At 41.2% G+C, this 57,671-nt stretch carries 54 protein-coding genes and 1 tRNA gene (2 of these 55 running past the window's edge); 49 read left to right on the top strand and 6 right to left on the bottom strand.

Features of this window, described 5'->3' with window-relative positions:
- The 10 genes from ilvB to glgB all read left to right on the top strand — a co-directional run.
- On the top strand, nucleotides 1-57 hold the 3' end of the coding sequence (ilvB, locus tag BLP87_RS02615) for a biosynthetic-type acetolactate synthase large subunit (RefSeq protein ID WP_074461309.1). It extends 1,626 nt beyond the left edge of the window; only the last 57 of its 1,683 coding nucleotides appear in the window; its start codon lies beyond the left edge, outside the window; its stop codon occupies nucleotides 55-57.
- 24 nt (nucleotides 58-81) lie between these two features.
- Nucleotides 82-1,623, top strand: coding sequence for a L,D-transpeptidase (locus tag BLP87_RS02610; RefSeq protein WP_074461308.1), 1,542 nt, complete (start codon nucleotides 82-84; stop codon nucleotides 1,621-1,623).
- A gap of 61 nt (nucleotides 1,624-1,684) precedes the next feature.
- Nucleotides 1,685-3,289, top strand: a complete 1,605-nt coding sequence (locus BLP87_RS02605; protein WP_074461307.1) for a L,D-transpeptidase — start codon at nucleotides 1,685-1,687, stop codon at nucleotides 3,287-3,289.
- A gap of 266 nt (nucleotides 3,290-3,555) precedes the next feature.
- Nucleotides 3,556-3,906, top strand: coding sequence for a hypothetical protein (locus BLP87_RS02600; RefSeq protein ID WP_074461306.1), 351 nt, complete (start codon nucleotides 3,556-3,558; stop codon nucleotides 3,904-3,906).
- A gap of 30 nt (nucleotides 3,907-3,936) precedes the next feature.
- Nucleotides 3,937-4,278 carry an arsenate reductase family protein gene (locus BLP87_RS02595; protein ID WP_074461305.1) on the top strand — a complete coding sequence of 114 codons (342 nt, stop codon included), beginning with the start codon at nucleotides 3,937-3,939 and terminating at the stop codon, nucleotides 4,276-4,278.
- Nucleotides 4,279-4,514: 236 nt separating this feature from the next.
- Entirely contained in the window at nucleotides 4,515-5,078 is a 564-nt protein-coding gene (locus tag BLP87_RS02590; protein ID WP_074461304.1) for an HD domain-containing protein, read from the top strand.
- Between the two features lie 429 nt (nucleotides 5,079-5,507).
- The gene (serC, locus tag BLP87_RS02585; protein ID WP_074461303.1) at nucleotides 5,508-6,590 is read left to right on the top strand and encodes a 3-phosphoserine/phosphohydroxythreonine transaminase; all 1,083 of its coding nucleotides are present in this window, start codon (nucleotides 5,508-5,510) and stop codon (nucleotides 6,588-6,590) included.
- A 1-nt stretch (nucleotide 6,591) separates the two neighbouring features.
- Nucleotides 6,592-7,761 (top strand): phosphoglycerate dehydrogenase, encoded by a 1,170-nt coding sequence (locus BLP87_RS02580; protein WP_026654718.1) that lies wholly within the window; start codon nucleotides 6,592-6,594, stop codon nucleotides 7,759-7,761.
- A gap of 2 nt (nucleotides 7,762-7,763) precedes the next feature.
- Nucleotides 7,764-9,002 (top strand): DUF1015 domain-containing protein, encoded by a 1,239-nt coding sequence (locus BLP87_RS02575; protein WP_074461302.1) that lies wholly within the window; start codon nucleotides 7,764-7,766, stop codon nucleotides 9,000-9,002.
- A gap of 146 nt (nucleotides 9,003-9,148) precedes the next feature.
- The gene (gene glgB, locus BLP87_RS02570; RefSeq protein ID WP_074461301.1) at nucleotides 9,149-11,578 is read left to right on the top strand and encodes a 1,4-alpha-glucan branching protein GlgB; all 2,430 of its coding nucleotides are present in this window, start codon (nucleotides 9,149-9,151) and stop codon (nucleotides 11,576-11,578) included.
- 85 nt (nucleotides 11,579-11,663) lie between these two features.
- Here glgB and BLP87_RS02565 read toward each other — a convergent pair.
- From BLP87_RS02565 to BLP87_RS02550, 4 genes are all read right to left on the bottom strand, one after another.
- Nucleotides 11,664-11,736, bottom strand: a tRNA-Thr gene (locus BLP87_RS02565).
- Nucleotides 11,737-11,819: 83 nt separating this feature from the next.
- Nucleotides 11,820-13,025 (bottom strand): adenosylmethionine--8-amino-7-oxononanoate transaminase, encoded by a 1,206-nt coding sequence (bioA, locus tag BLP87_RS02560; RefSeq protein ID WP_074461300.1) that lies wholly within the window; start codon nucleotides 13,023-13,025, stop codon nucleotides 11,820-11,822.
- A gap of 9 nt (nucleotides 13,026-13,034) precedes the next feature.
- The gene (gene bioD / locus BLP87_RS02555) at nucleotides 13,035-13,718 is read right to left on the bottom strand and encodes a dethiobiotin synthase (protein WP_074461299.1); all 684 of its coding nucleotides are present in this window, start codon (nucleotides 13,716-13,718) and stop codon (nucleotides 13,035-13,037) included.
- 32 nt (nucleotides 13,719-13,750) lie between these two features.
- On the bottom strand, nucleotides 13,751-14,302 hold the full coding sequence (locus BLP87_RS02550) for a biotin transporter BioY (protein ID WP_074461298.1): 552 nt from the start codon (nucleotides 14,300-14,302) through the stop codon (nucleotides 13,751-13,753).
- A 256-nt stretch (nucleotides 14,303-14,558) separates the two neighbouring features.
- On the opposite strand from BLP87_RS02550, the gene BLP87_RS02545 reads away from it, so the two are divergent.
- From BLP87_RS02545 to BLP87_RS02445, 21 genes are all read left to right on the top strand, one after another.
- Nucleotides 14,559-15,083, top strand: coding sequence for an adenine phosphoribosyltransferase (locus BLP87_RS02545; RefSeq protein WP_026654721.1), 525 nt, complete (start codon nucleotides 14,559-14,561; stop codon nucleotides 15,081-15,083).
- A 5-nt stretch (nucleotides 15,084-15,088) separates the two neighbouring features.
- Nucleotides 15,089-17,374 carry a RelA/SpoT family protein gene (locus BLP87_RS02540; RefSeq protein WP_074461297.1) on the top strand — a complete coding sequence of 762 codons (2,286 nt, stop codon included), beginning with the start codon at nucleotides 15,089-15,091 and terminating at the stop codon, nucleotides 17,372-17,374.
- Entirely contained in the window at nucleotides 17,374-18,027 is a 654-nt protein-coding gene (locus BLP87_RS02535) for an MBL fold metallo-hydrolase (protein WP_074461296.1), read from the top strand. Before BLP87_RS02540 ends, BLP87_RS02535 begins: the two co-directional genes overlap by 1 nt.
- A gap of 114 nt (nucleotides 18,028-18,141) precedes the next feature.
- Entirely contained in the window at nucleotides 18,142-19,539 is a 1,398-nt protein-coding gene (gene hemZ / locus BLP87_RS02530) for a coproporphyrinogen dehydrogenase HemZ (protein WP_074461295.1), read from the top strand.
- A 30-nt stretch (nucleotides 19,540-19,569) separates the two neighbouring features.
- Nucleotides 19,570-20,247, top strand: a complete 678-nt coding sequence (hypB, locus tag BLP87_RS02525) for a hydrogenase nickel incorporation protein HypB (RefSeq protein WP_074461294.1) — start codon at nucleotides 19,570-19,572, stop codon at nucleotides 20,245-20,247.
- Nucleotides 20,248-20,472: 225 nt separating this feature from the next.
- Nucleotides 20,473-21,630, top strand: coding sequence for a GGDEF domain-containing protein (locus BLP87_RS02520; protein WP_074461293.1), 1,158 nt, complete (start codon nucleotides 20,473-20,475; stop codon nucleotides 21,628-21,630).
- A 119-nt stretch (nucleotides 21,631-21,749) separates the two neighbouring features.
- The gene (gene topA / locus BLP87_RS02515; RefSeq protein ID WP_074461292.1) at nucleotides 21,750-23,864 is read left to right on the top strand and encodes a type I DNA topoisomerase; all 2,115 of its coding nucleotides are present in this window, start codon (nucleotides 21,750-21,752) and stop codon (nucleotides 23,862-23,864) included.
- 142 nt (nucleotides 23,865-24,006) lie between these two features.
- Nucleotides 24,007-24,786 (top strand): GTP-sensing pleiotropic transcriptional regulator CodY, encoded by a 780-nt coding sequence (gene codY / locus BLP87_RS02510; RefSeq protein WP_026654729.1) that lies wholly within the window; start codon nucleotides 24,007-24,009, stop codon nucleotides 24,784-24,786.
- Nucleotides 24,787-25,129: 343 nt separating this feature from the next.
- The gene (flgB, locus tag BLP87_RS02505) at nucleotides 25,130-25,525 is read left to right on the top strand and encodes a flagellar basal body rod protein FlgB (protein WP_026666844.1); all 396 of its coding nucleotides are present in this window, start codon (nucleotides 25,130-25,132) and stop codon (nucleotides 25,523-25,525) included.
- 39 nt (nucleotides 25,526-25,564) lie between these two features.
- A complete protein-coding gene (flgC, locus tag BLP87_RS02500) occupies nucleotides 25,565-26,011 on the top strand; it encodes a flagellar basal body rod protein FlgC (protein ID WP_074461291.1) in 447 nt (148 codons plus the stop codon).
- 46 nt (nucleotides 26,012-26,057) lie between these two features.
- Nucleotides 26,058-26,399 (top strand): flagellar hook-basal body complex protein FliE, encoded by a 342-nt coding sequence (fliE, locus tag BLP87_RS02495; RefSeq protein WP_074461290.1) that lies wholly within the window; start codon nucleotides 26,058-26,060, stop codon nucleotides 26,397-26,399.
- Between the two features lie 46 nt (nucleotides 26,400-26,445).
- Nucleotides 26,446-28,062 carry a flagellar M-ring protein FliF C-terminal domain-containing protein gene (locus BLP87_RS02490; RefSeq protein WP_074461289.1) on the top strand — a complete coding sequence of 539 codons (1,617 nt, stop codon included), beginning with the start codon at nucleotides 26,446-26,448 and terminating at the stop codon, nucleotides 28,060-28,062.
- 14 nt (nucleotides 28,063-28,076) lie between these two features.
- Nucleotides 28,077-29,105 carry a flagellar motor switch protein FliG gene (fliG, locus tag BLP87_RS02485; protein ID WP_074461288.1) on the top strand — a complete coding sequence of 343 codons (1,029 nt, stop codon included), beginning with the start codon at nucleotides 28,077-28,079 and terminating at the stop codon, nucleotides 29,103-29,105.
- Nucleotides 29,098-29,973 carry a FliH/SctL family protein gene (locus BLP87_RS02480; protein ID WP_074461287.1) on the top strand — a complete coding sequence of 292 codons (876 nt, stop codon included), beginning with the start codon at nucleotides 29,098-29,100 and terminating at the stop codon, nucleotides 29,971-29,973. Before fliG ends, BLP87_RS02480 begins: the two co-directional genes overlap by 8 nt.
- 17 nt (nucleotides 29,974-29,990) lie before the next feature.
- Nucleotides 29,991-31,349 carry a flagellar protein export ATPase FliI gene (gene fliI / locus BLP87_RS02475; RefSeq protein ID WP_074461286.1) on the top strand — a complete coding sequence of 453 codons (1,359 nt, stop codon included), beginning with the start codon at nucleotides 29,991-29,993 and terminating at the stop codon, nucleotides 31,347-31,349.
- 18 nt (nucleotides 31,350-31,367) lie between these two features.
- Nucleotides 31,368-31,826: a flagellar export protein FliJ gene (locus tag BLP87_RS02470; protein WP_074461285.1), complete on the top strand. Its 459-nt coding sequence runs from the start codon at nucleotides 31,368-31,370 to the stop codon at nucleotides 31,824-31,826.
- A gap of 2 nt (nucleotides 31,827-31,828) precedes the next feature.
- Entirely contained in the window at nucleotides 31,829-32,776 is a 948-nt protein-coding gene (locus tag BLP87_RS02465) for a magnesium transporter MgtE N-terminal domain-containing protein (RefSeq protein ID WP_083334423.1), read from the top strand.
- 137 nt (nucleotides 32,777-32,913) lie between these two features.
- The gene (locus BLP87_RS02460; protein WP_074461284.1) at nucleotides 32,914-34,407 is read left to right on the top strand and encodes a flagellar hook-length control protein FliK; all 1,494 of its coding nucleotides are present in this window, start codon (nucleotides 32,914-32,916) and stop codon (nucleotides 34,405-34,407) included.
- 21 nt (nucleotides 34,408-34,428) lie between these two features.
- Nucleotides 34,429-35,334 (top strand): flagellar hook capping FlgD N-terminal domain-containing protein, encoded by a 906-nt coding sequence (locus tag BLP87_RS02455; protein WP_074461283.1) that lies wholly within the window; start codon nucleotides 34,429-34,431, stop codon nucleotides 35,332-35,334.
- 3 nt (nucleotides 35,335-35,337) lie between these two features.
- Complete coding sequence (locus BLP87_RS02450) at nucleotides 35,338-35,763, top strand: TIGR02530 family flagellar biosynthesis protein (protein WP_074461282.1); 426 nt, start codon at nucleotides 35,338-35,340, stop codon at nucleotides 35,761-35,763.
- Between the two features lie 156 nt (nucleotides 35,764-35,919).
- Nucleotides 35,920-39,045, top strand: a complete 3,126-nt coding sequence (locus BLP87_RS02445; protein WP_074461281.1) for a flagellar hook-basal body complex protein — start codon at nucleotides 35,920-35,922, stop codon at nucleotides 39,043-39,045.
- Between the two features lie 106 nt (nucleotides 39,046-39,151).
- On the opposite strand, the gene BLP87_RS02440 is transcribed toward BLP87_RS02445, so the two are convergent.
- Entirely contained in the window at nucleotides 39,152-40,564 is a 1,413-nt protein-coding gene (locus BLP87_RS02440; protein ID WP_143002067.1) for an IS1182 family transposase, read from the bottom strand.
- A 202-nt stretch (nucleotides 40,565-40,766) separates the two neighbouring features.
- Complete coding sequence (locus tag BLP87_RS02435) at nucleotides 40,767-41,336, bottom strand: tyrosine-type recombinase/integrase (RefSeq protein ID WP_074461280.1); 570 nt, start codon at nucleotides 41,334-41,336, stop codon at nucleotides 40,767-40,769.
- A gap of 274 nt (nucleotides 41,337-41,610) precedes the next feature.
- Here BLP87_RS02435 and BLP87_RS02430 point away from each other — a divergent pair, with 274 nt between their 5' ends.
- From BLP87_RS02430 to BLP87_RS02345, 18 genes are all read left to right on the top strand, one after another.
- Entirely contained in the window at nucleotides 41,611-42,540 is a 930-nt protein-coding gene (locus BLP87_RS02430) for a hypothetical protein (RefSeq protein WP_074461279.1), read from the top strand.
- 400 nt (nucleotides 42,541-42,940) lie between these two features.
- Entirely contained in the window at nucleotides 42,941-43,114 is a 174-nt protein-coding gene (locus tag BLP87_RS02425; RefSeq protein ID WP_074461278.1) for a flagellar FlbD family protein, read from the top strand.
- A gap of 50 nt (nucleotides 43,115-43,164) precedes the next feature.
- On the top strand, nucleotides 43,165-43,974 hold the full coding sequence (locus tag BLP87_RS02420; RefSeq protein ID WP_074461277.1) for a motility protein A: 810 nt from the start codon (nucleotides 43,165-43,167) through the stop codon (nucleotides 43,972-43,974).
- Nucleotides 43,974-44,807, top strand: coding sequence for an OmpA/MotB family protein (locus BLP87_RS02415; protein WP_074461276.1), 834 nt, complete (start codon nucleotides 43,974-43,976; stop codon nucleotides 44,805-44,807). The genes BLP87_RS02420 and BLP87_RS02415 overlap by 1 nt, the downstream gene beginning before the upstream one ends.
- Nucleotides 44,808-44,825: 18 nt before the next feature.
- On the top strand, nucleotides 44,826-45,368 hold the full coding sequence (locus BLP87_RS02410) for a flagellar basal body-associated FliL family protein (RefSeq protein ID WP_074461275.1): 543 nt from the start codon (nucleotides 44,826-44,828) through the stop codon (nucleotides 45,366-45,368).
- 60 nt (nucleotides 45,369-45,428) lie between these two features.
- Nucleotides 45,429-46,412, top strand: a complete 984-nt coding sequence (fliM, locus tag BLP87_RS02405) for a flagellar motor switch protein FliM (RefSeq protein WP_074461274.1) — start codon at nucleotides 45,429-45,431, stop codon at nucleotides 46,410-46,412.
- A 4-nt stretch (nucleotides 46,413-46,416) separates the two neighbouring features.
- Nucleotides 46,417-47,691 (top strand): flagellar motor switch phosphatase FliY, encoded by a 1,275-nt coding sequence (gene fliY / locus BLP87_RS02400; RefSeq protein ID WP_074461273.1) that lies wholly within the window; start codon nucleotides 46,417-46,419, stop codon nucleotides 47,689-47,691.
- A gap of 34 nt (nucleotides 47,692-47,725) precedes the next feature.
- Nucleotides 47,726-48,055 carry a flagellar biosynthetic protein FliO gene (locus BLP87_RS02395; protein ID WP_083334422.1) on the top strand — a complete coding sequence of 110 codons (330 nt, stop codon included), beginning with the start codon at nucleotides 47,726-47,728 and terminating at the stop codon, nucleotides 48,053-48,055.
- 16 nt (nucleotides 48,056-48,071) lie between these two features.
- Nucleotides 48,072-49,016, top strand: a complete 945-nt coding sequence (gene fliP / locus BLP87_RS02390) for a flagellar type III secretion system pore protein FliP (RefSeq protein ID WP_083334420.1) — start codon at nucleotides 48,072-48,074, stop codon at nucleotides 49,014-49,016.
- Between the two features lie 31 nt (nucleotides 49,017-49,047).
- A complete protein-coding gene (gene fliQ, locus BLP87_RS02385) occupies nucleotides 49,048-49,320 on the top strand; it encodes a flagellar biosynthesis protein FliQ (RefSeq protein WP_026654755.1) in 273 nt (90 codons plus the stop codon).
- Nucleotides 49,321-49,329: 9 nt separating this feature from the next.
- Nucleotides 49,330-50,115: a flagellar biosynthetic protein FliR gene (fliR, locus tag BLP87_RS02380; protein WP_074461272.1), complete on the top strand. Its 786-nt coding sequence runs from the start codon at nucleotides 49,330-49,332 to the stop codon at nucleotides 50,113-50,115.
- Complete coding sequence (gene flhB / locus BLP87_RS02375) at nucleotides 50,090-51,244, top strand: flagellar biosynthesis protein FlhB (RefSeq protein ID WP_074461271.1); 1,155 nt, start codon at nucleotides 50,090-50,092, stop codon at nucleotides 51,242-51,244. Before fliR ends, flhB begins: the two co-directional genes overlap by 26 nt.
- A gap of 36 nt (nucleotides 51,245-51,280) precedes the next feature.
- The gene (gene flhA / locus BLP87_RS02370) at nucleotides 51,281-53,338 is read left to right on the top strand and encodes a flagellar biosynthesis protein FlhA (RefSeq protein WP_074461270.1); all 2,058 of its coding nucleotides are present in this window, start codon (nucleotides 51,281-51,283) and stop codon (nucleotides 53,336-53,338) included.
- Nucleotides 53,339-54,616 carry a flagellar biosynthesis protein FlhF gene (gene flhF, locus BLP87_RS02365; protein WP_074461269.1) on the top strand — a complete coding sequence of 426 codons (1,278 nt, stop codon included), beginning with the start codon at nucleotides 53,339-53,341 and terminating at the stop codon, nucleotides 54,614-54,616.
- 17 nt (nucleotides 54,617-54,633) lie between these two features.
- Nucleotides 54,634-55,560, top strand: coding sequence for a MinD/ParA family protein (locus BLP87_RS02360; RefSeq protein WP_074461268.1), 927 nt, complete (start codon nucleotides 54,634-54,636; stop codon nucleotides 55,558-55,560).
- A gap of 36 nt (nucleotides 55,561-55,596) precedes the next feature.
- Entirely contained in the window at nucleotides 55,597-56,319 is a 723-nt protein-coding gene (locus BLP87_RS02355) for a flagellar brake protein (RefSeq protein WP_074461267.1), read from the top strand.
- 2 nt (nucleotides 56,320-56,321) lie between these two features.
- Nucleotides 56,322-57,392, top strand: coding sequence for a chemotaxis-specific protein-glutamate methyltransferase CheB (gene cheB / locus BLP87_RS02350; RefSeq protein ID WP_083334418.1), 1,071 nt, complete (start codon nucleotides 56,322-56,324; stop codon nucleotides 57,390-57,392).
- Between the two features lie 112 nt (nucleotides 57,393-57,504).
- On the top strand, nucleotides 57,505-57,671 hold the 5' portion of the coding sequence (locus tag BLP87_RS02345) for a chemotaxis protein CheA (protein ID WP_074461265.1). Its footprint extends 1,960 nt past the window's final position; only the first 167 of its 2,127 coding nucleotides appear in the window; the start codon lies at nucleotides 57,505-57,507; the stop codon falls past the right edge of the window.

The raw sequence follows: 57,671 nt of genomic DNA, 5'->3' as shown, positions 1-57,671 counted from the left end.
GCAGGAGCTTCTATAAGTGAAGCTTTTGACGCGAGCGATATTGAAGGGGAGAAGTAATTATGTTTTGGGGAAAGAGAGTAAATGAATGTACGGACAAAATTAATCGGGCGCATTGTGCTCCTGATTATTTCGGGGTTGGTAGTGCTTTATCTGATCATCGGGTACTACTACAGCAAAGGATTTCCATGCGCAGCTAAAGTAAACGGCATTAAATGTACGGGTAAAAGTGTTGCGGAGGTAAATTCCGAACTATGTGAAACAATTAAGTATCAGGGAATAAATGTTATTGACAGAAATGGATCTTCATTGTTTATCAGTGCTGAGGACCTTGGATTTACAGTGGATTATACCGAAGACCTCAATAAGTTTATTTCTGAACAGAATGCTTTATCATGGGGAGTATATGTTTTTAAAGGACTGACGGGCTCAGTACAGCCACGTATCAGTGTTGATGAGGACAAACTTGAAAATATAATCGCAGGCTGGGATATATTTGTTCCTGATGAAACCAGGGATGTTTCCATTGTTAATACGGAGAATGGGTATGAACTTAAGAATACTCTTTTGTGCACTCCCATAAAGGAAAACATTGCTCAGACTGTAGGAAGCGCAGCTACGAGGTTGCAAAGTGAGCTGGATCTTTCTTCCGAACTTTATGACGACTGCTATGAACCTGTTACGCTTACGGAGGAACAGCAGACTATTGTTGATTTTTATGGAAAGTTACAGCGAATCCTTAATTGCGGCATTACATATCAGTTTGGAAACCAGACAATTCCGCTTAAGGGCGAGGTTGTTAACGGATTTCTTTTGACTTACGATCAGCTTTCGGGAGACACTTATGACTATGAAAATCCCGGGCTGGGTAGATTTATTTCAGGCAGTAATGAAGTGGGTATTTCCGGCGACAGTGTTCGTGACCTTGAAGGCTTTGCGGTTACTTCGGACAATGAGCCACTTATATCGGAAGCAAGACTTTATGATTTCTTTTACCAGAAGCAGAAATTATGCGACACGGCTACTATGCTTAAAAGGTATCAGAACGGTGAAGATGTCGAGATAATCTGTAGTAAAGACAGAAAAGGAAGTACCTTTATATTTGACCATAATGCCGAATATAAACATTTGAAGGAAGCTTTTCTTTCGGGATCGTATGAACAGGAAGAAACCAGAAATCTTACGAACCCCAAGAAAGTTGATTTCTTTAATGCCAAGAAGACGCTTGGCGGAACATATATAGAACTTGATATAGCAAACCAACACTTGTATTATTATAGAAATGGAGAGGTATATATAGATACGTTGATCGTATCGGGAACTATGTACGGAGGTCACGGAACTCCGGCAGGTCTTTTCCATGTATATGATAAGCAAAGAAATAAGGTATTGGTAGGAGAGGACTATGAATGTCCGGTCGAATACTGGATGCGTTTGACCGATACGGGAGTAGGTATACATGATGCATGGTGGCAGGAATCGTTTGGAGGTGATATGTATCTCGAATCTGGTTCGCACGGATGCATAAATTGCCCTCCTTACATAGCTCGTCTTCTATATGAAAACGTTAAGGAACAGACGCCTGTAATTGTTTATTACAGAAGCAATGTGACTTACCCATACTAGCTTTCTGTCTGAGCAATCGATTTTTTGGCAGACGGATTGCTTAAGGAATACGAGAGAGTGAATGAAAGATAAAACTAAATTAATCGTGCGAATTGCAGTTCCGGCTTTTGCCGGTTTGATTGTGCTGTATCTGATCATTGGTTACTTTTATAGTAAAGGTTTCCCTTGCTGCACTTGGGTTAACGGAGTGTATTGCACGGGAAAGAGCGTGGATCAGGTAAATTCCGAGCTTTGCAATAAGTTTGATTACAAAGGAATAACCATAAAGGATCAGAGTGGAGCAACACTTTTTGTCAGCGCTAAGGAAATGGATTTTAAGATAGATTATACGGAAGCGCTCAAAGAGTTCATTAAGAATCAGAATGCTTTGTCATGGGGGATATATATATTTAAAGGGCTGACCGGTCAGGTTGAGCCCGATATTTCCTGTGATGAAAAAAAGCTTGCAAAGATAGTCGGTGATTGGGAAATATTTGTACCTCAGGATACGCTTGATGTTTCCATTGTCAAAACGGAAAAGGGGTATGAACTGAAAAACGAACTTTTGTCGGTTCCCAATAAGGAAAGTATCATTGATGCTGTAGATGTGGCTGCGCTTAATGCCGCGTCTGACATCGATCTTTCGTCTAAGGATTATGAGGATTGTTACGGCCCCATAAAACCAAATGCAACTCAGCAGGAGGTTATCGATCTTTATTCAAAGATTGAACCGGTTATAAACTGTAACATTACTTATTTGTATGGAAATAAGAAGATTCCTTTGAAGGACGGAACCGCAAGTAAATTTCTTCTTACCAACGAGGAAATGAAGGAAGGAACGGAAGATTATGATTACGATAATCCGGGACGCGGCCGTTATATTGCCGGAAATTCCGAAGTGGGCCTTTCGGATGTTCGTAATCTTCAGGGATTCGTGGTTACTCAGAATGGCGATCCTTTGATTTCTGAAGCCAGGATCTATGATTTCTTTTACAAGATGGTTAAAGCAGGTTATACCGCGGACGCTCTTGAACGGTACAAGAACGGCGAGGACGTCGAGATGATAATGGTTCCCAAGAATAATCGCGCGGGTAATCCGAAGATATTTGATAACGTCGCTGAGTATAATTACCTTAAGAAGGTTTTTTCTTCAAATCCCGGAGAACTTAAGAAGGATGAGAAGAAAGACGACAAGAAGGATGAAAAGAAGGACGACGGAGATAATGAAAATCAGGATGATACCGGCGAAGAAATAAGGGAACTTACCAACGAAAAGAAAGTTGATTGTATCGACGCCAAGAAGGATCTTGGTAAGACATATATTGAAGTGGATGTTTCCAATCAGCATCTGTATTACTATGTGGACGGAGAAGTCGCTATCGAAACAGATGTTGTTACCGGTGATATGTCTAAGGGATGCGGAACCCCGAGCGGATACTATCGTGCTTATGACAAGCAGAGAGAAAAGACGCTTCGCGGTGATGATTACGAGACTCTCGTGCATTATTGGATGAGACTTAATAATGCCGGAATCGGTATTCATGACGCATATTGGAAGCATGAATTCGGAGGCGATATCTACAAGCATAACGGATCGCACGGATGCATTAACTGTCCACCGGATGTTGCTGAACGCTTATGGAATGCAACAAAGAGCAAAACTCCGGTAATCGTATATTACAGATAAAAGTCATAGAAGCCAGAGGGACGGTTCATTTGACACATGTCAAGGGACGGTTCTTTTGGCTTTTTTCATTGGCAGGGGTGACAAGGGGACGGTTCGTTTGACATTTTTTCTTTTACGCAAGTTGGTAATGGGTAAGTTATATACAATCGAAGATATTTAAGGCTATAATAGAAAAGAATTATATGCTAACCTTGTTGGGAAAGGATAAATCCGGATATATGGGTTTTATAAGTTTCGATATATAACTGAAAGTGCAGGTGTTTTGTATGGATGTAGGTATGATCATTGGATTGGTTGTTGTATCGATTGTGGCCGGAATTATGATCATTATCGGTATTTGCCAGCTTAATAGAAAAGATAATCCTGTTGGATTTTATAATGTTACGGAACCGCCAAAAAAAGAAGAAATCTCTGATGTGATTCAGTGGAATAAAAAGCATGGTACAATCTGGGTTGCGTATGGAATATGCATAGAACTTTGCTTCTTGATGGGATATATTATGCCCAATGGAATGCTGGAATTTATATTTTCGTTTGGAGGAATTGTGGTTCCGTTGCCTTTTATGATTATGAGACATCACAAGTTGGAAAAAGAATATAGAATATACAATTCCTAATCATTATTAAATGCAGAAAGAGTGGAATAAATGAATATACAGATTTTTGGGACGAAGAAGTGCAACGATACAAAGAAAGCAGAGCGCTTTTTCAAGGAGCGTGGCATAAAGTATCAGTTTATTGATATGAAAGAAAAAGGCATGAGCAAGGGTGAGCTTACATCTGTTGCTTCAGCCAATGGCGGGATTGCAAATTTGGTGAATCCTGATGCAAAAGATAAAGATGCGGTTGCGTTGTTTCAGTATATTGCTGATGAAGACAAGCTTGAGAAACTGCTTGAGTCGCAGCAGATAATCAAGACTCCGGTGGTAAGAAACGGAAAGCAGTCAACAGTTGGCTATCAGCCGGATGTGTGGAAAAAATGGGAGTGATATGACAGAATAAATCTTTGACATCGTAGACGAAAACGGGCAGCCTGCAGGCGGGACAGTAACCAGATCACAGGCTCACGCTGACGGAATTAGGCATAGAACGGCTCATATATGGGTGGTTCGAAAAAATGGATGCAAGAATATCAGGCTTGCTTGCCGCAAAGAGATGAGAAGTTTTGCGTGCCGATGGGCGGGCTTGAGATAGTTCGTGATTATGTTAAGTTGAGGGAGGAAATATGAATCCGAGAGACTACCTGGAAATATTGCATGTTGCAGAGAGGTTAAAAGATACACCGAGACATTGCACGACAACAAAGCAAAGGACGGAAAGTGTGGCAGAGCATAGTTGGAGAATATCTCTGATGGCTTTTCTTTTAAGACATGAGTTTCCGGATATAGACATAAATAGGGTTGTTGATATGTGCCTTATTCATGATCTTGGCGAATGTTTTACCGGTGATATTCCGACTTTCATAAAGAGTGATGCAGATAGAGAAGTTGAAGATTCTCTTTTGATTCAATGGGTCAGATCTTTGCCTGAGAAATTATCCGGAGATTTTGCTGATCTGTATAAAGAAATGGATGCACAGGAAACTAAGGAAGCGAAGCTATATAAGGCGCTTGATAAGCTTGAAGCTTTGATCCAGCATAATGAATCGCCTCTTGACACCTGGTCTGAAAATGAGTTTGAACTAAATAAAACTTATGCTTTCGATACCGTGGCATTTTCATCTTGGCTCACGGAGCTGAGAGAGGCTGTTTTAGAAGATACCATGCGTAAAATAGAAAGTGAGAGTTAATTGTTGGAGGGGCCGGAAGTAAAATCGTGGAATTGTATTCTTTGAGTTGTGATTTTTAAATCTGAGAATAGAAAGCATTATTTTTTAAAAAGAAATATTCTTCTTCTTAAGAATTATTTACAAAAAATATTAAAAAGAAGGAGTGGTTTATAATGTTTTTTTCAAAAAATGAACAAGATTAATCATCAATTATGTTGGTTGATTTATGTTCTTTTTTATTTGCACAAAAGGCGAAAAGAACAGTCTCTGTGACTTGTTCACGTGGCCGGAAAACATGTCAAAAGAACCGTCCCCTTGACTGATAAAAAAATAAAATAACACGCATTATGGAATGGCATTCTTGACATTTTTGAAATTGTGTATAGAATAATTTTTATGAGTTATTTTAGCGAATTAAATTATTAAATCGTCTATAGGAGGACAAAAGAAATGTCTAGAGTTTATAATTTTTCTGCCGGTCCTGCAGTTCTTCCGGAAGAAGTACTTAAGAAAGCAGCAGCAGAGATGCTTGATTACAACGGATGTGGTATGTCTATCAACGAGATGAGCCACAGATCAAAGGCTTTTGATGAGGTTATACAGACTGCAGAACAGGATATCAGGGATCTTATGAACATCCCCGACAATTACAAGGTTCTCTTTTTACAGGGAGGCGCAAGCCAGCAGTTCGCAGCAGTTCCTCTTAACCTTATGAAGAACGGCAAGGCTGCTTATATCGTAACAGGTCAGTGGGCTAAGAAGGCTTATCAGGAAGCTCAGAAGTACGGTGAGGCTATCGAGGTCGCTTCAAGTGCGGATAAGACTTTCTCATATATTCCCGATTGCTCAGATCTTGATATCCCTGAAGATGCTGACTATGTATATATCTGCGAGAACAATACAATTTACGGAACAAAGTTCAAGACACTTCCCAACACAAAGGGACATATTCTTGTTTCTGACGTATCATCATGCTTCCTTTCAGAGCCTGTTGATGTAACAAAGTATGGCGTTATCTACGGCGGTGTTCAGAAGAACGTTGGACCTGCTGGTCTTGTTATCGCAATTATCAGAGAAGACCTCATCACAGATGATGTTCCCGCTTACACACCTACAATGCTTAAGTGGAAGACTCAGGCTGATAACGGATCTCTTTACAACACACCTAACTGCTGGAGCATTTATATGTGCGGTCTTGTGTTCAAGTGGCTCAAGGAGCAGGGCGGTCTTGAGGAGATGAAGAAGAGAAACGAAGCTAAGGCTAAGGTTCTTTATGATTATCTCGACCAGAGCAAGATGTTCAAGGGAACAGTAAGACCTGAGGACAGATCACTTATGAACGTTCCTTTCGTTACAGACAGCGAAGAGCTTAACGCTAAGTTCATCAAGGAAGCTACAGCTGCCGGATTTGTAAGCCTTAAGGGACACAGAACTGTTGGCGGAATGAGAGCCAGCATCTATAACGCTATGCCTATCGAGGGTGTACAGAAGCTCGTAGAATTCATGGCTAAGTTTGAAAAGGAGAACAGCTGATATGTACAAATATAAATGCATGAACCCGATTGCAAAGATCGGTCTTAATAATTTCACAGATGAGTATCAGACAGTAGATAATGTTGATGATGCAGAAGGCATACTTGTAAGAAGTGCCAATATGCTTGAGATGGAGTTTTCAGATAACCTTCTTGCTATCGCAAGAGCAGGTGCCGGTGTAAACAATATTCCTCTCGACAGATGCGCTGAGAAGGGTATCGTTGTATTCAATACTCCCGGTGCAAATGCAAACGGTGTAAAAGAGATGGTTCTTGCTGCAATGCTTATCGCATCAAGAGATATCATCGGTGGAACTGAGTGGGTTAAGGCTAATGCAGGCGATCCTGATATTGCAAAGCTCACAGAGAAGTCAAAGAAGAAGTTCGCGGGAACTGAGATCTTCGGAAAGAAGCTTGGTATCATCGGACTTGGCGCTATCGGTGTCAGAGTTGCGAATGCCGCAAGACAGCTTGGTATGGATGTTTACGGATACGATCCTTATCTTTCAATCGACGCTGCTTGGAGACTTTCTTCAGACGTTAAGCACGTAACAAATGTTGATGATATCTATTCAAAGTGCGATATCATCACAGTTCACGTACCTGCACTTGATTCTACAAAGGGCATGATCAATGCGGATGCAATCGCTAAGATGAAGAAGGGCGTTATCCTTATCAACCTTGCAAGAGATATTCTCTGCAACGAAGTTGACGTTCTTGCAGGAATCAACTCAGGTAAGATTCGTAAGTATGTAACAGACTTCCCGAATCCTACAACAGCAGGTCACGACGGATGTATCGTAATTCCTCACCTTGGAGCATCTACAGAGGAGTCTGAGGATAACTGTGCGGTTAAGGCTGTACTTGAGCTCAAGGATTATCTTGAGAACGGTAACATCAATAACTCGGTCAACTATCCTGGATGTGATATGGGAATTGCCACAAAGCCCAGAATTGCTATTTTCCATAAGAACGTAGCAAATATGATCAGCCAGTTTACAACAGTACTCGGCGAGGCAGGTTATAATATTTCAGATATGACTAACAAGTCAAAGGGCGATTTTGCTTATACTCTTATTGACCTTGAGGACAAGATATCAGATACTCTTATTAAGAAGATGGAAAAGATTGACGGTGTTATCAGAGTCAGAGTTGTTAAGAAGGAAGCATAATTATGGCAGACATCAAACCTTTTAAAGCATATAGACCAATAAAGGATAAAGTGGGAAGAGTTTCGGCTCTTCCCTATGATGTTTTTAGCAGGAAAGAGGCTTATGAAGAGGTGAAAAGAAATCCCGATTCATTTCTTGCTATAGACAGACCGGAGACTCAGTTCGCTGAGGACTACGATATGTATGCACCTGAAGTATATCAGAAGGCACATGATATGCTCTGGGGACAGATCGAGAGCGGAGTATTTGAGCAGGATGAGACAAACTGCTATTACATTTACGAGCAGACAATGAATGGCAGAACTCAGACAGGCATTGTTGCCTGTGCTTCAATAGATGATTATCTTAACAATGTCATCAAGAAGCATGAGAATACGAGGGCTGAAAAAGAAGAAGACAGGATCAAGCATGTTTATACTTGCGAAGCGCAGACAGGTCCTATCTTTTTGTGCTACAGAAACAACAAGATGCTTAGTGACCTTGTTGCAAAGATTAAGGAAGTTGACGAACCTGTTTACGATTTCACATCTGATGACGGTGTTAAGAACAGGGTTTGGATCATTTCAGATCTTGAAGAGACTGAGACTATCTGCAGGATCTTTGCGACTATAGACAGCATCTATATTGCCGACGGACATCACAGATGTGCTTCTGCCGTTAAGGTGGGGCTTAGAAAAAGAGAAGAGAATGCCGGCAAGGCAAGAGGAAAGCAGCAGTATGATTATTTCCTTTCGGTTCTTTTCCCTGACAATGAGCTTATGATCATGGATTACAACAGAGTTGTAAAAGATCTTAACGGACTTACGAAAGAAGCATTTCTTGATAAGCTCGAAGATAAGTTTGATATTGAGAGATCAAATGAAGCCGTAAAGCCTTCATGTAAGGGCGAGTTTGGTCTTTATCTTGAAGATGAATGGTATAAACTTGTTGCAAAAGAGCATATAAGAAAGAGTGATGCCGTTGAAGGATTGGATGTTTCTGTACTTCAGAATGAAGTTCTTTCTCCCATTCTTGGTATCGGAGATCCTAGGACTGACAAGAGGATCGATTTTGTCGGTGGAATAAGAGGATTAAAAGAGCTTGAGGACAGATGCCACAAGGATATGAAGCTTGCTTTTTCAATGTATCCCACTTCAATATCGGAGCTCTTTGATGTGGCTGACGCAGAAAGGCTTATGCCTCCGAAGTCAACATGGTTTGAACCGAAGCTTTTGAGCGGATTATTTATTCATTCGATTTAAAATTTTGTACAATTTATGATACAATTAACTAAGGAAATACCGATTAATTCAGTATTTCCTTAGTGACTTTTTGGGGAAAGCACATTTATCGGTGTTTTCATATAATAGAATGTATTCATGTTGTATTTAATTTGGAGGGCATTAAAGTGAACGGTAAATTGTACAAGATGATGAATTGGCCGGAAATCGAGGAGATAATCTATTCGGATGGAGACAATCCTCACAGGATACTTGGGGCACATAAGGTGGGTTCGAGCTATCTTGTTCAGGCTTTTTTTCCAGATGCGTTATCTGTCAGTGTTTATGTCGACAATCAGAAGAAGACATATGAGATGGAGCTTGCCGATGAGGCCGGATTCTACGCTGTGACCGTTCCTTATGTCGAAAAACTTAAATACAAATTTATCATTAAGGGTGTTGACGGCAGTGAGACTACCATTGTCGATCCTTATTCTTTCGAGCCGCTTCTTGAGCGCGAAGATTTTATAAAGTTTGGAAGTGGTATTCATTATCATATCTATGAGAAACTCGGCGCTCATCCGATGAGACGCGGAGGCGTGAATGGAACGCAGTTTGCGGTCTGGGCACCTTCGGCGGCCAGAGTGAGCGTTATCGGAGATTTTAATAATTGGGACGGACGTCTTTGCCAGATGCGAAGGCTTGATCCTATCGGTATTTTTGAGATTTTTATTCCCGGTGCAAAAGAAAATGACGGTTATCAGTTTGAGATAAAGACAAGGAGCGGTCTTGTATTTAAGAGGCCCGATCCCTATGCGACCGAGTCAAAGGGCGAAAACGGTATTATTTCCGTTATCAATAAGCCGAGGTCTATTGCATGGACGGATCAGAAGTGGATGGTGCAGCGCAGGAAGTTTGATAAGGATATTAGTCCTCTTTCTATCTGCGAGATTTCCATCGAAGCTTTTGCCGACAGGCATAACGGCAAGACGGGATTTAAAGAGATCACTGCCGACATTCTGGAATATGTGAAAAACCACGGCTTTGATACGGTTGAGCTTATGCCTGTAATGAAGCATGTACCGGAGCATTTTTATCATATTCTCAATTTCTATGCGCTTGATGAGTCGAACGGAACGGCGGAAGATTTCATGAACTTTGTAAATACAATGCATAATGAAGGCATCAGGGTCATCCTTGACTGGGTTCCGACTTTTTTCCCGAGGGCATCGTTTGGACTTAGCGATTTTGACGGAAAGACTCTGTATGAATATGAGGATCCGAGAGTGGGTATACGTCCTAAGTCGGGAGATCTTATCTTTGACTACGGAAGAAAAGAGGTTACGAATTTCCTTATCTCAAATGCTCTTTTCTGGATTGAAAATTATCATGTTGACGGGCTTAGAACATCAGATATTTCAAGGATTCTTTATCTTGATTATGACAGAAAACCGGGCGAGTGGATGCCTAATATTTACGGCGGAAACGAGAATCTTGAGGCACTTGAGTTTTTGAAACAGCTCACTGAGAATGTTCATAAGAAAAATCCGGGAGTTCTTTTGATAACAAAAGAAACTGCGTGCTGGCCTCAGGTTACCGATTCTGTCGATAACGGCGGGCTTGGATTTGACTATAAGTGGAATAACGGATGGACAAGAGATTTCCTTAGTTATATGAGAAACGATCCGCTGTTTAGGTCAGGACATCATGATGAATTGACATTTAGCATGATCTATTGTTATACGGAGCGTTTTGTTCTTGCATTTACGCATGAGGAGCTTGAAAAGGGGCTCGAAGGGCTTTATTATATGATGCCCGGCGATTCCTATCAGAAGCTTGCGAACTTGCGACTTGCACTCAGCTATATGATGGTGCATCCCGGAAGAAAGCATATATACATGGAACCTGATGCGCTTACAATCGATCAGGCGGTTTATATCGAGAATATGCTCAGTAAGCTTAATGAGATTTATAAGGATAAGGCGGCGCTTCACGAGGCAGACGGTTCAAATGACGGCTTTGAGTGGATCAACAACATGGCTGCCGATGAGTGCATGATCTCTTTTGCAAGGAAGAGTTCCGATGAAAAAGAAATGCTCATCGCTGTTGCCAATATGGCCGGAATCGAGAGAGAGATTGAAGTCGGCGTTCCCGCTGACGGAAGATATACGGAAGTCTTTAACAGCGACGATGTTTCTTACGGCGGAAGCGGTCTTCTTAATGAGGGTAAACTTTCTGCTGTCAGAAAAGAAGTTGACGGGCGAAACTACTCTCTGAAACTTAAGCTTGCAGCTGTTACTCTTGCGATATTCAGCTATGTTCCTTATTCCGAGCAGGAGAAAAAAATCCGCGCGATAAAGGAAGAGGAAGAGATAAAGAAGGAACAGGAGCGCAAAGAAAAGATTGAGGCTTTGAAGGAAAAACAGAATGAAGAAGAGAGGAAGCTTTTGAACGAGCTTAAGCTCAAGTATGAAAAAGAACTTGCAGAACAGGAGCGGGCTATCGAAGAAAAGTACGAAAAGATAGAGGAAGAGCGAATCTGTGATATTGTCTCGAAGGAGGCGATAAAGAGTATTTCCGGCAAGTCGACCGGTAAACGTAAAACAAAGAAGAAATAGAATTTGAAAAAAATAAAAACAGCAACCATGTGGAGTTTAATATACTTACGACAGGGTTGCTGTTTTTATTAAATGTATTTATTAGAGCTGGAAAAGGGACTTGAACCCTCGACCTACTGATTACGAATCAGTTGCGCTACCAACTGCGCTATTCCAGCATCTGCTTGTTTTGATAAGCACAAAGAAGATTATACAATCGTTACGTTAATTTGACAAGGAGGAAATATATATTGATAGGACTCTATTTAGAACACAGCCAGGTTTTCATGACATTTATAACTTTAACAAGTTCCCAATCCTCTATAATATAGGGAACCATTGCATACATATATTTTAGGAATGGCCGCGTGAAAACACCATGTTCAAAAGCATATTGGCGAAAACCTTCCAGATATTTTTCGTCTTTTACTTCAATGCAAATACATCCGCCCATTATTCTTATTTCTTGGATTTTATCAGAAGAAAAATCTTCAAAGGCATTTAGAGTTATTTCTTCTATGTGTTTTATTTTTTCAAGATAATTTCCCTTTTCAAAAAGCTCGATAGATTTTATGGCAGCGGCACAGGCCAGTGCATTCCCCATAAAAGTTGGACCATGCATAAGAGCGTGAGATGAGTCGTCGCTTAAGAAACCGTTCCAAACACGTTCGTTGGCAACTGTTACTGCATGTCCGATATATCCCCCTGTTAAAGCCTTTCCCAGAACCAAAATATCCGGTAGAACAAGATCTGCAACAAAGCGATTTCCTGTCCTTCCAAATCCTGTTGCGACCTCATCAAAAATCAGAAGCACATCATATTCATCACAAAGCTGTTTTGCTCTTTCAAGAAAGGATATGTCATACATTCGCATTCCGCCGGCCCCTTGAAGCAATGGCTCCACAATAAAGCAACTCAGTCTATCACCATATTTTTTAAATGCATTTTCAAGAGCGGGTATTTCGGTTGGAATATGTACAACCCCCTGCTTTTTTTCGTTGGAGTTACCGAATGCAAAGTGATAATCTTCGTCATCACCTACCTCCATTGCCTTAAAAGTATCGCCGTGATAAGCGTGCTCCAACGCAAGTATAATGTTTTTATCTGAACCGCGGTTTGTGTTAAACTGCAAGGCTATTTTTAGGGCAACTTCTACAGCAACACTTCCTGAATCAGAAAAAAAGCAGTAGTTTAAATCTCCCGGCAACCACTCAGCCAGTTTATCTGACAGCTTTTGAACAGAATCATGTGTAAGTCCTCCGAGCATAACATGTGCAAATTTATCCAGCTGTTCCTTGATCGCATCATTAATTACAGGATTATTATATCCGTGAATTACACTCCACCAGGATGATATAGAGTCGATCAAGTCATGGCCGTCTTCTGTATATAGATGAACCCCCTTAGCTGAGGCAATCTTTATTGGTGGAGCCATTGTTTTCATTTGAGTATATGGATACCAAATCATAGTTTTCTCCTATTCAAATAGCGAAGCTAAAAATATGCCATTTAATTCTATTTCTTTAGAATCATTTTTTACGCCGGCGATGACCGGAACGCCGGTATATGCTTCACACATTTTTTTATTATCTTCTTCCATTACATCACCGGGGTGGAAGCGGTTAAAAATTATTCCTTTGACTGCAATATTACGAGTCTTCATATAATCAATTGTAAGAACAACATTGTTTATCGTTCCAAGTCCCGCATCAGCTATGACAAGACATGGTAAATCGAGTAACTTTATCACATCTTCAAGTAAATAGTGTTTGTTATCATATCTTAATGGGCAGATAATTCCGCCACTTCCCTCAGTGATAATATAATCATATTGTGATGCAAGTCTTTTATAGTTGTCCTCGACAACATCTAACTCAACCGGTGAGCCTTCTATCTTAGATGCGAGATGAGGCGAAACGGCAGTCTCATAAATATATGGGCACATAGCCTTTACATCCTGTGATATACCGGAAATATTTTTTACGAAAGTGGCATCACCCGGAATCAAGTCGCCGTTTTCATCCTTTTCATTTCCGCTCATTGCGGCTTTATAATATGCACTGTTAAATCCCGCGTCATTAAGTTTTTTTAGTAAAAGTCCGGTGATGTATGTTTTTCCGACATCAGTTCCCGTACCTGTGATAAATAATCCTTTACTCATTTGTAATCCTCGTTTCAATATATTCCGCTCATTTATTTGGCAATCTCAAATTTCAAGTTCAATACAGGTATGAGTCTTTTGCCAAGAATAGCAGAAAGAATGCAAAGGCAGATATCTCCGGGAACCGCAAGCAAAAAACAATACAGGAATAGTGGCCACAATCCAATGGGACTCTTGAGCCAGAAGCGGCTTATTGCCCAATAATATGCCATTCCCATTGCGTAGACAATCATAAGACCGGTAAAACAACCAAGTAACAACCTTGACATTGTAAGTTTGCCGGAATAGACAATCTTTCCTGTGAGATAAGCTCCTGCAATAAATCCGATAAGATAACCAAAGGTGGGTTGAAAGACATAATTTATTCCGCCGCCACCGGTAAATACCGGCAGTCCTGCCAATCCAAGCAACACGTAAAGTGAAACTGCCATAGCACCTTTTTTACTATCAAGAATTACACCGGCCAGTGTAGTAAAAAGAAACTGAAGCGTGAACGGACAGACGGGGACCGGGATACGGATAAATGCACCTACTGCAATCAAGTCTGCGAACAACGCTATAAAAATAATTTCTTTTGTTTTCATGGCATTCCCCTTTATTTTTAATGGCTCTCTAATTAGAGCATAGGGGATTTTGATTGTCAACCTATTAATGGAGTAAGGTTAACAAAAGACAATTAAAATATAATCCTAAATAAAAAAATGAGAAAATTACTTCAGACAGCCTGCGAACTATAAACAATATTCGCGGAAAGCCGCATTTTGTGATATAATTTTAAGTTGAAAAATTATTTTTATGTGATAACGCACGTTTGGTGCATAATTCAGAGAGGACTATTCAATGAAAGAATTAAAAGATTACGTCAGAACCATTCCCAATTTTCCTGAAGAAGGTATCATGTTTAGAGATATTACATCGGTTTTGCAGGATCCCGACGGATTCAAACTTGCGATCGATGAGATGATGGACCTTGTAAAGGATCTTGATTTTGATGTTGTTTTGGGCGCTGAGTCAAGAGGATTTATTTTCAGTGCACCCATTGCATATGCAAGAGGAAAGGGACTTGTTCCTGTTCGTAAGAAGGGAAAACTTCCTTGTGAAACTATTGAAGTTGAATATGACCTTGAGTATGGAAAGGCTGTACTTGAACTTCATAAAGATGCTATCAAGCCGGGACAGAAGGTTCTTTTGGTAGACGATCTTATGGCTACAGGCGGAACAATTGAGGCCATGATCAAACTTGTTGAGAAGCTTGGCGGTGAAGTTGCCGGAATCCTTGTTCTCATGGAACTCAAGGGATTGAAGGGCAGAGAGAGACTCAGCAAATACAGACTTGATTCTGCAATAAGCTACGAAGGGAAGTAATTTACATGCCACAGGACTTCGATGATGGAAAAATTGAAGCCATTGAGGAATTCCAATCGCCTGACAAACTTTATGAAGGACTTATCGCGAGGGTTAGAAAATACCATCCGTCCGACGACATTACTCTAATTGAAAAGGCGTATCAGGAAGCGGCTGAAGCTCATAAGGAGCAGCTTAGAAAATCGGGTGAACCATATATAATTCACCCTCTTTGTGTTGCCATAATACTGGCAGATCTAGAAATGGACAAAGAGACTATAGCTGCGGGACTGCTTCATGACGTCGTTGAAGATACCATACTTACCAAAGAACAGATAGAAGAGAGTTTTGGCGCCGATGTTGCGCTTTTGGTTGACGGTGTTACAAAACTGACTGCTTTGCAGCTTCATGCCAACAGTGATATGGGCAACAAGACTCAGGAACAGATTGATATGCAGGCTCAGAACCTGCGTAAGATGTTCCTTGCTATGGCAAAAGATATCAGAGTCATCCTTATCAAGCTTGCCGACAGACTTCACAATATGCGCACGCTTGAGCATATGCCTCCCGAAAAACAGTCGAGGATTGCTCAGGAAACTCTTGATATTTATTCACCTATTGCCGGAAGGCTCGGTATCAGCCGTATTAAGGTTGAGCTGGACGATCTTTCGCTCAAATATCTTAAACCCGACATTTATTACGATCTCGTTGAGAAGGTTGCCATAAGGAAAAACGAGAGAGAAAAGTATGTCGAGGATATTTGCGTAAAAGTAAGAGAGGCCATTGCCGATGCCGGTATTTCGGGAGAAGTTAACGGCAGAGTAAAGCATTTTTTCAGTATATATAAAAAGATGCGCAATCAGAACAAGACTCTCGATCAGATATACGATCTTTTTGCAATAAGGATCATTGTCGGAACCGTTAAGGATTGTTATGCGGCACTTGGTGTAATTCATGAGATGTATAAGCCGATTCCCGGAAGATTTAAAGATTACATCGCTATGCCCAAGCCCAATATGTATCAGTCGCTTCATACGACACTTATCGGTCAGACAGGTCAGCCCTTTGAGATTCAGATAAGGACTTATGATATGCACAGAGCTGCCGAATACGGTATTGCTGCGCATTGGAAGTATAAAGAAGCTTCAGACGGACGTAAGGCTGAAAACGGCGAAGAGGAGAAGCTGATATGGCTTCGTCAGATCTTGGAATGGCAACAGGACATGTCTGACAACCAGGAGTTTATGAACCTCTTAAAGAGTGATCTTAATCTTTTTTCTGAGGATGTTTATTGCTTTACTCCCACGGGAGAAGTTAAGAATCTGCCGGCGGGCTCTACGCCCATCGACTTTGCGTACAGCGTTCATTCTGCTGTAGGTAATAAGATGATAGGAGCCAAGGTAAACGGTAAACTCGTTCCGATTGATTACAAGATTCAGAACGGCGACAGAGTTGAGGTTATCACCAGCCAGAATTCAAGAGGGCCGAGTAGAGACTGGCTTGCGATCGCCAAGGCTACTTCGACCAAGAATAAGATCAATCAGTGGTTCAGAAATGAGCTTAAAGAAGAGAATATCGCAAAAGGAAGAGAACTTCTCATTGAGTATTGTAAGAGTAAGGGAATAGATCTTTTTGCAATATCAAAGCCTGAATTTCAGGCTATAGTTATCAATAAATACGGATTCCATGACTGGAATGCTGTACTTGCGGCTGTTGGACACGGCGGTCTAAAAGAGGGCCAGATCATCAATAAGATGCTTGAGCTTGGAGAAAAAGATCACAAGCGCAACATGACTGATGAAGAGGTACTTGCGGCTGTTGCCGAGTCAAATGTAACGCCTCAGGTTTCGAGTTCCGACAATGCAATTATCGTCAAGGGCGTTCATGATGTTGCAGTCAGATTTTCCAAGTGCTGCAATCCGGTTCCCGGTGATGAGATATGCGGCTTTGTTACAAGAGGCCGAGGAGTTTCGATTCACAGAAGAGACTGCGTCAATGTTATTAAAATGCAGGAAGAGGACAAAACAAGGCTTATTGAAGCAAAATGGCAGTCCGATTCTCAGAGCGGCGGCAAATATGTTGCTACCATCAAGATATTTGCAAATAACAGAAACGGTCTTTTGGCCGATATTTCCAGAGCACTTACGGAAAAAGATATTGATATCATTTCAATGAATACAAGAACAAGCAAGCAGGGACTTGCGACTATGGAAATGTCCTTTAAGGTTTCTTCAAGAGGACAGCTTAGAGGAATTGTAGATAAGATAAGAATGATCGAAAGCGTAATCGACATCGAAAGGACGACAGGCTGATGAGTAAGCATAACATACAGGTCGGTGTGCTGACGCTCGGAATGATAGCTACAAATTGCTATTTTGTTTTTGATGCGGACAGAATCGATGAAAACGGCAAGAAACATGTTGTCGTTTTCGATCCTGCGGATGCGGGAAAAAGAATATTTGAAGAATTATCAAAAAATGATCTCGTAGTCGATCTGATACTTTTGACGCACGGACATTTCGATCATATAATGGGAATTCCCGAGCTCAAGGAGCTTACGGGAGCAAAGGTTGGTTGTTATGAGAAGGAAGCTGCTATATGCAGCGACCCTCATCTTAACCTTTCCGTTTCTTTTGGAAATAATTTCGGCATTAAGCCGGATGTTACATATAAAGACGGTGATATCATCGAGGCTGCGGGGCTTTCTTTTAAGCTTATCGCAACGCCCGGACACACATCGGGAGGATGCTGCTATTATATAGAAGATGATAATGTGCTTATAAGCGGTGATACACTGTTTGAAGAATCTGTGGGCAGATCCGATTTCCCTACAAGTTCAACGAGTGAGCTTGTTAGATCTGTCAGAGAAAAGTTGTTTGTCCTTCCGGATGAGACGATTGTTTATCCGGGGCATGGGGATATAACGACGATCGGGCATGAGAAAGAGTATAATCCATATGCTTAAGCAGGTCATACCCATTTACCGAAATTCAGATATTTAAAGATTTTTCTTTTATGAAATAGGAATTTACGAAAGAATGCGTTTTTTGCATTCTTTCTTTTTAACCAGGGTGTTTTTATGATAAAGATTATTACAACGGAAGATAAATACGGATATGATATTCATTCGCTTTTTAAAGCTTTTTTTCCTTCGGAGGATGTAAAAGTAATTGTATCATCCGATGGGAAATACGAAGCGGATGAAGGGGATAAGATTTACGATATAGATGTCTCCGTATCCAAAAATGATCTTAAAAAGAATATTTACAGGATGTTAAGCCTTGAAACAAAAAGAGAACTTCCGTGGGGAAATCTTACGGGTATAAGGCCTACACGAATCGTTATGAATCTCATCGAACAGGACATGAGCGATGAAGAAATATTTAAATATATGAAGGACAATTATTATACGAGCGATGAGAAGACCGCGCTCAGTCTTTCGATTGCACACAGGGAAAAAGAGATATTAAAAAATATCGATTATGACAACGGTTACAGCCTTTATATCGGTATTCCTTTTTGTCCGACGACATGTCTTTACTGTTCGTTTACATCATATCCGATATGTTCCTATGCGGATATTGTTGATGACTATCTTGAATGCATAATGAAAGAAATTGATTACGTCTCCGAGAATTTCAAGGGCAAGACGCTTGATACTATCTATGTCGGAGGTGGAACACCCACAACGCTTCTTCCTGAGCAGATAGAGAGACTTCTAGGATATGTTTACGATAAGCTTGATGTTTCAAAGGTAAAAGAGCTTACGGTTGAGTCGGGACGCCCCGATTCCATCACTAGGGAAAAACTTGCGACCATGAAAAAGATGGGCGTTACCAGAATTTCTGTAAATCCTCAGACCATGAGGGATAAGACTCTTGAACTTATCGGAAGAAGGCACACTGTGAGCCAGCTTGTGGACTCTTATAATATGGCAAGAGAAGAAGGTTTTGATAATATTAACATGGATATTATCCTTGGCCTTCCTTATGAGACTGCGGATGATGTCAGATATACAATGGAAGAGATAAAAAAACTTGCTCCGGACGATCTTACTGTTCATTCGCTTGCGATCAAGAGAGGCTCCAAACTTGCCGAAGTTCTGAAGCAGAAGGAGCTTAAAGGTGAACAAAAAGGTGATGTCTTTTCTTCTATTAAAAATACGGAAGAAATGATGAAGATTGCATCTGAGGGAGCTCTTTCAATGGGGCTTACTCCGTATTATCTGTACAGGCAGAAAAATATAAGCGGAAATTTTGAAAATACGGGTTATGCGCGTCCCGGAAAAGCCGGAATCTACAATATACTCATTAATGAAGAAGTTCAGTCAATTGTTGCACTTGGTGCGGGAACCGTAACAAAAAGAGTTTATGGATATGACGGCAGAATTGAGAGATGCGATAATGTTAAAGATGTTAAACTCTATATGTCTCAGATCGATGAAATGATTCAGAGAAAGAAAGATCTTTTTTCATAATTTTTAATTAAAAAACGGAGGTTTTATTTTATGGGAAATGTAAGAATTATAGATCTTGAGAGAAGTATTTTTGAAAGTAACGATGAGGATGCGAACAGGTTAAGGGAAGAGTTAAAAAAGAGCAAGACTTTTCTTTTAAATCTTATGTCGTCACCGGGAGCCGGAAAGACGACGACTCTTTCACAGACGATCGCCAGACTTAAGGACAAATACCGTATTGGCGTCATGGAGGCTGATATAGACTCTGATGTTGACGCACTTAAGATCGCAGAGACCGGGGTAAAGGCGATACAGCTTCACACAGGAGGAATGTGCCATCTTGATGCCGACATGACTAGGCAGGGAATTAGGGCTTTGGGAGTTGAAGACGTTGATTTTGCCGTTCTTGAGAATGTCGGGAACCTTGTATGTCCCGCGGAGTTTGATACGGGAAGTACCAAGAATGCAATGATCCTCTCCGTACCTGAAGGAGATGACAAGCCTCTTAAGTATCCCCTCATGTTTTCTATATGCGACGTGGTTTTGATCAATAAGATCGATGTCATGCCATATTTTAATTTTGACCTCGAAAAATGCAAAGAATATGTTCTGATGAGAAATCCGAAAGCCAAGATAATTCCTATATGCGCAAAGACGGGTGAGGGCTTCGATGAATGGATAGCCTGGCTTTCTGAAAATATAGACAATGCAATTACAAGCAGTAACTAAAATTGATGCAACTTTATAATATCTCGTGTTATTGTTTAGAGAATTTTTATAAAATATGCATAAAACTGCACCAATACTCGCAAATCTTGCACTGACATTTGTGTATTATGACTAAGACGTCTTGAAAAAATTAGACCCCCGTAGTAAAAATGTATAAGGGTTTTTGTTTAGGAAATATTGGCAACAAATAAACGTTGTTTTCTTAAACTAATAGGGGGATTTGCTATGGATATGGCGTTCTTAGGGGATTTTGTGATTAATGTTTACACATTGTTTCTGTCTCTTATGTTACTGTTCTTCCAGGAGAGGGGCAGAAAGTCTCATTCCAGTGCAGCTTATATCAGATTGATCGGAATACTGGCCATATTGGTCGGAGTTTCCGCTGTGAGAGACATAGTAAGTCTTTCTGACGGAAACTTCATATTCCTTTCGAAGCTGACAAGTTATCTGATATATGCTCTGGATCCGTTCAGCTTCCTATTCGCAATTAAATATATTGACAGTTTTGTTACCGCCGATGACAGGAGCGGACGAAACTTATATATAAACCCTATTATGATCTATGCGATCTTTAACTTTATACTTGTTGCTCTTGATGCGCATCTGTCAAAGGGATGGTTTTTAATCAGCTATAAGACGGGTTTTGAGAGGGGAAGTTTGTATATGTTAAGACTTTTTATGCAGATCATGTCATGTGCGATAATTTTTGCGTTTATAACTGTATATAAGAACTATATCCATAAGTGGTACGTAGCACCGATTCAGGCGCTTCCGGCTATAGTTCTTACGGGTGAGATCCTGCAGTATTTTATCCCGTATATAAACTTTGCTTACGCATCTTCCGTATTTGCGTTTATGGTTCTTTTTATCTATGTCCAGAGAAGAGACATCCATATGGATTATCTGACGGGAACCGTGAACAGAAGAGGAATAGATGCGGCACTACGAAAAGCTATGGCTGACAGTGCGGAGAATCCTTTCTGCGCCGTCATGATAGATATTGATTACTTTAAGCTTATAAACGATAACTTCGGACATAAGGTCGGAGATGAGGTGCTTGAGGGAATTGCGGCAATCCTTCTTGAGACGTTTGACAAGAAGGACGTTGTCGGAAGATATGGTGGAGACGAGTTCTGCATTATAACTCATATGACCGATGAACTCGAGATTGAAAAGAGAATTCATCAGGTTAAAAAACTTGTTGAAGATTTTGAGTGGAGCAACCGCGGCAAGATGGATCTTTCGGTGAGTGCGGGCATTGCCGTTTACAGCAAGGAAATGGAAATGCACGGCAAAGATTTCATGGAATTTGTTGACAACAGGATGTATGAGGAGAAGGCGCTTCATCATTTGTCAAAGCAGGTTAAGGTGGCAGCAAATTGATAATAATTTATTAAAGGGGTTGACGAAAACTTTAAAAATGTATATTAATAAGAACGTGAGTTTTAAGCGGAACAAACATAATTAACAATTAATATATATGAAGGGGCATAATTTAAACAATGGCAAGTAGCAAGCGTACAGGGGATAAGAAAAATTCGCTTCTTATCGTTGAGTCACCCACAAAGGTTAAAGCTATAAAGAAGTTTTTGGGTTCCGGATATGAAGTTGCGGCAAGTAACGGTCATGTCAGAGATCTTCCGAGAAGTCAGATGGGGGTAGACATCAATAATGACTTCGAACCTAAATATATAACAATCAGAGGAAAGGGCGATGTACTCGCTTCTCTCAGAAAACAGGTCAAGAAGGCCAAGTGCGTATATCTCGCAACTGACCCTGACCGAGAGGGTGAAGCTATTTCATGGCACCTTATCTCGGCTCTTAAATTAAATGAATCGGATGTTAAGATACAGAGAGTTACATTCAATGAGATCACAAAGAATGCCGTCAAGGAAGCAATGAAGCATCCAAGGGACATTGATATGAATCTCGTTGATGCACAGCAGGCAAGAAGAGTGCTTGACCGAATGGTTGGTTACAGCATTTCACCGCTTCTCTGGTCCAAGATAAAAAGAGGCTTAAGTGCCGGAAGAGTGCAGTCGGTTGCACTTAGGATCATTGCGGATAGGGAAGAAGAGATTGATTCTTTTATTCCCAAAGAGTATTGGACACTTGATGTCAATCTCAAGATAAAAGGCGAGAAGAAGCCTATCGTGGCTCATTACTACGGAACGACCGATGAGAAGAAAGAAATAGAAAGCAAAGCCGATCTTGATGCAATCTGCGCTTCACTTAAGGGCAAGAAGTTCAAGGTTACGGATATAAAGAAGGGTGAGAGAACTAAGAAGGCACCACTTCCTTTTACAACATCAACACTTCAGCAGGAAGCATCAAAATCGCTCAACTTCTCTACACAGAAGACAATGCGTGTTGCTCAGCAGCTCTATGAAGGAATCGATCTTGGAAAAGAGGGAACGGTTGGTCTTATCACTTACCTCAGAACAGATTCCACACGTGTTTCGGATGAAGCTGTCGCAACTGCAAATAAATATATTTCCGAGAATTTCGGTGATGAGTATCTTGCTTCAAACACCGGAACAAAGAAGCAGGATGTTAAGATTCAGGATGCACACGAAGCGATCAGACCTTCGTATATCGATAAACATCCCGTTACGGTAAAAGAATACCTTTCAAAGGATCAGTTCAGACTCTATCAGCTCATATGGAGAAGATTCATGGCAAGCAGAATGGCTGCCGCAAAATATGAGACGACATCGGTTAAGATTGATGCGGGAGAGCACAGATTTACAATGGCTGCATCAAAGACTGTATTCGACGGTTTCCTTAATGTATATACCGACGAAGACGATCAGGTTGAGAAGAATGTTATTTCTTCCAATCTTAATGTGGACTCTGAGCTTGTATTTGAGTCATTTGAGGAAGACCAGCACTTTACGCAACCGGCTCCTCATTATACAGAGGCTTCTCTTGTTCATGATCTGGAGGCTCTTGGTATCGGCAGACCAAGTACATACGCACCTACAATCTCTACGATCATTGCAAGACACTATATTACAAAAGAAAATAAGAGCCTTTACATCACAGAGCTTGGACAGGCTGTCAATAAAATGATGAATGACGCTTTCCCTCAGATTGTTGATGTAAACTTTACTTCCAACATGGAATCACTTCTTGACGGAATCGCCGACGGTGAGGTTAAGTGGAAAACTGTTATCAGAAACTTCTATCCCGACCTTGATCAGGCTGTTGCCGATGCAGAGAAGGAAATGGAGAAAATTCAGGTTCAGGACGAAGTTACGGATGAGATCTGCGAAGTTTGCGGAAGAAATCTCGTTATTAAGTACGGACCGCACGGTAAGTTCCTTGCTTGTCCCGGATTCCCTGAGTGCAAGAATACCAAGCCTTATTATGAGAAGATTGGTGTTCAGTGCCCTAAGTGCGGTAAAGATATTGTTATGAAGCGCACAAGAAAGGGACGTATTTTCTACGGATGCATTGATAATCCGGAGTGCGACTTCATGTCTTGGGCAAGACCTGTTTCGACAAAATGTCCAAAGTGCGGAAGTCTTATGGTTGCAAAGAGCAGCAAGCTGGCTTGTACAAATACCGATTGCGGATTTGTATGCAATAAGGACGAACTCGAGAAGAATAATTGAGTTGGTTGAATATTTAGAAAAATTTAGATTTTTTTCATAATTGTAGGCGCTTTATTGTTTGAAGCGCCTATATTTTTATGCTAAGATTACGTTAAGACACCACGAAAACAATTCTTTTTAATGATAGAAGAAGGAGATTCTTATGAGTAGTGTTCAACTACTGGATAAAACCCGAAAAATTGGAAAACTGCTCCATAACAGCAATTTGGGGAAAGTGGTCTTTAATGATATCTGCAGGGTTTTATGTGATATTCTCTCATCAAACATGTTTGTAATAAGCAAGAAAGGAAAAGTTCTGGGAATCGGCGAGAGCGCCAGCGTTGAGTCACTCAGCGGACTGCTGGTTGACAGTGTCGGATCGTTTATAGACCCGATGCTCAACGAAAGACTGCTTACAATTCTTTCGACAAAGGAAAATGTTAATCTTGAGACCCTCGGATTTGAAGGAATAGACAGCAGTAAATTTCAGGCAATCATTACTCCCATAGAGATTGCCGGAGAAAGGCTCGGTACTCTTTTTATCTATAAGACGGATAAACCTTATGATATCGATGATATTATTCTGTGCGAGTACGGAACGACGGTTGTGGGACTTGAGATGCTCCGCGCCGTAAATGAAGAGAATGCGGAAGAGAGCAGAAAGCTTGCTGTTGTAAAATCGGCGATCGGAACATTGTCATTTTCTGAGATGCAGGCGATCATTCATATATTTGATGAGCTTGACGGAATGGAAGGCGTGCTTGTTGCAAGTAAGATTGCGGACAGAGTCGGAATCACGAGAAGCGTTATAGTAAATGCGCTCAGGAAATTTGAGAGTGCGGGAGTTATTGAATCAAGATCGTCGGGAATGAAGGGAACATATATCAAAGTAATTAATGACGTTGTCTTCAGCGAGATCAAGAAGCTAAAACAGGAAATGTGATCGTCCGATATATAAAAAGAACAGCATAAAATACGGATAGTATACGTGATGAAGGGATTTATCGAAAGATAGGTCCCTTTTTGTATGGAGCACTTGGTGAGACATCTATATTATAAAAAGTTAAAAAATAACACAGAAAAACATTTGTTTAATATTAATATTAATTTTTGCATTTAATTAAGTTGTGTTTAAAATAAGTTTTCGTACTTCATTTAGTAGTTTATTTTGAAATTAAGCACAACATAAAGTATATTTTACTTGTATTTTAGCTAAAAAAATTCTATTATAAATATAAGTATGATACATAAAATATACCCATCTTTATGATTTATGGAGGGAAAACATGATAAACAGCAGTGTTTTTGATTATATCAATGTCTTGGATAAGGCGTCTGACGCGTCTTGGACAAGAAATGAGATTATCGCAAACAATATCGCGAATGTAGATACTCCGGGGTACAAGAGACAGGATCTGAATTTTGAAGACGAGCTTGAGAGAGCACTCGGACATTCGAGATACAGAACCATGGACCAGAAAGTTTCGGATTTAAAGGATAAGCATTTAAAGGCAAGAGTTGTCAATGACTACTCAAACTTCTCATACAGAACCGACAGAAATAATGTTGACATCGACACTGAGAATGTCACACTTGCCGCTAATCAGATTAAATATCAGGGACTTATGGCAGGACTTAATTCTGAGTTCAAGAATCTTCTTGCTGTTACTAAGTCTTCGTAAGGTTCATACATTTTATTTAATTTATAGGAGGTAGTCGGTATGAGTATTTTCGATTCTTTCAACATCAACTCATCAGGAATGACGGCTCAGAGATTCAGAATGGACATTATCTCTGAAAACATTGCCAACGCAAATACAACAAGAACACAGGATGGAACACCTTATGTCAGAAAGGTTGTTACATTCGGCGAGAAAGGTGCGCAGACTCCTTTTTCAAGAATATTAAACGAAAGACTTGACCATTATTCGGGAAGAGGTGTCAAGGTTACAAAAGTGCAGGATGATACCTGGACTCAGATGAATATTGTTTACGATCCTTCACATCCCGATGCGGATGAAAACGGATATGTGACATATCCCAATGTCAATACGGTTACCGAGATGACCAATCTTATTGATGCCAGCAGATCTTATGAAGCAAATGCCACAGCTTTTAATGCAAGCAAGAATCTTGCTACCAGAGGTCTTGAGATTGGAAACGGCTGATAAGGTCTGAGATGTTTAATGCCATATATTTTGGAGGATGTATTTAATGGCTTCACTTGATATATCACAACTTAGAAATGTAACTTCACAGGCAATCAGGAATGCAGAGAAGACAAACAGCAGAGTCTATAACGTTTTGGGGAATGATAACGACTCGTCGGATTCTTTTTCTTCAATTTTTGATCAGGCCGTGCAGAATATAAATACAACAAATGCATATTTATCAGATGCCGAGAATGAAGAGATAAGGTGGGCTCTTGGCAAGACTGACAATACGCATGATCTTACGATCGCATTGCAGAAGGCGCAGACTGCACTTCAGTATACCATTGCCGTGCGTGATAAGGCGCTTGCTGCATACAGAGAGCTCACGCAGATGCAGATCTGATTTTTCATTTTATTTAGTTTTTTAGTTTTTTTGGGAGGGAGAATAAATGGCTGACAGGTTTAAAGAGCTCTGGCAGAAAATTCTCGATTGGTGGAACAAGTTTACAGCGAAACAAAAAACGCTGGTTGTTGGAGCGGGGACAGTAGTTCTTCTGACACTTATCATCTTGTTGTCTGCTTTAAATCAGCCTCAATATGTTCTTTTGGCATCTGCCAATTCTACAAAAGAGGCATCGGAGATCAAGGAACTTTTGGACTCAAATGCCGTCAATTACAAGATGTCGGATGACGGTCTTGACTTTAAGGTTCTGAAAAAAGACCGTGCTAATGCTAATCTTCTTTTAGGTGCAAACGACATACAGTCATATGCATACAGTATCGATAACGTAACTAACGGAAGTTTTTCCACAACAGAATCGGACAAACAAAAAAAGTATGTGGTATATCTGGAGAAGCAGCTTGAATCTGATTTTATTCAGAATTTCTCTGCAATAGAAGTTGCTCATGTCAAGCTTCATATTCCGGATAATGACGGCACACTTATAGGTAATAAAGAAGAATCTTCGGCTTCTATTATGCTTGAAATTGCAGAGGGAGCAGAGTTCACCGAAGATAATGCGGCTTTTCTTGCCAAGGCTGTAGCTAAGGCTCTCGGAAATTCCGATACCCAAGGTATCGTGATCATGGATAGTGCTAGCAATCTGTTATTTTCGGGAGATGAAGATACTACCGTAACGGGGCTTGCAAGCACGCAGCTTTCGCTTAAGTCCAAAGCGGAGCAGATCGTAAAAAATGAAGTGAAAAAAGTTTTACTTGGAACCAAGCTGTATGATGCGGTTGAGGTTGCAAGTAATCTTGATATGGATTTTTCACATGAAGAGGTTGTCCAGCATGACTATACACCTGCCGAAGATCAGACTCAGGGTGTTCTCAGTCATGAAGATATCTATACGGCAGAAAATGTAAACGGTATAAGCGGCATACCCGGAACGGATACAAATGCCGATGATGAGACGACATATGTAACACAGGACAATAACAACTCGAGTTCAAATATCAATGAGGAATCGAGAGATTATCTTCCAAATGAAAAGATAACAACTACCACGAATCAGCCGGGTGCCGTCAAATATGCGTCTTCTTCAATATCTGTTACGGCGATAAACTACATTGTAATGAATGAAGAGGATTATAACAGCGCAGATCACGAAAATCTTTCGTGGGAAGATTTTAAGGCTCAGCATGTAGATCCTACGACAGAGGGGGCTGATGATAATATCATCAATATTGTTTCCGGTGCAACGGGAATTCCGGCTGAGAAAGTAGCCATGGTGGTATCTACGGAGTATATGTTTTTTGATAAGACGGGATCTTCCGTGACACTTTCGGACATACTTCAGATTGCGCTTATCATAGTGATCCTTGGACTTCTTGCATTTATTATCATAAGGAGTATGTGGACTACAAAGAAGGCGGAGGAAGTGGAAGAACCCGAACCTTTGTCTGTCGAATCACTACTTGAATCACAGCCCGAGGAATTTCTTGAAGATATCGAGATGGATACGGGATCTGAGACAAAGAGACTTATTGAGAAATTCGTTGACGAGAATCCGGAAGCGGCCGCAACGCTTCTTCGAAACTGGTTAAACGAAGACTATACATGATGGGGTGAAATATTATGGATATAGGCGGCTCAAATCCATTAATAGCGGATTTTACCGGCACACAAAAAGCGGCGATTCTTCTTATTGCACTTGGACCTGAAAAATCGTCCACCATATTTAAGCATCTTAAGGAGGAGGAGATCGAGGAACTTACCCTTGAGATTGCCAATACAAGAAGCGTTACTTCGCAGATCAAAGAGGCAATTCTGGAAGAGTTCTACGGAGTCTGCCTTGCTCAGCAATATATCGCGGAAGGCGGTATCAGCTATGCCAAGGAACTTCTTGAAAAAGCTCTCGGTGAAGACAAGGCTCTCGATGTCATCAGTAAACTTACGGCTTCACTTCAGGTTAAGCCCTTTGAGTTCATCAGAAAGACAGAACCTTCTCAGATACTTACATTTATTCAGGATGAGCATCCGCAGACGATCGCACTTATTTTGTCATATATGTCACCGTCACAGAGTGCGATGGTATTGTCGGCTCTTCCGCCTGACAGGCAGGCTGATGTTGCAAAGCGTATCGCATCCATGGACAGAACAAGTCCGGATACCATAAAGGAAGTGGAAAAAGTGCTTGAATCAAAGCTTTCTTCTCTTGTAAACCAGGATTACACGATCATCGGCGGCGTAGACGCTGTTGTAGAAATCCTGAATACGGTAGACAGAGCTACAGAAAAGCATATCATGGAGACTCTCGAGATCGAAGAGCCCGAACTTGCAGACGAGATCAGAAAGAAGATGTTTGTGTTCGAGGACGTTCTTCTTTTGGACGACAGATCTATTCAGAGAGTGCTGCGTGAAGTTGAGAACAGTGATCTTGCTCTTGCATGTAAAGGTGCTACGGAGCAGGTTCAGAATGCTATTTTCAACAACCTTTCAAAGCGTCTTGCAGCCATGATACGAGAGGATATGGATTTCATGGGCCCTGTTCGTATGAAGGATGTTGAAGAGGCTCAGCAGAAGATTGTAAATGTCATCAGAAAGCTTGAGGATTCCGGTGAAATTGTAATCTCCAGAGGTGGAGGTGATGAGCTAATTGTCTAATCTTTTTAAAGCCGGCTTCGTGAGTTTTGATCAGAGCGATGCAAGAATAATAGATAATAACGATCTTTCCAACAGGAAGATTGAAGCATATCAGGAAAGAGAACTTAAGCGTCAGAGAACCAGAATGATGCAGGAGGAAGGATACGAAGAAGGGGATAGTGTTGAGGATTTTGTTCCGGGTATAGGCCTCGAACAGATCGATCAGCTGACTCAGGACCAGAATATGCTGGGCTCGTTCCCTGATCCTCAGTTTGATATGGAGGCCATGCAGGCTGAGATAGATCTTAAACTCCAGCAGGCTCAGGAACAGGCCGAGATGATAATTAATGATGCACAGCAACAGGCTGAGAATATCAGAAGTCAGGCCATGGAACAGGGAAGGCAGCAAGGCTATGAAACAGGTTATCAGGAAGGCCTTGCGGCTGTTGAACAGATCAAACAGGAAACGCTTCAAAAGCAGGAAGAACTCGATAAAGAGTATCAGCAGATTGTCGATGAACTTGAACCTGAGATGGTTGACGTGCTGACTCAGATCTATGAGCATGTATTTGGCGTCGATATGAGAGAGGATAAAGGAATCATTCTTCATCTTCTTAAGAATACGCTTTCAAGGATTGAGCCCGGTAACAACCTTATCGTGCATATTTCTCCCGATGATTATGACGATGTCATGGAAGAAAAAGATTCAATCGATGCATGTATTACTTCTCCGAGTACGACAATGGAGATTATCGAAGATCCACTTCTTAAGAAAAATGAATGCATGATCGAATCGGACAGCGGCGTTTTTGATTGCAGTCTCGGAGTTGAGCTTTCTGAGCTCACAAGGAAACTCAAACTTCTTTCTTTTGACAGGAAGAAAAGATAAAGAGTAGGTTATAAATTATGCTCACATCTTCAATTGATATATCTAAATACAAGAAAATGCAAAATGCTCCTTATTATCGCATGAGGGGCAAGGTTGTCAATGTTATCGGTCTTACCATCGAATCGGCGGGGCCGGATGCGAAACTCGGTGATATCTGTCTTATTTATCCAAAGAAAAAAGACAGTGAATCTGCGATAAGCATTGATGCCAAACCTGCTATGGCTGAAGTTGTGGGATTTAAGGATAATCATGTTCAGCTTATGCCTTATGAGAATGTAAGTGGCATAGGAAACGGAAGTATCGTCGAGAATACAGACTCGCCGCTCAGGGTACATGTGGGCGAAGGACTTTTGGGAAAAACTCTTGACGGACTTGGAAGAATTGATGGGATTTCTTACGGACAGGGAACAATGCTTGAAGGCGGAGTTGCCTATTCCGTCGAGAATCAGCCGCCGGATCCTCTTACGAGAGATCCGATATCAGAAGTTCTTTCGCTTGGCGTAAAGGCTGTTGACGGACTTCTTACAGTCGGAAAAGGGCAGAGAATTGGGATATTTGCAGGTTCCGGCGTTGGTAAGAGTACGCTTCTTGGTATGTTTGCAAGAAATACACAGGCTGATATAAATGTTATCGCACTTATCGGAGAGCGAGGCAGGGAAGTGAGAGAGTTTATTGAAAGAGATATGGGAGAAGAAGGTATGAAGCGCTCGATCGTTGTCTGCGCTACATCCGACAGACCTGCTCTTGAGAGACTTAAGGCTGCAAAGACGGCTACTTCCATTGCCGAATATTTCAGGGATAAGGGCAAAGACGTCCTTCTTATGATGGATTCGCTTACCCGTTTTTCGATGGCACAGAGAGAAATCGGCCTTGCGAGCGGAGAACCGCCTGTTTCAAGAGGATATCCGCCGAGCGTATATGCTGAGATGCCAAAGCTACTTGAGCGTGCGGGAAAGTCAAAAAAAGGCTCGATAACAGGTCTTTATACCGTTCTTGTCGACGGTGACGATATGAATGAACCCATCACGGATACTGCGAGAGGTATTCTGGACGGACACATCGTTCTTAACAGAAAACTTGCACAAAAGAACCATTATCCGGCTATAGATGTTCTTGCGAGCATTTCAAGATGTATGTCGGCAATCGCTGATCCCGAGCACAAGAAGGCTGCCGGAAAGCTTAAAAGCGTGCTTGCAACCTACAATGATGCCGAGGATCTTATAAATATCGGCGCGTACAGAATGGGCGCGAACAAGAATATAGACTATGCGATTTCCAAGATTGATATGGTAAATGAATTTCTTTTGCAGGAGACGGATGAAAAATTCTCGTTTGAAGAGATCAGGAATCAACTTATAAATATGTTCAGATTTTGATAAATCGGCGGTTTTATTATGGCAAGATTTGTCTATAAGATGCAGAGCATCCTGAATATCAAAGAAAAAACCGAGGGGCAGGTAAAGATGGAATTTGCTGCGGCCCAGTCGGAGCTTAATAAACAGTATGATATTCTGGATGAGTATGTAAAAAGAAAAGAGAATTATCTTATTGAGGCTGAGGAGCTTAGAAATGAAGCGAGTCTGAGACTTCAGGATATACTGGACAATCAGTATGCCACGGCTCAGATGGACGTTATGATCGCGTCTCAGTCAAGGGTTATCAAGGAATATGAAGCTGAGGTCGAAAAGGTAAGAGTAAAGCTTACAAGAGCCATCCAAGAGAGGAAAATGCAGGAAACACTGCGTGACAGGGCTTATGCTGAGTACCTTGAGGAAGAAAAGCAGGAAGAAGCTAAAGAGAACGACCAGAGAAGTAGTTTCACGTACGGACAGAGACAACAGGAGAAGAAGTAAATATGGCTGATATAGGAATGCCGATGTCTCCTTTTGAAGATCAGAAGGCGGCAAAAGCAAAACTTAAAGCTGACAAATTAGAATACAGGAAGAAACTTAAAGAACAGAGAAAAGCTGATAAAGAAAAGCTGCATGAGTTTGCGGAGAGAACGGCGGAACTTAGCGGCGACGATGCGGGCGGAATTGCCACAATTGTGATCACTTTTTTCATTGTTCTTATTTGGCTTGCCATAATGGCGCTTCTTATAAAGTTCAACGTGGGAAACTTCGGATCCGATATCATGGCTCCGCTCATTAAGGATATTCCCGTTATAAATGCTATTTTGCCCAAGGAAGCAAGAAATGATGTAGATGCAAAGATTGATGAACCTATCGACTTCAGCACGGAAGGAAGCGAAGCGGGAGGAATCCAGACAATCGAAGAAGCCAATGCTTATATCAAGAGACTTGAAAAGGCACTTCAGGATGAGATGAACCAGAATAGCAGCTACGCTTCCACAATAGACAGACTTGAAGCGGAAGTTGCAAGGCTTGAGCCTTTCGAGCAACAGCAAAAAGAGTTCTATGAGGAGAGGGCGGCTTTTTATAACAGTATAGTTTATAACGACAATGCGCCCGACCCTGAGGAATATGCCAAGTATTTCGAACAGATAGATCCCGATACGGCTGCGAAAATTTATGAGAAGATCAAACGTGATGAGGGCGAAGAAGCTGCGATCAAGGCTTTTGCTACGACATATTCGGGAATGAAGGCAAAACAGGCGGCTAAGATTTTTGATGAGATGGTAAATGAGAACCAGATTGAGCTTGTTTCCAAGATATTGGCACAGATGAGCGTAGAAAACCGTGGCGATATCCTTGCGCAGATGAAAGAAGAGAATGCCGCAAAACTTACTCAGCTTTTGGAACCAAATGCGCTTAAGGGCAAATCAACAAAAGTTACAGGATGATAGACTGAGATTTTTTGAAAAAAAACTTTTGAATTATGTATAAAGGTTTAAGATATTAAGCCGATATAATGTATGAGATGCCATAATCTCTTTATGGAATTATGCATCTTGTAGATTAAACACATAAGGAGGAAGCTATGAGCAGTGCGGCAAACCCAATTAGTGCGGCCATGAATATTATGGCTAACGGCACTGCAGCCTCAAGTGTTTCAGTCGTAACAATGTCTGAAGGATATAGCGCAAAAGCTTCGACAAGCTTTGATGTTATCCTGAACAGGGCAAATGATGCGGTTACACAGCTTAATTCCGTAAATACGGCAAAAGATGTGACTGCATCAAAGGATAAGACGGATGTTAATGTATCGGTGCAGAAGAATGACCCGACCGTTGCTTCAAAGGATGTGACAAGCGACAATGTGGGAACAGATAAGGATCTTATCGATACAGACAGCAAAGTTGCTACGAATGAAACAAATGGCAAGGAAGCCGGCGAAGAGCTGCAGGATGCCATTGCAGAAGAAGGTAAGAAGCTGATTACCCGGATCGCAGAAGAACTTGACGTATCTGAGGAAGATATCGTAAATGCCATGCAGGCACTTGGAATTACTGCGATAGATCTGTTTAAACCTGAAAATCTTATACAGCTTATTTCTTCTGTAGGAGGACAGGAACAGGCGGTAAATCTTATCACAGACTCAGACCTCTACACATCATTGCAGGACCTCATGGAGGATGCGGATGGTATGAGAAGCGAACTTATGAATGAGTTTGGCTTAACTGAGGAAGATTTTGAGACCGTTGTCAGCAACATGCATGAGGAATTTTCTCAAGTGACGGAAACAGATGTCGAACCGAAGGCAGAAAAAGAGCCTTTGATCGAGATAAACGATCTTAGACCGGAAAAAGCTTTCGAGAAGCCTGTGGATAAGGAAATCCATACGGATGTCAAAAAAGAGGCTTCTGTAGAAAGAACCGATGTCTTTAAGGATGAATTTAAGCCCGTCGAAAATTCCAATAATACAACAAAACATAACGATCAGTCCGGAAACTACGATCACGGATCGCAGGGAACAACCGTGTTTAATCAATTCCTTAACGGAGTTACGGATGCGATTAACGGTTCAAATGCGGCTGAAGAGATGCTTGCATATACCGACAGAGCTCAGATGGAGAACATCGTGAGACAGATCACGGAAAAGATTACTGTTTCGGCAAACGAAGATGTGACCAAGATGGAACTTCAACTTCACCCGGCAAGTCTCGGTAATGTGAATATCCTTCTTACAAGCGGTAAGGACGGTATTATTGCAAGATTTACGGCACAGAATGAAATCGTAAAAGAAGCAGTTGAGAGCCAGATGATCCAGCTTCAGCAAAAATTTGAAGCGCAGGGAATAAAGGTTAATTCTATAGAAGTTACGGTTTCAAGCCATGCCTTTGAAGAGAATCTTCAGCAACAGGGCGGAAGCGAAGGAAATAATGGTGAGGCTCCAAAGAGCAGAAAAGGACTTCGAAGGATCAATCTTTTGGATTCGGATGATATTATGAACGAAGCAGATATGAATGAGGCCGAAAGGATATCGGCACAGATGATGGCTATGAGCGGAAACACTGTTGACTTTAGTGCTTAAGCCGCCGGAAAAGAGGTTATTATGGCAGAGGTGAATTCTGTTAGCGCAGTAGTTAAAGACGGTAAGATTCAGAATGCTGCGAATAATAAAGAGAATAAAGAAAAAACCAATCAGGCGAAGGGATATGACAAGGATTCTTTTCTAAAGATCCTTGTCGCCCAGATGAAATATCAGGATCCCATGGAGCCTACATCAAATACAGAATATATTTCGCAGTATGCTACATTTACTCAGGTTGAGCAAATGAATAATATGGCTAACGCCATGAGTCTTTCAAGAGCATCAGAGATGGTTGGAAAGACTGTGACCATAACACAGACTAATCCTGAGACCCATGAGACAACCGATATTCAAGGTGTTGTAGATTTTGTTACTTACAGTGGTAACAAGGCTTATCTTAACATTAACGGCAACAACTATAATGTCGACGATGTTACACAGGTGCTTGGCGCTGAGTATGCTGCGGCCTACAACGAGGCCAATGAATTTATCGAGAAAATGGATAAACTTCCCAATCTTCTCGAAATTGTCAACCTTGGTGAGTACGGTGATCGTATATGGGCGCTTGATGATGATTATAAAGGTTTTGACAAAAAGACTACCGATCTCATCAGTAAAGACTATGAGACAGCGCTTAAGCAGTATGTTGGCAAGATTGAAGAACTTGAAAGTTCCATGAAGGGATTTTTGGATGAAATTGGTTCTCTTCCTGCCGATCTTGATGAAATCACACTCGAGACTCATGGAAAAAAGATTGATGATCTGTACGAACGCTACATGAATATTGATCTGAAGACCAGAAATTATATTGATCCGGAAGGAAAATATTCAGCCGGACTTCTCGGTTATGTGAATAAGATTGATGATCTCAGAGGAAATGAGCATAGAACATTCGGTAAAAATACCGAAAACGCACAGGAGGTGTAAGCTATGACAATGGATGGTCGTCAGTTTATGTCCATCGGGCAGGTGCAGGACCAATATTTAAATGGTACTGTACCCAAAACGGACAAGAACAAACAAAATATTCCAACAGGTGAAAATTCTTTTGCATCTGTTCTAAACAAAATCCAAGAGTCTGCCGATAATAATATCAGCACGGAGAATCTTAGATTTTCTAAGCATGCCGTGAACAGACTCAGCGACAGAAATATTGAACTTTCTGCTGAACAGATGCAGAGACTTAACCGTGGAAAAGCTGAGGCCGGTGAAAAGGGAATAAAAGAGTCACTTATTCTGGTTGACCAGCTTGCTTTTATAGTGAACGTTCCCAATAACATGGTCGTTACAGCCATGGATCAGACAGAAAACAAAAACAATGTTTTCACAAACATAGACGGTGCAGTGATCGTATGATTGGACCGAAGCGGCAGATAGGCCTGAAGTGCCTTGCCGTCAGGAAATCTTAACTTCCCGACCGACAGAAGGAAGTTCTTTGACGAAAATCACAAGCATCCGTCCAAAATCAATTTAATTTATTTATTTCTTTTTTATGATGGAGGACTTTGCCTTATGATGAGAGCTCTTTATTCCGGTGTTGCCGGACTTAAGACACACCAGACCAAGATGGATGTTATCGGTAACAACATTGCCAACGTTAATACAACATCCTACAAATCTCAGTCAATCACATTTTCTGATCTTATGTATCAGACAACTCAGACAGCTTCAGGAGCAACAGAGACCAAGGGAGGTATCAATCCTCGTCAGATCGGTCTTGGTGCGAAGTCGGGAGCTATCAATACAGCTATTACATCTCAGGGAACATCCCAGACAACAAATAACCCTTTTGATATTATGATAAACGGCAGTTCTTTCTTTGTTGTAAATAACGGAGTTGAGAATCTCTATACAAGAGACGGATCTTTCTATGTTGATGGTTCAGGTAATCTTGCAATGCAGTCAAACGGATATCTTGTTCAGGGATGGCCCGCCAGGGAAGATAGAGAGACAGGTGAAATAACTGTAAACAGAAACGGCGGACTTTCAGGTCTTCAGATTATGAGCCCGGCTAATTTCACATATTCGCCTGCTTCAACGACAGCATCTGTTTTTCAGGGGAATATTGATGATAATGATGCAAATCTAAAAACTGCTGACGGAAAGGCGATAACACTGGAGTTCTATGATAATAAGGGATATATGTATACCGGAAAGTTTACACTAAAAGATACTGAAAACAGTGATCTTTTCGCATTGACGCTTACGGATATTATTGATTCTAACGGGAAATCTATAAACGAAAATAAAGATAAAGCCGATCTTATGAGCCAGATTACATTAGGAGATGTTTCAAGCACCAAAAGAACTATAAAAAATGATCCTCTTCGCGGCTATTCTGTTGAGGCAACAACGGATCCAAACTATATCAATTTCATTAAATCTGACGGAGATGTTAAGTTCAATGATATACCGGCAAACGGAAATCTTATAGATCTTGAAAATAAGGGAATTCTTCGCGATGCTTATGGACTAAGCAGAGCATCACTTGAGAATAAGTATACTAAAGATGGCTTTGAAAATGCAACATATCAGATTGGGGCAAATGGCGCTCTTACAGTTATTTATCCTAAAATTGATATTGCCAACGGCGTTTTTGGAGATAGTTATAAAGATACAAATTTTACAACACAGAATTCAGATAACTATTTTATAGATGAAAATACTCAGATTGCTTATAAGGTTCCTACAGAGAACTTAAGAGGAAGCGTTAACGATATAGCTGACTTGTTGAGAGATGTATTTGATGTTGATGCAGGAAATTATGCAGGATTCAAATATTCTAACGGTGGTATTTCTTTGTTTAAGGCGCTTTCTTATTTCAAAGATGAAACAATCAATCCAAATGAGTCATATACAGATATTAAAGATTTTGGATCTGTTACGGAGGATATGGTCAGCAGAGATTTTGGTCAGTTTGAAGGGCTTGTAAAGGCAATTGATACATACAAAACTAATGGTGGACTTTTAAAAAACCTTAAATGCACATATTCATCCAATGGAAAGATGATGCTTACACAGAGGAAGCTTGTTGAAAAGAATCAAGATGTATCAACTAATCTGGGTACACTTCAAAATAGTGTGATCACAAGTATGCTTGAAAAGTTTGGGACAACATATTCATGGGGTGACAGTCCAAGTGATATTCCGTATTCTGTGATTTATGAGATAGCAAATTCTAATCCTGATGAGGAAAATGCAAAATTTAGTCAAGAAGAGAAAAACGCAGCAATTGCGATTAAGGATACGATAGATGCCGCATTTTCAAATGTTACGGATGCAAAAGAAAATGCTCTTGCAGAATCAAAATTTAAGCTTGTTAATCTTAACGGCGATGCCGGTATTATTATAAAATATACTTCAACTGAGGAGGAAGAGCTTTCGTTCCCCGGAGGAGGCGAAGACCTGACAAAAAGTCAGCCTTTTAATCGTATTCCGGCAGATACATTAGACAGTAATGATTACAAGAATAATTTTGTTTTTAACGGAAATCCTCCGGCATATGTATATCAGAATAAGAATCTTTATGGTAAATCGTATTATGTTGCGAATGACCTTTTGACAAGAACGTTTAAAGGAGATAACAGTCAGGCAGTTGATTTTATAAAGGCAGTATTTCCTGATGCTTCCTATATGAATTTTGATCCTAACGCGGAATATGACATGGTTATAAATGAAAAAGGTGAAGTTACGATCAAGCATAAGGTGCAGGATACAACAACTTATCCTGTTCTTACTGCTACAACCGGATATTCTGCAAAGATAAATGAAGACGGAACAGTTATGTATACATCAACATCGGCATATAAGAATGTTCCGGTAAAAGGAAAAATAGCAGATCTTCTTTCTGCAGCTAAAAACAGCAATCAGCAGCAGCTTCTTGAAAAAGTATATGGAATCACTGATAATGCTGCAGATGCTTATGGACTTGACGGTACATATGAAATTATTACGGCAGAGGGTACCGACAAAGGTAAGATCAATCTTACGTTAGGTAATCATACAATTCAGCTTGCGTTTGATCCGGCTACAGGTGCTATTGTTTCTGCTGATGGAAATACATTGGACAAGAAGGCCAATATTACATTTGGACTTGGTGGAAAGAAAACTGAGGGCTTAGAGGCGTTTGGATTCCAGGCATCCCCTACAAATGCAGCTGAACTTGAAAGAAATCATACAATTTCTGTTGATTTTTCAACTCTTACAAACTACCGTACAAATGGCGCTTCAACAATCAGAGCCAACAAGGGTGATATGAAGTCGCTTAATACGGGACGTGCGGTTGGTGAGATGAACGGCGTAAATGTAAGTGACAACGGTATGATTTACGCAAACTATTCAAACGGTCAGACTAAGCTTTTAGGACAGATTGCATCAGCACAGTTTGCTAATGCATCAGGTCTTTCAAAGCAGGGTGATAACCTCTATGCTTCGACACTTAACTCAGGTGATGCAACTATTCAGGATATCACAACTGACGGTGGCTACATGAGTACAGGTGTTTTGGAGATGTCAAACGTAGACCTCTCAGCACAGTTTACCGAGATGATCACAACACAGCGTGGATTCCAGGCTAACAGCCGAATCATCACAGTATCTGATACACTCCTTGAGGAGCTTACAAATCTTAAGAGGTAATAATTTGCAGACTGTAGACAAAGTGGTCTTGAGAGCATAGCTCTCAAGGCCATTTTGTCTTCCTAAGCCGGATTTTCATAATAAAAATGGTCAGAAACAGCCCTTATCAGGCCATTTCTAACCACCATTCATGCTTGATTCTTGCAAGCTTTTTTAGATTCATACACGCAAAGGTAAGCGCGACCTTCATTTCCATCCGCGCCTTTCCATACATCTGTGTATATCTAAATCCATGATTCTCTTTGGCTGTCCCAAAGATTCTCTCTATTGTCTCCTTCCTGTGAGAATAGAGATCTTTCATCCCCTCGGTGTATCTTATGTCATCACATTCATCCATGTAATCTTCCCAGATATGACGGGTTACCAATTTTACATGATTCTTGCTAAGTGTACATTGTTCAAGGTAAGGACAGTTTTCGCAGACCTTTCCGCAACTCTTGTATTCTCTGTATCCATCGCGATTTGTGGTCGAATACTCCAGCACCTGATCGTTTGGACATATATAGCAGTCATTGTATTCATCATAAGCAAACTCAGATTTTCTGAAGAATCCTTTCTTCGTCATTGGCCTCTTGTAGGGAAGAAGAGGTTTGATGCCATCATCTATGAGTAGTTTTGCTATAGCTGGAGTTTTGTAACCAGCATCTGCAACGATAGTTTCTACACCGATATCCTTGATCTTGTCGTAAAGTCCTTTGAATGTGCGGCTGTCATGCTCGTTGCCAGGGTTAACTGTGTAATCAAGGATCCATCCGTTCTTGTCACAGGCTGTTTCAATTCCATACGCGAATACATTCTTATGTTCACCTTTCCTGAACCATCCACTTTCAGGATCGGTAGTGCTGCACCTTACTTTCTTGGTATCTTTAGGAACGTCGTCTGTGAAATCACTGAAATCATCATGTCCACCAGCACCTTTATCGTCATCATCATCCTTGTCTTTAAGTGGCTTTTTGCCATGCTCAGCTCGGTCTTCGTTTATTTCCTTTTTGAGCATTTCTTCGTAGAACAATGCTTCCTGCTTTGCAAGTTTATGCTGCATCTTTCTGTTGTTTGCTCTCGCCTTTACATGAGTAGCATCTACAAATACAGCAGTAGGGTCTACCAGCTTGAAGCGATAGCAGTCTTCAAGAATGCGCTGGAATATCTGCTCAAAAAGGTCTGTATCCTTAAAGCGTCTTGTATAGTTCTTTCCAAAAGTTGAAAAGTGTGGGACAGGCTCGTTAAGCTCTAAGCCCAGGAACCATCTGTATGCAACGTTGACTTCTATTTCCTTGATAGTTTGTCGCATGCTGCGAATTCCGTATAGATACTGAATGAAAGGGATTTTAATGAGTGTGACAGGATCCATGCTGGGCCTGCCCATATCTGATGAATACTTATCTTCAACAAGGTCATATATGAATGACCAGTCAATTGCTTTATCAATAAGCCTGAGCATGTGATCCTGAGGTACCAGATCATCCATGCTCACAAACTGCATTTGTTCACGCTTTCTTTCGGTATTAGAAGTCATCATAAAGGCAATCCTCATCCCCAACTTTGATACTTCTATTATACCAGAAAAAGTGCCTCAAGCCCAGATAAATACTGGACTCGAGGCACTTTTATAAAGAAAAATCCACGGCAGATGCCGTGGACTTTGTCTACAGTCTGAATTTGTAATATAAATCCATCATAAGGCAGGCGCCCATATCCGGTCGGGGATATGGGCGCTTATTTTAGACCAATTCGACGTGATTTTGCAGCGCTTCCTCCATTTCTCTGGCGTCAACGCCGAGATATCTCTTGGTGATGTCGGGAGAGGAGTGCTGGAAAAATTCCATGACAAGGACTATGTTGTAGCCGTTGGATTCATATAAGCGCATGCCGCAATACTTCCTGAAGCTGTGTGTTGATACATTTTCGTAGCCGAGGTATTCGCAGACTTTATGCAGGTATTTTTGTACTGCACGCTCACTGATTTCGAATATCAGCGCATCATTTTGAATGTGATTTTCTGCAATATATTCTTTCAGATGTTTATAGTATTCTTCAGAAACGGTCTTGTACCGTTTTTTCTTCGTTTTCATTTCTACAATATTTATTTTATGTATATTTCCTGCAGCAATAAAGCTTGATGGCTTAAGTGCAAGGACGTCTTCGATACGGATTCCGAGGTTGGCTTCGGCAATCAGAATCTCAGCGATTCTGGGATTTGCCCTGAATTGCTTGGAAGCTCCGGTTCTCATTGTTTCAATTATTTCAGCATATTGTTCTCTTGTAATCGGTACGGTTGCATATTGTCCCATTATATTATGTCTCTCCATGTTATTTTGGACCAATTTTTCAGTGAAATCAGGCAATCTGTTTTTGATGTTTAAAATTAGCTAAAGGATAGTATAAACGAATTTATCGCGTTTTTCAATGATTTTAAGTTCGCATAATAAGCATTTTGCGAACTTTATATACGTATACAATGTATACATTGTAATGTGTACATTGATGTTGTAATAAATAATGCAAAATGATAGAATAATAAGCGGGAAAAATATTATTTTTAATTTTTTGAACATAGGAGACAGGATGAGTAATAAAGAAGAGATCAAAGAAGAGCGACAGACAGATGATACAACCAAGCCTCGTACAATGAGACTTACGGATGAAACATTTGAATATATCAAAAAGCTTGCGGCTCAGCTTGGTGGAAACCAACAGCATGCGGTATCGGAACTTTTGAGAGTTTACGAAGGGCAGGCTGAAAAGGATGCTTTACCGGCGGGCGCTGAGCAGCTTGAAGAGTTTGAAAATTACCAGGCCAAGATGCATGATGTATTCATGGATCTTATAAGATCACGCAATGATGCGGTGGAGCTTGCACGCGTTGATTTTGCGAAACAACTTGATACCAAAGATGAAATAATCACAGAACTTCAAAAGAATCTTAAAGATATAAAGTCCGGAGAAGAGGGTGCGACTGAAAAGGCAGAATCCCTCCGTAAAGAATATGATGAATTAAAGGAGAAGATGCAGAGCGAGATAGATAAGCTGACATCAGATCTTAAAGAGAGTGAAGGAAAGTGTAAAGAACTCAAAGAACAACTTTCAGATATGAAGAAAGAGCTTTCCGAAGCGAAAGAAAATGAGACTGAAATAAGAAAGCTCTATGATGAAAGAGTTACTTCATCCGCGAAACTTCTGGATGAAATAGATGAGCTAAAAGCAAGAGAAAATCCTCTCAGAGAAAATATTTCAAAGGTTGCGTCGGAAAACAGGGTTTTACTTGCAGAAAATGCAAGACTAACCCAGGAGAATCAGTCCCTTCGCGATGATATCGAATCACTTAAAACATCACATACGGCAGAGATCAAACTTATCACGGCGAATACGGAACTCAAGGCCAAGAATGATGCATACAAAGAACTTCTTGCAGAGAAAGACAGGTACTCCAGGCTTGTTGAACAGATAAAATATGACAGGGCAGAAAAGGTACTTGATAATCTCGAGAACAAATAGGAAATATTTTCACTAAAAATTAAGATAAGAAAAATAAAATTAATCTCATAACACAATGCCTGCAACTTGCGAAAATTGCGGGCATTTTCTTTTGTCAAGAAAAATATTGAAAGAACAAAGAGTTTTTTCTTATTTATAGATGTATACTAAATGAAAATATGTTAAAATAAGTTGAATACCACTATATATTGTATATTTCATGTGTCAAGTATCATAATTACAAACTTTATTTCATTCATCCTGCTTCAAAGTGAAATTCTGATTCAAATTGAACTAAAAAAGTTGCAATTAAGCAAGAATTAAGCAAAAGCATATGGTAAAATTAATATGCTAAGAAATTAAGTTTCGTTTCTAGTCTATTTTTTCACTAAAAAATGTAATTTTATATCAGAAGGTGTTTATGAACAAGGGAGTTATTGAGCTTACCAAAATGGATACGCGTAAGATACTCATCAATCCGAGCATGATCGAATCGGTTGAAAGTAATCCCGATACTGTCGTGGTCTTATATACCGGAAGAAAGCTCATTGTGAAAGAGAGCATGGAAGATATTTACAGTCTTATCAATTCCTGAAATATGCGGAAGAAGATGGTGACTAAATTTTAATGTGAGAGGTAAATGCTGTGGATATTGCGTCGATTATCGGTGTAGTAATGGGAATTGTGTTTATGCTTCTTGGAATCATTACATCCGGAGGCATCGGTTCTGTCGGAAATTTCTTGGATGCGCCGTCGGCTCTTGTTACATTCGGAGGAGCTTTGATGGCTGTTTTGGCATCAAGATCTCTTCCTGAGTTCACCGGAGGACTTAAGTGCTATACACGAATATTCAAGGTCACATCCGATGATACCAAATCGGTAATTAAACAGATTATCGATCTGTCTAATACAGCCAGAAAGGAAGGCCTTCTTGCCCTTGAAGAAGCGGCCGGAAATCTTGACGATGCTTTTATGAAGAAAGGCGTTATGCTCATCGTTGACGGTACCGAGCCCGAACTTGTAAAGAGTATTCTTGAGGCTGAGATAGATGCCATGGCCGAGAGACATAAGGCCAATTATTCCGTATTTGAAGACATTGCGGCTCAGGGTCCTGCCTGGGGTATGATCGGTACTCTTTTGGGACTTGTTAACATGCTTAATGACATGAGTGATGCGTCGAAGATCGGACCTTCCATGGCGACCGCTCTTATCACGACATTGTACGGTTCAATCATGGCAAACTGGTTTTGTTTCCCTGCTTCGGGTAAGCTGAAAGCCAGAAGTAATGCCGAGTACATGTCAAAGAGTATTGTCATTGAAGGACTTTTGTCTATACAGGCGGGCGAAAATCCCCGTGTAACTGAGGAAAAGCTTAAGTCATTCCTGTCACCCGTTGACAGGGCGGCTTACGAATCTGAGACCGGAACGGGCTCAGCAGGCGGAGGCGAAGAATAATGGCAAAAAAAGCAGAAGAAGTAAAACCGGGCGCGCCCGCGTGGACCGCGACGTTTGGAGATCTGATGAACCTGCTCCTTTGTTTCTTCGTACTTCTTTTCTCCATGTCTACCATGGATGCCGCCAAGTTTGAGGAGGTTGCAGCGTCGTTTAGTTCGGCGTTCGGCTTTTTCTCGGGCGGTGAGATGGCTATCGGTGAAGGTGCTCTTATAGGTGATGGAATATCACAGCTTAGTGAGCTTTCGAGCTATGTGACTTCAATGGGACTTGCACAGACAGGTGAGAATGCCGATACCGAGGAGATGGAAGTCGGTGATATGAACCAAAAGGAACTTATGGAGGCAGCTGAGGAGGAACAGCTTGAAGCTTCGGAAAAGCTTGCGGAGAAGATTGAAGAAGCTTTGAATGAAGAAGAGATTGAAGATGAAGTGAATCTCAATTATACAAGCCAGTTTGTTCAGCTTACCATACAGGGCTCAATCCTGTTTGATTCTGCGAAAACGGATATTAAGGATGATGCGATACCTGTTATAGATAAAGTCGGACAGATCCTTGAAACCTATGCGGGCGGAACTATTGCGATTGAAGGACATACGGATAATGTTCCGATGTCATCCGGAGGAAAGTATGCCAACAACGATGAATTAAGCTCCGGAAGAGCTCTTTCGGTTTTCTATTATCTCTGTGAAAACACAAATCTCGATCCCGCACATATAGTTCATACGGGAAGAGGGGAGTACGATCCGATCGCGGATAATTCTACAGATGAGGGAAGAGCACGAAACAGACGTGTTGAGATAAAAATATATAATCCACTTAGTTCTTCATACTAATAGAGGGGGATTTTTTAAATGAAAAAGAATTTGCTATCAATCATCATACTGGCTTTAATTGTTGTAAATATCGCTATGACGGGGTTCATGCTGCTTAGTGTTATGACAACAAATTCTCAGACAGCCAAGCTTGTTTCAGATATTGCGGCTGCACTTGAACTTGAGACGAGCGGAGGTGTCGGAGGAGGGCTTTACGCTGAGCCTTCAGAACCTTCGGGAGTTAACGAGATAGCTACTTTTGGATTTGTGGGCAATCAGGACAGACTTACGATCAACCTTAAGCCGGGCAATGACGGCAAATCACATATGATGGTTGTTGAAGTCGTTTTCTCAATGAATACAGCCAATCCTGATTATGCATCATATGGCTCATCCGAACAGCTTACCGGAATGAGAGACCGTGTAAAGTCAATCGTTACGGATACACTTTCAAGTTATTCAATGGAAGAACTTCAGAATGACAGCCAGCCTGCAAAGGATGCAATTGTAGAAAAAGTAAGGGAATTGTACAATTCAAACTTTATTTACAGAGTTGATTTCAGCAGTGTGCTTTATCAGTAATGCTGCATTTATTATTAAAGGATACGCCGATAGATCCTTATCGGAGGAAGGAGATCCAACTTGAGCGAAGTACTGTCACAAAATGAAATAGATGGTCTGTTGGCAGCACTTAATAGCGGTGAACTTGATGTAGATCAGATGCAAGCCGCAGACGAGAAGAAAGTCAAAGATTATGATTTTAAACGTCCTGCGAAGTTTTCAAAGGAACATCTCAGAACTTTGGAAATGATCTATGAGCATTACGGAAGGCTTTTATCTACTACATTACCTTTATATCTTAGAAAGAATGTTACGGTGTCGGTTGCTAACTCAGAGACGGTTACATATTCGGAGTTTAGCAATGCTCTTTCAAACCCGGTTATTCTGGGAGTTATAAGTTTTCTTCCTTTACAGGGAACGATTATTTTGGAATTGCAGGCTAACATCGGATTCTCTTTTATTGACAGGATGCTTGGAGGTACAGGCGTCGGACTTGATAAACCGAGACCATTCACCGATATTGAGATGCCACTTATAGAAAAGCTTGTGACTATTTGCATGCAGCTTATGGTAGAGCCGTGGCAGAATGTTGTTTCCATCAATCCTGTCATGGAGAGGATTGAGACAAATCCGCAGTTTGCACAGGTTATTTCACCTACAGATATGATCGCCATCGTTACTCTCAATATTAAGATCGGTGAGACGGAAGGACTTATGAACGTATGTCTTCCTTATTTCACCCTTGAGAGTGTTATGGATAAACTTAATACCAAGTTCTGGTTCTCCACAATGCAGAAAAATGTGGACGAGGATTTCGGAGAGTATCTTGAGAGCATGGTAAAGCATGTTGATATTCCGGTAAAAGCGGTTCTTGGTAAGTGTAATGTTTCCGTAAATGACTTTGTTCATTTGCAACCCGGCGACATTATAAGGCTTGATAACAGAGTTAACACCGATATGCAGGTTTATGTCGGAAATATCTACAAATTCACCGGTCTGCCCGGTACCACTAAAGATAAATACGCCGTCAGGATTACGTCGGTAGTAAGAGAGGAGGAAGAGTAGGAGCATGGATGGAATGTTATCTCAAGATGAAATTAATGCTTTGCTATCCGGTATGGATTCAGCTGCCGGTGGAGAAGGTGATGCTCCGGCTGCAGAAGCACCTTCCGATAATGCGGATATACCGGTAACTTCCGGCGCGCCTGTTTCAGGAGGCAGTGCAATAGATGAGTCACTGCTTAATGATGCGGAAAAAGATGCCATCGGTGAGGTGGCCAATATAAGTATGGGATCTTCAGCGACTACGCTGTATTCCCTTGTAAATCAGAAGGTTAATATTACAACTCCTCAGGTTGAACTTGCCAACTGGGAAAATGTAATAAATAACTATGAGAGACCTTGTGTTTTCATTCAGATTCAGTATACGGAAGGTCTTGACGGAACAAATATCCTTATTCTTAAAGAGCGTGATGTTATGGTCATCACCGATCTTATGATGGGTGGCGACGGAACAAATATTGCGGGAGAGATCGGAGAATTACAGCTTTCAGCCATCTCGGAAGCGATGAATCAGATGATGGGAGCGGCTGCTACATCTCTTTCTACAATGATCAATCAGAAAGTAGATATAAGCCCTCCGCAGTCGACACTTCTTGATATGATCAATGACGATCCTTCGGATATTGCCGAGTTCCTCAGCGGAACTTTTGTAAAGATATCCTTTAAGATGCAGGTCGGAGATCTTGTGGATTCAACACTTATGCAGTTGTATCCCGTTGATTTCGCAAAAGAACTTAAGGATCTTGTTATTACTGATTCCGGAGCAAATGATGCACCGGCTCCTGCGCCTGCTCCCGAACCTGCACCGGCTCCCGAACCTGCGCCCGCGCCTGCAGCACCCGATCCAAATATGATGGCACAGCCACAAATGGGAATGCCACAGATGGGAATGCCGCAAATGCAGATGCCACAGATGGGAATGCCACAGATGCAGACTCCTCCGATGGGCATGGGAATGCCACAGATGCAGATGCCGCAGATGATGAATATGAACATTCAGCCTGCGCAGTTCCAGACATTTGCAGGCGGACCCGGAATGATGGCCGGCGGAGAAAATATCGGCATCATCAAGGACGTTCCGCTTGAAGTTACGGTTGAGCTTGGAAGAACGGCTAAGCCGATATCGGATATCCTGGAGTTTGCGCCCGGTACCATTATCGAGCTTGATAAGGTCGCCGGTGAGCCTGTTGACGTACTTGTAAACGGAAAGTTCGTTGCAAAAGGTGAAGTTGTTGTAATCGAAGAAAGTTTCGGTGTTCGTGTGACCGAGATTGTTCAATGATATTTGAAAAGAAAGCAGATGGAGTGTTTGCATAATGTCAGTCGAATCTTACTTGCAGTTTATTGCCATCTTAATAATCTTTGTTCTGGTTCTTGGGCTTACTTATTATGTGACCAAGTGGCTTGCAGGTTACCAGAAGGAAAAGAACAGCGGCAGGAATATTGAGGTTTTGGAGACGGGAAGGATCTCCACTACCAAGTATATTCAGATCGTGCGTCTTGGCGATAAGTATATGGCTATCGCAGTGGGGAAGGATGAAGTTACTGCATTATGCGAACTTGATAAGGAATCACTTGTTTTTGACAATTCCGAAAATGCAGGTACATTGAGCTTCAACGAAATTCTTGAAAAAATAAAAAAGTGAGTTTAAGAAATAAATTATGAGTAAACAGTGGGGAGAGAATAAAAAGAATATTTTTGAAAAACGTCGTTTGAAAAAAGGGGCGTTTATAGCCTTTTTGTCTGTTTTTCTGATACTCTTTTTGTCACTTGCGGTGCCGGTTAAGGTAGTGGCTACCGAAAATGTGGTTGAAGATACCAAACCTACCGATCCTACCAATTCGAGAAAATCTAATCTTACAGGTTCTGAAGCTGAACGAACAAATATTACAGATCCGGGTTCAGCAGAGTCCCCTGACGATCTTAAAAAACTTAATATTGCAAATACGGTTACCGTTACATATGACAACGGAAACGGATCACTGAGCGGATCTTTGAGAATTCTTATTACATTAACGCTCATATCCCTTGCGCCGACACTTATTGTGATGATGACTTCTTTTACAAGGATCATCGTGGCGCTTCATTTTACCAGAACCGCGATAGGAACCCAAACATCTCCGCCGAACCTGGTGATGATTGGGATTGCTTTGTTTATGACACTTTTCATTATGCAGCCCACTTTGACGACTGTTTATAATGATGCGGTCATTCCTTTTGAAGAAGGAAAGATAGACCAGAAAGAGTTTGGAAAGGTTGCAATGGCGCCGTTTAGGCAGTTCATGTACGGTCAGACTCAGACCAAGGACGTAAAACTCTTTATGGAGATAAACAAGACCGAGTGGGACGGAGAACTTGAGAGTATTCCCAATGTTGTCCTGATTCCGAGTTTTATTGTAAGCGAACTTAGAACAGCATTTATTATTGGATTTTTGATATATATTCCATTTATTGTTATCGATATGGTTGTGGCATCGGTACTTATGAGTATGGGTATGATGATGCTTCCGCCGACTACGATCTCGATGCCGTTTAAGATACTTCTTTTTGTCCTTGCGGACGGATGGAGCCTTATTATCGGCAATCTGGTCAAGTCGTTCTATTAGTTTTGTTGTGAGATAGGGGAGGAATGTTTATATGATAACAATGGCCGATATCAATACGATCGTAAATCAGGGACTTATGCTCGTTATTAAGATGTCGCTTCCGGTTCTTTTAACCTCGATGATTGTCGGACTTATTATTTCGATATTTCAGACGGTTACTTCGATCCAGGAGCAGACGCTTACCTTTGTTCCTAAGGTAATATGCGTATTTCTTATGATAATGCTGACGGGAAACTGGATGATGACCGAGCTTTCAGGCTTTATCACACTTATATGGTCTGATTTTTCGAAGTATGTGCGCTAGAGGTGAAGTATGATCGATTACAACTTCAGATACGGCGATCTGGAAGTTTTTTTGCTAATAGTTGTAAGAGTGACAAGTTTTATTTTTGTATGCCCGTTCTTTGGCGGAAGGCAAACGCCTAACCTTGTAAAAGTGGGATTTGGACTTCTTTTGTCGACTCTTGTATACGGCGCTGTTCCGTATACCGCACCTTCGTACAATACTGTCATCGGTTATACGGTGATCGTCATGAAGGAAATTACGGTTGGTTTTCTTGTAGGTTATGCGGTTCAGCTCTGCCAGCTCGTAATAAATTTTGCGGGACAGATAGTTGACATGCAGATAGGTCTTTCGATGGTAAACCTTTTTGATCCGAATACCAACGAACAGGTTACAATCACAGGTCAGCTCTATTCACAGGTGCTTATCGTATCGCTGATCATTACGGGAATGTACAGATATATTCTTGATTCGCTTATAGATACGTTTACTTTGATACCTATAAACGGTGCGGTGATTCACAGTGACAGGATGTTAAATGCGATAGTTGCCTTTTTGAGAGACTATATCGTGATCGGATTCAGGATCAGCCTGCCGATTTTCATCATCACTTTTATCACAAACGTTGTTCTCGGTGTCCTTGCCAAAGTATCACCTCAGATGAACATGTTTTCCGTGGGTATTCAGATAAAGATAATCGTGGGGCTGATGGTAATGCTTATTACGGTATCGATGCTCGGTGACGCCTCAAACTTTATTTTTAACAATATGAAGGAGCTTATGCAGGAATTTGTATACAGCATGCAGAGAGGCTGAGTATATTTACGGGCCGCCATTAATTAAATATAATCTGCAGTTCTTTGCCGAAGATGCAAACGGTGCGGAAAAGTCTGAGCAGCCCACGGCGAAAAAGCTGGAAGATGCCAGAAAAGAGGGACAGGTTGCAAAGAGCCAGGAAGTTGCAACGGCGTTTAGCCTGCTTTCCTTGTTTGTGATCCTGAGGGTTGTATATGCGCTTATGGGAAGTACTTTTACCAATATTTTCCCGAGGGTATACAATGACATTCCGAATGTCGCAAGAACGTATGACGGTCAGCTTCCGATCGCTTATATTACAAGCATTGTAAATAAGGCAATGCTGACACTTTTATTGCTGTGTGCGCCATTTTTCATAGTCGGATTTGCAGTGGCATTTATAAGTGATTACGTTCAGGTCGGATACAAACCTACCTCAAAGCCACTCCAGCCAAAGCTTTCAAAACTTAATCCCGTTTCGGGACTGAAAAAAATCTTTTCTACAAGAAAGCTTTTTGAACTGGCAAAATCAATTGTAAAGCTGCTTATTATGGGAATTGTAATTTATTCCTTTTTTTCAAAGAGAAACGATTATCTGTTTCTTTTGTATGATATGCCACTCACTCAGGCAATCGGACTTATGGGAAATCTCATAATAGACCTTGGGTTCAGAGTTGCAATCGCATATATGATCATCGCACTTGCGGATTTTATTTATCAGAAGCGCAAGTTCACCAAGGACATGATGATGACCAAGCAGGAAGTAAAGGATGAGTTCAAGAATTCCGAGGGAAGTCCCGAGGTTAAGTCTGCACAGAAACGAAGAATGATGGAAGCATCAAGGCGAAGAATGATGCAGGCTGTTCCGCAGGCGGATGTAGTCATCACGAACCCGACGCACTATGCCGTTGCGGTTAAGTATGACGCAGAAGAAGCGGAAGCACCTATTGTTGTTGCCAAGGGTGCGGATTTTGTGGCTCAGAGGATAAAAGAGCTTGCTCGTGAAAGCGGTGTTGAGATTGTAGAAAATAAGCCGCTTGCGCGAATGTTATATGCAAATGTCGAAGTCGGAGAGCTTGTTCCTCCTGAGTTATATAAGGCAGTAGCTGAAGTGCTTGCCTATGTTTATCACCTTAAAGGTAAGATTTAAAAAATGAGTAAAATTTGTTAGAAAGGAGAGTGCGGCATGGATACAAAAAAACTTAGAGACCGCGTATATGATTACGGCCTTGCTTTATATATTGTTGCGGCTATCGTAATGCTTATTATACCGCTCTCTGACTGGGTGCTGGATATTCTCCTTGCTTTTGATATGTCACTTTCATTTGTGATAATGTTTACAGCTATGTTTGCGGCGGACGTTCTTGATATGTCGTTTTTCCCTACGATACTTCTTTTTACGACCATATTCAGAATTGCGCTGAACGTTTCATCTACCCGTCTTATCCTCACAGAGGGCGGAGCGGGTAAAGTTATCGAGGTATTTGGATCCTTCGTTGGAGGAGGCGACCTGATCGTCGGAGCTATCGTTTATGTAATACTTATAATCGTACAGCTCATGGTCATAAACAAAGGTTCCGAGAGAGTTGCGGAAGTATCTGCAAGATTTACCCTTGATGCGATGCCCGGTAAGCAGATGGCTATTGATGCCGATCTTAACACCGGAGCCATCACCGATGTTGAGGCAAAAGAGAGAAGACAGAAGATTCAGGATGAAGCCAGCTTCTTCGGAGCCATGGACGGTGCTACGAAGTACGTAAAAGGAGATGCGACCGCGGGTCTTATCATTACGGCGGTCAACCTTCTCGGCGGTATTGCCATGGGTATCCTGAGAAAAGGAATGGATGTAAATACAGCCATCAATACATATTCGATACTTACGATGGGTGACGGACTTGTAAGTTCTATTCCTTCTCTTATGATATCTATGTCTACGGGTATTCTTGTTACAAAAGGTTCAAAAGAGGCAGATTTTGGCCATGTTCTTATCGGGCAGCTTTTTGGTATGCCCAAGACATTGTACCTTGTAGGAGGAGTCCTTACCGGACTTGGAATCGCATCACCTCTTCCGACACTTCTTTATGTTGCATTCGGTGCGGGATTTATCCTTCTTGGAAGAGTTGCGAGCCAGACTATAGAAGAAGTTGCTGTTGAGGGAGAAGTTGCATCACCCGAGGAACAGCAGGCGGAAGAGATAAGACAACCCGAGAATGTAACAAGCCTTTTGCAGGTTGATCCCATCGAGCTTGAATTTGGTTACGGAATCATTCCTCTTGCCGATGTCAATCAGGGCGGCGATCTTCTTGACCGAGTGGTCATGATAAGAAGGCAGGTTGCGCTTGAACTTGGAACCGTGGTTCCGATTATTCGACTTAGAGATAATATTCAGTTGAATCCTAATCAATATATCATTAAAATTAAAGGTATACAGGTAAGTGACGGAGAGATTTTATTTGACCATTACATGGCAATGAATCCGGGACATGTTGAGGAAGAAATCACAGGTATTCCTACATTTGAGCCGTCATTCCACCTTCCCGCTATATGGATCACCGAGGGACAGAGAGAAAGAGCGGAGAGCTTTGGCTATACCGTAGTGGATCCGCCGTCGATCATCGCGACACATTTGACGGAGATAATAAGAGAACACATAGCAGAGCTCCTTACAAGACAGGATGTCCAGAACCTCGTGGACAACTTGAAAGAAAACAATCATGCTCTTGTGGAAGAGCTTGTGCCTAAGCTTATGAGTCTTGGTGAGATTGAGAAAGTTCTTCAGAATCTCCTTCGCGAAGGCATTTCAATAAGAGACCTTGTGACAATATTCGAGACGCTTGCAGATTTTGCTCCGTCAACACACGATCCGGATATTCTTACGGAGTATGTAAGACAGAGCTTAAAGAGAGCAATATCCAACAAGTATTTTGTTCCGGGCGAGACGACGAGCGTTGTTACGCTTGATCCCAAGATTGAGCAGGAAATCATGAGCAGCGTTAAGCAGACTGAAACGGGTGCTTATCTTACACTTGATCCTGCAAGAACCAAGTCTATCCTCACTGCTGTGGGAGAACAGGTCAAGAAGCTTGAGGATGCGGGTAAACAGGCAATTATCATGGCATCGCCTATAGTGCGTATGTACTTTAAGAAGATGACGGAAGACTACTACAAAGACCTGGTTGTTATTTCATATAACGAAGTTGAAGCCAGTATTGAACTACAATCGGTGGGGATGGTAACTGCGTAAATGATTATTAAAAAGTATGTTGGAAAAAATGAAAGCGAAGCTACGGATGAGGCAAAAAAAGAGCTTGGCGGGAATATTGTCGTAATGAACGTGCGACCTGTCAAGAAATCAGGATTTTTGTCTTTGTTTCAGTCTCAGAAGATTGAAGTGACCGTGGCACTTGAGGAGGAACCTGAAAGGCCCGTAAGAACGACCTACACTCCGCAAAAGCCCAAAGTACATGAAAGCAGGGGCTCTTTAGACAGTTCTCAAAGAGATACCGTGGTATCAGCTGTTGCGAGTGCGTCAAAGGTTTCCCTGCCCAAGGAAGACAACAGCGCAATCGAGGAAAAACTTGATAATCTGAGTTCTCTTTTGGAGAAAAACATTCTCAAAAATGAGAAAGAGGTTGTTACACCCAAAATCGAAAAAGAAAACGCGGGTTCCTCGGAGAAAGCGGATGAAGGTGTAAAAACTTCACAAAATGATATATCAGAAGAAACACTTTCTTTCATAAAATTGTTATATAATACTCTTATAGAGAATGAAGTTGACGAGATATACGTAAACCAGCTTACCGATGAAGTTGAAAAGATAAGCAAACCTGGACTTCCTTTTGATTATGCACTTGCCAATGTATATCAAAAGATGGTTCTTAAGTTTGGTAAGTCGGATCCCATAAAAGAAGTCGGCGAAGAAAAGCCGATCGCAGAGATATTCATAGGACCTACGGGTGTCGGAAAGACAACTACAATCGCCAAACTTGCCTCGGAGCTTACTGTCTCCAAAAAGAAGAAAGTAGCTCTTTTGACTATGGATACATACAGAATTGCGGCAGCCGAGCAGCTTCGCACATATGCATCGATACTTGAGATCCCTTTCAGGGTTATCTATTCGGTCGATGAGATGAAGCAGGCAGCCGAAGATTTCAGGGAATATGATTACATCATGGTCGATACGGCGGGACATTCGCTTAAAAATGAAGAACTTATAAGAGATGTTGAGAACTACATAAGGGCTTTGGAGGAGCTTATGGAGTGCGAAAACTATCTCGTTTTGTCCGCAACCACGAAGTATCGCGATCTTATCGAGATTTCCGACGCATACTCGGAGATGGTTGCTTATAAGCTTATTTTTACAAAAATGGATGAGACAGGTGCAAAAGGTAACCTTTACAATATCAGGATGCATACGGGTTCGCCCATTGCGTACATCACAAACGGGCAGAACGTACCGGATGACATCGCTGTATTCGATGCACAGAAAATTGTAAAGAACCTTCTTGGCGGAAAAAGTTGATTTGGGGATAGTTATATATGGATCAGGCGCAACAGCTTAGAAATATAATTAAAAATTCAAATAAGCCGCAGCGTCCGCTTGCCAGAATTATTACTGTAACAAGTGGAAAAGGCGGTGTAGGTAAGTCAAATGTTTCCATAAATCTGGCTGTTCAGTTCAGAAAGATGGGCAAAAGAGTCATCATTTTGGATGCGGATTTCGGACTTGCCAATATAGAGATAATGTTTGGAACTGTTCCAAAACACAATTTATGCGATCTTATCTATCAGGGTAAGAATATTAAGGACATAATTACCTGGGGCCCCGAAGGTGTCGGATTTATCTCCGGCGGATCGGGAATTTCGGGTATGTATAACTTAAGCAGAGATTATCTTGTATATATTATTGTTAATCTTGCCGAACTTGATGCAATTGCTGATATAATAATAATAGATACGGGAGCGGGTATATCGAGCGCGGTAATGGAGTTCCTTGTGGCAAGCGGTGAGATCATACTTGTTACGACTCCGGAGCCTACATCGATAACCGATTCGTATTCGCTTCTTAAGGCACTGAATCAGTCTCCTCGTTTTTCGAGGGAGAATACTAAGGTAAAAGTTGTTTCAAACAGAGTTTCGTCAAACGATGAAGGCCAGCAGCTTTTTAACAAGTTAAATGCAGTTGTGGCCAGATATCTGAAACTTCCTTTATCTTACATGGGAGCAATCCCGCAGGATCAGTATCTTGCAAGAAGCGTAATGCAACAATCACCGGTTTCGCTGCAATATCCGAATGCCAAGTCGGTCAAGGCTTTTGAGAGTATTGCGAATCAGCTTATGAATCCGGGTAGTCAGGAAGAAGTAAAACAGAGAGGAATGGCGGCTTTCTTTTCCCATATTATTACGGGAAGAAAGCTCAGCAGCAGGGAGACAGCACAGGGACAAAGCATAACTTCAGAAAACTAAGTCGTTAAATATGGTGGATTGGAGACAAGGTAATATATGCTCACAGATTATATTTCACCCGGGATAAGAGTGGAACTTAAGGCAGCCGGTAAAGTCTGGATGGATGAGGATACGCGAACGAGACACATCTATATGAGCAAAGTCATGGATGTTACTTCGGATGACAGGATTGAAGTTCTCATGCCATTTGAAAAAGGAAAACTGGTTTTACTGCCTGTTGACGGAGAATATAGCTTGTGTTTCTACAGTACCAAGGGATTGTTTCAATGTTATTCCAGGATTGTAGACAGATACAGAAGCGACAATATGTATATACTTGTACTCGATCTTTCCAGTGAGTTACAACGACTACAGAGAAGAGAGTATTACAGATTCAGCTGTGCTCTTGAATTAAAATCCCGAACCTGCACAAAAGGAGAGCTGGAAGCCTTTGAAAAGAACAGAAAATATCTCGTCGACAAGACAAAACCGCTCCAGAGGAGCGTAATAGTTGACATAAGCGGAGGCGGGCTGCGATTTGTGGCCAACTTCCAGTACGAGGAGGGCAGTATCATTTACTGCTCGTATCGTTTACCGAGGGGGGCAAATGATAAAGAATTTGAAATGATCTGCAGCATATTAAAGGTACAAGAGTTAGAAAGTAGACCGGGTTTATTTGAACATCGTATCCAATACGTGTATATTGACGAACCTTCCAGAGAAGATATTATCCACTTCATCTTTGAGGAAGAACGAAAAATAAGAAAGAAGCAAACATAATTATGAAAAAAATTTTGATAATTGATGATTCTGCACTTATGAGAACAGTTCTTAGTGATATTATTAACTCAGATTCAAGATTCCAGGTAGCTGACAAGGCTAAGGACGGAATTGAGGGACTGGAGCTTTTAAAGCATAATACTTATGATGCTGTCGTACTTGATATTAATATGCCGAGAATGGACGGTATCACTATGCTTAAAGAACTTCACAAGAACGGAATAAAAGCCAAGATAATGATGGCGAGCACCGATACTAAAGAAGGTGCCAAAGTTACAATGGATGCCCTTGATCTGGGTGCACTTGATTTCGTGCACAAGCCGGACAGAGCATCGGAGTGTAAGGGCGAAGAGTTTTGTAAGCTTTTCCTCAATACACTTTCTGCTGTTGCAAACAGTAAAGCGCCGGGTTCAACCAAAGCATTTTCTTTTGACGAAGTCAAGGAATCACGCAAGGTTGTTGAACTGGTTACAAAATCCGCGAGCAAGATCACGGGTAACAGGATTGTTGCGATAGCAAGTTCAACGGGTGGCCCGAGGGCATTACAATCGGTTATCCCAAGGCTTCCCAAAAACCTCAAGACTCCGGTAGTTATAGTTCAGCACATGCCGGAAGGCTTTACAGCATCACTTGCTGAAAGACTTGATTCTCTGAGCGAGGTTCATGTTAAAGAGGCCGCCGAAGGCGATGTATTGGCACCGGGAACGGTATATATATCAAGGGGCGGCAAACACATGCATATCATTAAGAATGCAGGAAAAAGTGTTATCCATTATATGGACGGACCGACCAGAGAAGGCGTAAGACCTTGTGCAAATTTCATGTATGAATCACTTGTTGAGTCAGATTACGATGAGATCTGCTGCGTAGTAATGACCGGAATGGGCGCCGATGGAACTGAGGGAATCAAGAATCTGAAATCTAAAAAGAAAGTACATGTAATCGGCCAGGAAGAAAGCACCTGCACCGTTTATGGAATGCCCAAATCAGTAGCAACAGCTGGACTTGTCGATCAGGTTGTAAAACTTGATGACATCGCCCAGGAAATAATAATGAATGTTGGTGTTAATTGAAGGGGTTACTTTTGATCTTTCATATCTGACGATCCATATCCCTCCATTAACTGCCAATGACGACAAACATTTTGCATGACTAAACAATTTTTCTTATGGAGGTAGATTGATTATGGATGTTTCTCAGTATCTAAGTGTCTTTCTTGATGAAGCAAAGGAGCACCTTCAGTCTTTAAACGACAACATCATGGTTCTTGAGCAGGATCCCGAAAATGAGGATTGTATCAATGAAATTTTCAGATCGGCTCATTCAATGAAAGGTATGGCCGGAACCATGGG

This window comes from Butyrivibrio hungatei, assembly GCF_900101605.1.
Classification (GTDB): Bacteria; Bacillota; Clostridia; order Lachnospirales; family Lachnospiraceae; genus Butyrivibrio; species Butyrivibrio hungatei_B.
Note: the sequence above shows the minus strand (reverse complement) of the source record. Positions and strands in the feature narration are given on the sequence as shown.

What these genes read in the sequence shown, in the direction of transcription:
- BLP87_RS02610 (WP_074461308.1), top strand. Translation starts at nt 82, where the DNA reads ATGAATGTACGGACAAAATTAATCGGGCGCATTGTGCTCCTGATTATT.
- BLP87_RS02605 (WP_074461307.1), top strand. Translation starts at nt 1,685, where the DNA reads ATGAAAGATAAAACTAAATTAATCGTGCGAATTGCAGTTCCGGCTTTT.
- BLP87_RS02600 (WP_074461306.1), top strand. Translation starts at nt 3,556, where the DNA reads ATGGATGTAGGTATGATCATTGGATTGGTTGTTGTATCGATTGTGGCC.
- BLP87_RS02595 (WP_074461305.1), top strand. Translation starts at nt 3,937, where the DNA reads ATGAATATACAGATTTTTGGGACGAAGAAGTGCAACGATACAAAGAAA.
- BLP87_RS02590 (WP_074461304.1), top strand. Translation starts at nt 4,515, where the DNA reads ATGAATCCGAGAGACTACCTGGAAATATTGCATGTTGCAGAGAGGTTA.
- serC (WP_074461303.1), top strand. Translation starts at nt 5,508, where the DNA reads ATGTCTAGAGTTTATAATTTTTCTGCCGGTCCTGCAGTTCTTCCGGAA.
- BLP87_RS02580 (WP_026654718.1), top strand. Translation starts at nt 6,592, where the DNA reads ATGTACAAATATAAATGCATGAACCCGATTGCAAAGATCGGTCTTAAT.
- BLP87_RS02575 (WP_074461302.1), top strand. Translation starts at nt 7,764, where the DNA reads ATGGCAGACATCAAACCTTTTAAAGCATATAGACCAATAAAGGATAAA.
- bioA (WP_074461300.1), bottom strand. Translation starts at nt 13,025, where the DNA reads ATGATTTGGTATCCATATACTCAAATGAAAACAATGGCTCCACCAATA.
- bioD (WP_074461299.1), bottom strand. Translation starts at nt 13,718, where the DNA reads ATGAGTAAAGGATTATTTATCACAGGTACGGGAACTGATGTCGGAAAA.
- BLP87_RS02550 (WP_074461298.1), bottom strand. Translation starts at nt 14,302, where the DNA reads ATGAAAACAAAAGAAATTATTTTTATAGCGTTGTTCGCAGACTTGATT.
- BLP87_RS02545 (WP_026654721.1), top strand. Translation starts at nt 14,559, where the DNA reads ATGAAAGAATTAAAAGATTACGTCAGAACCATTCCCAATTTTCCTGAA.
- BLP87_RS02540 (WP_074461297.1), top strand. Translation starts at nt 15,089, where the DNA reads ATGCCACAGGACTTCGATGATGGAAAAATTGAAGCCATTGAGGAATTC.
- BLP87_RS02535 (WP_074461296.1), top strand. Translation starts at nt 17,374, where the DNA reads ATGAGTAAGCATAACATACAGGTCGGTGTGCTGACGCTCGGAATGATA.
- hemZ (WP_074461295.1), top strand. Translation starts at nt 18,142, where the DNA reads ATGATAAAGATTATTACAACGGAAGATAAATACGGATATGATATTCAT.
- hypB (WP_074461294.1), top strand. Translation starts at nt 19,570, where the DNA reads ATGGGAAATGTAAGAATTATAGATCTTGAGAGAAGTATTTTTGAAAGT.
- BLP87_RS02520 (WP_074461293.1), top strand. Translation starts at nt 20,473, where the DNA reads ATGGATATGGCGTTCTTAGGGGATTTTGTGATTAATGTTTACACATTG.
- topA (WP_074461292.1), top strand. Translation starts at nt 21,750, where the DNA reads ATGGCAAGTAGCAAGCGTACAGGGGATAAGAAAAATTCGCTTCTTATC.
- codY (WP_026654729.1), top strand. Translation starts at nt 24,007, where the DNA reads ATGAGTAGTGTTCAACTACTGGATAAAACCCGAAAAATTGGAAAACTG.
- flgB (WP_026666844.1), top strand. Translation starts at nt 25,130, where the DNA reads ATGATAAACAGCAGTGTTTTTGATTATATCAATGTCTTGGATAAGGCG.
- flgC (WP_074461291.1), top strand. Translation starts at nt 25,565, where the DNA reads ATGAGTATTTTCGATTCTTTCAACATCAACTCATCAGGAATGACGGCT.
- fliE (WP_074461290.1), top strand. Translation starts at nt 26,058, where the DNA reads ATGGCTTCACTTGATATATCACAACTTAGAAATGTAACTTCACAGGCA.
- BLP87_RS02490 (WP_074461289.1), top strand. Translation starts at nt 26,446, where the DNA reads ATGGCTGACAGGTTTAAAGAGCTCTGGCAGAAAATTCTCGATTGGTGG.
- fliG (WP_074461288.1), top strand. Translation starts at nt 28,077, where the DNA reads ATGGATATAGGCGGCTCAAATCCATTAATAGCGGATTTTACCGGCACA.
- fliI (WP_074461286.1), top strand. Translation starts at nt 29,991, where the DNA reads ATGCTCACATCTTCAATTGATATATCTAAATACAAGAAAATGCAAAAT.
- BLP87_RS02470 (WP_074461285.1), top strand. Translation starts at nt 31,368, where the DNA reads ATGGCAAGATTTGTCTATAAGATGCAGAGCATCCTGAATATCAAAGAA.
- BLP87_RS02465 (WP_083334423.1), top strand. Translation starts at nt 31,829, where the DNA reads ATGGCTGATATAGGAATGCCGATGTCTCCTTTTGAAGATCAGAAGGCG.
- BLP87_RS02460 (WP_074461284.1), top strand. Translation starts at nt 32,914, where the DNA reads ATGAGCAGTGCGGCAAACCCAATTAGTGCGGCCATGAATATTATGGCT.
- BLP87_RS02455 (WP_074461283.1), top strand. Translation starts at nt 34,429, where the DNA reads ATGGCAGAGGTGAATTCTGTTAGCGCAGTAGTTAAAGACGGTAAGATT.
- BLP87_RS02450 (WP_074461282.1), top strand. Translation starts at nt 35,338, where the DNA reads ATGACAATGGATGGTCGTCAGTTTATGTCCATCGGGCAGGTGCAGGAC.
- BLP87_RS02445 (WP_074461281.1), top strand. Translation starts at nt 35,920, where the DNA reads ATGATGAGAGCTCTTTATTCCGGTGTTGCCGGACTTAAGACACACCAG.
- BLP87_RS02440 (WP_143002067.1), bottom strand. Translation starts at nt 40,564, where the DNA reads ATGATGACTTCTAATACCGAAAGAAAGCGTGAACAAATGCAGTTTGTG.
- BLP87_RS02435 (WP_074461280.1), bottom strand. Translation starts at nt 41,336, where the DNA reads ATGGGACAATATGCAACCGTACCGATTACAAGAGAACAATATGCTGAA.
- BLP87_RS02430 (WP_074461279.1), top strand. Translation starts at nt 41,611, where the DNA reads ATGAGTAATAAAGAAGAGATCAAAGAAGAGCGACAGACAGATGATACA.
- BLP87_RS02425 (WP_074461278.1), top strand. Translation starts at nt 42,941, where the DNA reads ATGAACAAGGGAGTTATTGAGCTTACCAAAATGGATACGCGTAAGATA.
- BLP87_RS02415 (WP_074461276.1), top strand. Translation starts at nt 43,974, where the DNA reads ATGGCAAAAAAAGCAGAAGAAGTAAAACCGGGCGCGCCCGCGTGGACC.
- BLP87_RS02410 (WP_074461275.1), top strand. Translation starts at nt 44,826, where the DNA reads ATGAAAAAGAATTTGCTATCAATCATCATACTGGCTTTAATTGTTGTA.
- fliY (WP_074461273.1), top strand. Translation starts at nt 46,417, where the DNA reads ATGGATGGAATGTTATCTCAAGATGAAATTAATGCTTTGCTATCCGGT.
- BLP87_RS02395 (WP_083334422.1), top strand. Translation starts at nt 47,726, where the DNA reads ATGTCAGTCGAATCTTACTTGCAGTTTATTGCCATCTTAATAATCTTT.
- fliP (WP_083334420.1), top strand. Translation starts at nt 48,072, where the DNA reads ATGAGTAAACAGTGGGGAGAGAATAAAAAGAATATTTTTGAAAAACGT.
- fliQ (WP_026654755.1), top strand. Translation starts at nt 49,048, where the DNA reads ATGATAACAATGGCCGATATCAATACGATCGTAAATCAGGGACTTATG.
- fliR (WP_074461272.1), top strand. Translation starts at nt 49,330, where the DNA reads ATGATCGATTACAACTTCAGATACGGCGATCTGGAAGTTTTTTTGCTA.
- flhA (WP_074461270.1), top strand. Translation starts at nt 51,281, where the DNA reads ATGGATACAAAAAAACTTAGAGACCGCGTATATGATTACGGCCTTGCT.
- flhF (WP_074461269.1), top strand. Translation starts at nt 53,339, where the DNA reads ATGATTATTAAAAAGTATGTTGGAAAAAATGAAAGCGAAGCTACGGAT.
- BLP87_RS02360 (WP_074461268.1), top strand. Translation starts at nt 54,634, where the DNA reads ATGGATCAGGCGCAACAGCTTAGAAATATAATTAAAAATTCAAATAAG.
- BLP87_RS02355 (WP_074461267.1), top strand. Translation starts at nt 55,597, where the DNA reads ATGCTCACAGATTATATTTCACCCGGGATAAGAGTGGAACTTAAGGCA.
- cheB (WP_083334418.1), top strand. Translation starts at nt 56,322, where the DNA reads ATGAAAAAAATTTTGATAATTGATGATTCTGCACTTATGAGAACAGTT.